The 57,671-nt window shown below is 70.0% G+C and carries 48 protein-coding genes and 1 tRNA gene (1 of these 49 cut by a window edge); 29 read left to right on the forward strand and 20 right to left on the reverse strand.

The annotated features are described in order from the left end of the window. Window positions 1–899, reverse strand: the 5' portion of a protein-coding gene (gene mdlC, locus O7614_RS06785) for a benzoylformate decarboxylase (RefSeq protein WP_278137613.1). It extends 697 nt beyond the left edge of the window; 899 of the gene's 1,596 nt are visible here — the first part of the coding sequence; the start codon lies at window positions 897–899; the stop codon falls past the left edge of the window. Window positions 900–1,220: 321 nt separating this feature from the next. Between mdlC and O7614_RS06790 the strand changes: the two genes are divergently transcribed. After that, window positions 1,221–1,811, forward strand: a complete 591-nt coding sequence (locus tag O7614_RS06790; RefSeq protein ID WP_088986211.1) for a YqgE/AlgH family protein — start codon at window positions 1,221–1,223, stop codon at window positions 1,809–1,811. An 88-nt stretch (window positions 1,812–1,899) separates the two neighbouring features. After that, window positions 1,900–1,972: transfer RNA gene (locus tag O7614_RS06795), tRNA-Ala, on the forward strand. Between the two features lie 86 nt (window positions 1,973–2,058). Here the strand turns inward: O7614_RS06795 and O7614_RS06800 are convergent. The 8 genes from O7614_RS06800 to O7614_RS06835 all read right to left on the reverse strand — a co-directional run bounded on the left by O7614_RS06800 (window position 2,059) and on the right by O7614_RS06835 (window position 10,994). Further along, the gene (locus tag O7614_RS06800) at window positions 2,059–2,319 is read right to left on the reverse strand and encodes a YciI family protein (protein WP_278137614.1); all 261 of its coding nucleotides are present in this window, start codon (window positions 2,317–2,319) and stop codon (window positions 2,059–2,061) included. 133 nt (window positions 2,320–2,452) lie between these two features. After that, window positions 2,453–3,682, reverse strand: coding sequence for a HAMP domain-containing sensor histidine kinase (locus tag O7614_RS06805; protein WP_278137615.1), 1,230 nt, complete (start codon window positions 3,680–3,682; stop codon window positions 2,453–2,455). Next, window positions 3,679–4,335 (reverse strand): response regulator transcription factor, encoded by a 657-nt coding sequence (locus O7614_RS06810; protein WP_278137616.1) that lies wholly within the window; start codon window positions 4,333–4,335, stop codon window positions 3,679–3,681. The genes O7614_RS06805 and O7614_RS06810 overlap by 4 nt, the downstream gene beginning before the upstream one ends. An 89-nt stretch (window positions 4,336–4,424) precedes the next feature. Next, window positions 4,425–5,687 carry a cation:proton antiporter gene (locus O7614_RS06815; protein WP_278137617.1) on the reverse strand — a complete coding sequence of 421 codons (1,263 nt, stop codon included), beginning with the start codon at window positions 5,685–5,687 and terminating at the stop codon, window positions 4,425–4,427. Then, window positions 5,684–6,937 (reverse strand): cytochrome P450, encoded by a 1,254-nt coding sequence (locus O7614_RS06820; RefSeq protein WP_278137618.1) that lies wholly within the window; start codon window positions 6,935–6,937, stop codon window positions 5,684–5,686. The genes O7614_RS06815 and O7614_RS06820 overlap by 4 nt, the downstream gene beginning before the upstream one ends. Then, window positions 6,934–7,923 carry an alpha-hydroxy acid oxidase gene (locus O7614_RS06825; protein ID WP_278137619.1) on the reverse strand — a complete coding sequence of 330 codons (990 nt, stop codon included), beginning with the start codon at window positions 7,921–7,923 and terminating at the stop codon, window positions 6,934–6,936. Before O7614_RS06825 ends, O7614_RS06820 begins: the two co-directional genes overlap by 4 nt. Before the next feature lies 1 nt (window position 7,924). Beyond that, a complete protein-coding gene (locus tag O7614_RS06830; protein WP_278137620.1) occupies window positions 7,925–9,490 on the reverse strand; it encodes an NAD(P)-binding domain-containing protein in 1,566 nt (521 codons plus the stop codon). Then, window positions 9,480–10,994, reverse strand: coding sequence for an aromatic amino acid ammonia-lyase (locus tag O7614_RS06835; RefSeq protein ID WP_278137621.1), 1,515 nt, complete (start codon window positions 10,992–10,994; stop codon window positions 9,480–9,482). The genes O7614_RS06830 and O7614_RS06835 overlap by 11 nt, the downstream gene beginning before the upstream one ends. 63 nt (window positions 10,995–11,057) lie before the next feature. Here O7614_RS06835 and O7614_RS06840 point away from each other — a divergent pair, with 63 nt between their 5' ends. Then, window positions 11,058–12,596: an NAD(P)-binding domain-containing protein gene (locus O7614_RS06840; RefSeq protein WP_278137622.1), complete on the forward strand. Its 1,539-nt coding sequence runs from the start codon at window positions 11,058–11,060 to the stop codon at window positions 12,594–12,596. Then, window positions 12,586–14,019 carry a fatty acid--CoA ligase family protein gene (locus tag O7614_RS06845; protein WP_278137623.1) on the forward strand — a complete coding sequence of 478 codons (1,434 nt, stop codon included), beginning with the start codon at window positions 12,586–12,588 and terminating at the stop codon, window positions 14,017–14,019. The genes O7614_RS06840 and O7614_RS06845 overlap by 11 nt, the downstream gene beginning before the upstream one ends. Before the next feature lie 53 nt (window positions 14,020–14,072). On the opposite strand, the gene O7614_RS06850 is transcribed toward O7614_RS06845, so the two are convergent. Both O7614_RS06850 and mgrA read right to left on the reverse strand, forming a co-directional pair. Then, entirely contained in the window at window positions 14,073–14,195 is a 123-nt protein-coding gene (locus O7614_RS06850; RefSeq protein ID WP_030331473.1) for a 50S ribosomal protein L36, read from the reverse strand. Window positions 14,196–14,340: 145 nt separating this feature from the next. Beyond that, window positions 14,341–15,336 (reverse strand): L-glyceraldehyde 3-phosphate reductase, encoded by a 996-nt coding sequence (mgrA, locus tag O7614_RS06855; protein ID WP_278137624.1) that lies wholly within the window; start codon window positions 15,334–15,336, stop codon window positions 14,341–14,343. A gap of 70 nt (window positions 15,337–15,406) precedes the next feature. Here mgrA and O7614_RS06860 point away from each other — a divergent pair, with 70 nt between their 5' ends. From O7614_RS06860 to O7614_RS06895, 8 genes are all read left to right on the forward strand, one after another. Then, window positions 15,407–16,387, forward strand: a complete 981-nt coding sequence (locus O7614_RS06860) for an aldo/keto reductase (RefSeq protein WP_278137625.1) — start codon at window positions 15,407–15,409, stop codon at window positions 16,385–16,387. 5 nt (window positions 16,388–16,392) lie between these two features. Continuing rightward, window positions 16,393–16,890 (forward strand): hemerythrin domain-containing protein, encoded by a 498-nt coding sequence (locus tag O7614_RS06865; RefSeq protein WP_278137626.1) that lies wholly within the window; start codon window positions 16,393–16,395, stop codon window positions 16,888–16,890. A gap of 55 nt (window positions 16,891–16,945) precedes the next feature. Continuing rightward, window positions 16,946–18,190 (forward strand): histidine kinase, encoded by a 1,245-nt coding sequence (locus O7614_RS06870; protein ID WP_278137627.1) that lies wholly within the window; start codon window positions 16,946–16,948, stop codon window positions 18,188–18,190. Continuing rightward, window positions 18,187–18,837, forward strand: coding sequence for a response regulator transcription factor (locus O7614_RS06875; RefSeq protein ID WP_278137628.1), 651 nt, complete (start codon window positions 18,187–18,189; stop codon window positions 18,835–18,837). Before O7614_RS06870 ends, O7614_RS06875 begins: the two co-directional genes overlap by 4 nt. A 76-nt stretch (window positions 18,838–18,913) precedes the next feature. Then, complete coding sequence (locus O7614_RS06880) at window positions 18,914–19,990, forward strand: hypothetical protein (RefSeq protein WP_278137629.1); 1,077 nt, start codon at window positions 18,914–18,916, stop codon at window positions 19,988–19,990. Window positions 19,991–20,047: 57 nt separating this feature from the next. Further along, a complete protein-coding gene (locus O7614_RS06885) occupies window positions 20,048–21,508 on the forward strand; it encodes a sigma 54-interacting transcriptional regulator (protein WP_278137630.1) in 1,461 nt (486 codons plus the stop codon). After that, entirely contained in the window at window positions 21,508–23,463 is a 1,956-nt protein-coding gene (locus O7614_RS06890; RefSeq protein ID WP_278142181.1) for a VWA domain-containing protein, read from the forward strand. Before O7614_RS06885 ends, O7614_RS06890 begins: the two co-directional genes overlap by 1 nt. Before the next feature lie 28 nt (window positions 23,464–23,491). Beyond that, window positions 23,492–23,959, forward strand: a complete 468-nt coding sequence (locus tag O7614_RS06895; RefSeq protein ID WP_278137631.1) for a hypothetical protein — start codon at window positions 23,492–23,494, stop codon at window positions 23,957–23,959. 186 nt (window positions 23,960–24,145) lie between these two features. Here the strand turns inward: O7614_RS06895 and O7614_RS06900 are convergent, their stop codons facing one another. Next, window positions 24,146–25,153: a helix-turn-helix domain-containing protein gene (locus O7614_RS06900; protein ID WP_278137632.1), complete on the reverse strand. Its 1,008-nt coding sequence runs from the start codon at window positions 25,151–25,153 to the stop codon at window positions 24,146–24,148. Window positions 25,154–25,205: 52 nt separating this feature from the next. On the opposite strand from O7614_RS06900, the gene O7614_RS06905 reads away from it, so the two are divergent. Then, window positions 25,206–26,510 carry an MFS transporter gene (locus O7614_RS06905; RefSeq protein ID WP_278137633.1) on the forward strand — a complete coding sequence of 435 codons (1,305 nt, stop codon included), beginning with the start codon at window positions 25,206–25,208 and terminating at the stop codon, window positions 26,508–26,510. Between the two features lie 19 nt (window positions 26,511–26,529). On the opposite strand, the gene O7614_RS06910 is transcribed toward O7614_RS06905, so the two are convergent. Together O7614_RS06910 and O7614_RS06915 are read right to left on the reverse strand one after the other, a co-directional pair. Beyond that, window positions 26,530–27,243 carry an RICIN domain-containing protein gene (locus tag O7614_RS06910; protein ID WP_278137634.1) on the reverse strand — a complete coding sequence of 238 codons (714 nt, stop codon included), beginning with the start codon at window positions 27,241–27,243 and terminating at the stop codon, window positions 26,530–26,532. An 82-nt stretch (window positions 27,244–27,325) separates the two neighbouring features. After that, window positions 27,326–27,796, reverse strand: a complete 471-nt coding sequence (locus O7614_RS06915) for a YbaK/EbsC family protein (RefSeq protein WP_278137635.1) — start codon at window positions 27,794–27,796, stop codon at window positions 27,326–27,328. A gap of 93 nt (window positions 27,797–27,889) precedes the next feature. Here O7614_RS06915 and O7614_RS06920 point away from each other — a divergent pair, with 93 nt between their 5' ends. The 9 genes from O7614_RS06920 to O7614_RS06960 all read left to right on the forward strand — a co-directional run bounded on the left by O7614_RS06920 (window position 27,890) and on the right by O7614_RS06960 (window position 39,215). Beyond that, window positions 27,890–29,287 carry an FAD-binding oxidoreductase gene (locus O7614_RS06920; RefSeq protein WP_278137636.1) on the forward strand — a complete coding sequence of 466 codons (1,398 nt, stop codon included), beginning with the start codon at window positions 27,890–27,892 and terminating at the stop codon, window positions 29,285–29,287. Then, window positions 29,284–30,627, forward strand: coding sequence for a class I SAM-dependent methyltransferase (locus tag O7614_RS06925; protein ID WP_278137637.1), 1,344 nt, complete (start codon window positions 29,284–29,286; stop codon window positions 30,625–30,627). The genes O7614_RS06920 and O7614_RS06925 overlap by 4 nt, the downstream gene beginning before the upstream one ends. 101 nt (window positions 30,628–30,728) lie before the next feature. Then, a complete protein-coding gene (locus O7614_RS06930; RefSeq protein ID WP_278137638.1) occupies window positions 30,729–31,286 on the forward strand; it encodes a helix-turn-helix domain-containing protein in 558 nt (185 codons plus the stop codon). Then, the gene (locus O7614_RS06935) at window positions 31,279–32,148 is read left to right on the forward strand and encodes an SRPBCC family protein (RefSeq protein ID WP_278137639.1); all 870 of its coding nucleotides are present in this window, start codon (window positions 31,279–31,281) and stop codon (window positions 32,146–32,148) included. The genes O7614_RS06930 and O7614_RS06935 overlap by 8 nt, the downstream gene beginning before the upstream one ends. Window positions 32,149–32,318: 170 nt before the next feature. Beyond that, entirely contained in the window at window positions 32,319–32,552 is a 234-nt protein-coding gene (locus O7614_RS06940) for a zinc-ribbon domain-containing protein (protein ID WP_278137640.1), read from the forward strand. Between the two features lie 283 nt (window positions 32,553–32,835). Then, window positions 32,836–35,031, forward strand: coding sequence for a tachylectin-related carbohydrate-binding protein (locus O7614_RS06945; protein WP_278137641.1), 2,196 nt, complete (start codon window positions 32,836–32,838; stop codon window positions 35,029–35,031). Between the two features lie 191 nt (window positions 35,032–35,222). Continuing rightward, entirely contained in the window at window positions 35,223–37,544 is a 2,322-nt protein-coding gene (locus O7614_RS06950) for an EAL domain-containing protein (protein ID WP_278137642.1), read from the forward strand. A 50-nt stretch (window positions 37,545–37,594) separates the two neighbouring features. Next, window positions 37,595–38,353 carry a MerR family transcriptional regulator gene (locus tag O7614_RS06955; protein WP_278137643.1) on the forward strand — a complete coding sequence of 253 codons (759 nt, stop codon included), beginning with the start codon at window positions 37,595–37,597 and terminating at the stop codon, window positions 38,351–38,353. 91 nt (window positions 38,354–38,444) lie between these two features. Further along, window positions 38,445–39,215: a hypothetical protein gene (locus tag O7614_RS06960; protein ID WP_278137644.1), complete on the forward strand. Its 771-nt coding sequence runs from the start codon at window positions 38,445–38,447 to the stop codon at window positions 39,213–39,215. Between the two features lie 7 nt (window positions 39,216–39,222). On the opposite strand, the gene O7614_RS06965 is transcribed toward O7614_RS06960, so the two are convergent. Continuing rightward, window positions 39,223–40,542, reverse strand: a complete 1,320-nt coding sequence (locus tag O7614_RS06965) for a serine hydrolase (protein WP_278137645.1) — start codon at window positions 40,540–40,542, stop codon at window positions 39,223–39,225. 183 nt (window positions 40,543–40,725) lie between these two features. Further along, window positions 40,726–42,279, reverse strand: a complete 1,554-nt coding sequence (locus tag O7614_RS06970; protein WP_278137646.1) for a gluconokinase — start codon at window positions 42,277–42,279, stop codon at window positions 40,726–40,728. A gap of 169 nt (window positions 42,280–42,448) precedes the next feature. On the opposite strand from O7614_RS06970, the gene O7614_RS06975 reads away from it, so the two are divergent. The 3 genes from O7614_RS06975 to O7614_RS06985 all read left to right on the forward strand — a co-directional run bounded on the left by O7614_RS06975 (window position 42,449) and on the right by O7614_RS06985 (window position 45,486). Continuing rightward, complete coding sequence (locus tag O7614_RS06975; protein WP_278137647.1) at window positions 42,449–43,594, forward strand: hypothetical protein; 1,146 nt, start codon at window positions 42,449–42,451, stop codon at window positions 43,592–43,594. Between the two features lie 46 nt (window positions 43,595–43,640). Next, window positions 43,641–44,174, forward strand: coding sequence for a hypothetical protein (locus tag O7614_RS06980; protein WP_278137648.1), 534 nt, complete (start codon window positions 43,641–43,643; stop codon window positions 44,172–44,174). A gap of 94 nt (window positions 44,175–44,268) precedes the next feature. Beyond that, complete coding sequence (locus O7614_RS06985) at window positions 44,269–45,486, forward strand: hypothetical protein (RefSeq protein ID WP_278137649.1); 1,218 nt, start codon at window positions 44,269–44,271, stop codon at window positions 45,484–45,486. A gap of 23 nt (window positions 45,487–45,509) precedes the next feature. Here the strand turns inward: O7614_RS06985 and O7614_RS06990 are convergent, their stop codons facing one another. Continuing rightward, complete coding sequence (locus O7614_RS06990) at window positions 45,510–45,947, reverse strand: VOC family protein (protein WP_278137650.1); 438 nt, start codon at window positions 45,945–45,947, stop codon at window positions 45,510–45,512. 221 nt (window positions 45,948–46,168) lie between these two features. Between O7614_RS06990 and O7614_RS06995 the strand changes: the two genes are divergently transcribed. After that, a complete protein-coding gene (locus O7614_RS06995; protein WP_278137651.1) occupies window positions 46,169–48,310 on the forward strand; it encodes an MMPL family transporter in 2,142 nt (713 codons plus the stop codon). 26 nt (window positions 48,311–48,336) lie between these two features. On the opposite strand, the gene O7614_RS07000 is transcribed toward O7614_RS06995, so the two are convergent. Then, window positions 48,337–51,423 carry a DUF3427 domain-containing protein gene (locus O7614_RS07000; RefSeq protein WP_278137652.1) on the reverse strand — a complete coding sequence of 1,029 codons (3,087 nt, stop codon included), beginning with the start codon at window positions 51,421–51,423 and terminating at the stop codon, window positions 48,337–48,339. Between the two features lie 520 nt (window positions 51,424–51,943). Here O7614_RS07000 and O7614_RS07005 point away from each other — a divergent pair. The 3 genes from O7614_RS07005 to O7614_RS07015 are packed head-to-tail and all read left to right on the forward strand — an operon-like array spanning window position 51,944 to window position 55,524. After that, entirely contained in the window at window positions 51,944–52,339 is a 396-nt protein-coding gene (locus O7614_RS07005; RefSeq protein ID WP_278137653.1) for a CU044_2847 family protein, read from the forward strand. Then, entirely contained in the window at window positions 52,311–54,857 is a 2,547-nt protein-coding gene (locus tag O7614_RS07010) for a serine protease (protein ID WP_278137654.1), read from the forward strand. Before O7614_RS07005 ends, O7614_RS07010 begins: the two co-directional genes overlap by 29 nt. Window positions 54,858–54,891: 34 nt before the next feature. Further along, the gene (locus O7614_RS07015) at window positions 54,892–55,524 is read left to right on the forward strand and encodes a hypothetical protein (RefSeq protein ID WP_278137655.1); all 633 of its coding nucleotides are present in this window, start codon (window positions 54,892–54,894) and stop codon (window positions 55,522–55,524) included. 158 nt (window positions 55,525–55,682) lie between these two features. Here the strand turns inward: O7614_RS07015 and O7614_RS07020 are convergent, their stop codons facing one another. After that, a complete protein-coding gene (locus O7614_RS07020; protein ID WP_278137656.1) occupies window positions 55,683–56,243 on the reverse strand; it encodes a GNAT family N-acetyltransferase in 561 nt (186 codons plus the stop codon). After that, window positions 56,240–57,280, reverse strand: coding sequence for a hypothetical protein (locus tag O7614_RS07025; RefSeq protein WP_278137657.1), 1,041 nt, complete (start codon window positions 57,278–57,280; stop codon window positions 56,240–56,242). The genes O7614_RS07020 and O7614_RS07025 overlap by 4 nt, the downstream gene beginning before the upstream one ends. Window positions 57,281–57,671 lie beyond the last annotated feature (391 nt).

The raw sequence follows: 57,671 nt of genomic DNA on the forward strand, positions 1-57,671 counted from the left end.
TCGGGGTCGTCGGTGACGTGGAGCAGCCGGGCGCCGTCGGGGAGGTGCCCGCCGGGCACGTACGGGTAGTAGCGGAACACCGGCGCGCCGACGACCAGCACCGTGTCGTGGCCACGCAGCGCGTCGGCCAGCGGCCCGATCGCGTACGGCAGCACCCCGCGGAAGTGCGGGTGGTCCTCGGGGAACACGGCCCGCTCGGGGGCGGGGGCCGACCAGACCGGTGCGGCCAGCCGCTCGGCCAGCGCGACCGCGGTCGACCAACTCCCGGAGCGGTCCACCCCCGGGCCGTACACCAGCACCGGGTTGCGGCTGCCGGCGAGGATCCGGGCGAACTCGTCCAACCGCTCCGGGTCCGGTGCGAAGCGGGTGGCCACCGAACGTGGCGCGGGCGGTGGGTCGGCCGGCTGGGCCCAGTCGTCCATCGGCAGCGAGAGGAAGACCGGGCCGGCGGGTGGTTGCACCGCTGTCGCGTACGCCCGCAGCACCGCCGCCGGGATGTCCTGCGCCCGCGCGGGCTCGTAGGCCCACTTGACGTACGGCTGGGGCAGCTCGGTGGGGCGACGGTTGGTCAGTCGGGGTTCGAGCAGCAGCATCTCCCGGGTCTGCTGGCCGGCGCTGACGATCAGCGGGGTCTTGTTGTGCCAGGCGGTGACCAGGTTGCCCATGCCGTTGCCGGTGCCCGGCGCGGTGTGCAGGTTGACGTGGGCAGGCGCACCGCTGGCCTGGGCGTACCCGTCGGCCATCGCCACCGCGGTCGCCTCGTGCAGCGCGTGGACGTAGTGGAAGTCGGCGGGGAAGTCCTGGAGGAACGGCTCCTCGGTAGAGCCGGGGTTGCCGAAGACCGTGGTCATGCCGAGGGTGCGGAGCACGTCGTACGTCGCGTCCCGGACCGTTGCCATCGCCACCCGCCTCCGCGTCGCGGGCACGGACGACCATGGTCACCCTCCCGATCAGCCGAATCTATCGGGATGTGACGGACCTTTCGGGCGTTTCTCCACCGACTGTGGCCAAGAGCATCGATCACCAGGAGCTTCGTCGTCGGGGCTGTCGAATCTCCGTCTTAACTGTCCGATCACCTGCCGGTCAGACCTTAGCCAGCGCCCGGGACGCAGGCTATGGTGCCAGGCATGGCGTTGACAGCGCGGTCGATCCCGGCGCCCCGGTCGGATCCGGCAGATGACCGATCCCCGGCGCGGGCTCACGGTTGATGGGTGTGTGGGATGCAGGGAGAGGGCCAGGCGATCGGCGGACGGGCGATGGAGTCGATGACCGGGCGGCTGCTGGTCGCGACTCCGGCGCTCAAGGACCCGAACTTCGACCGTACGGTGGTGCTGCTGGTCGCCCACGAGCCGGGCGGTGCGCTCGGCGTGGTGTTGAACCGCGCCACTGAGGTGCCGGTGGCCGACGTGCTCGGCGACTGGAGTGACCTGGCCCGCCACCCGGCGGTGCTGTTCGAGGGCGGCCCGGTGCAGCCCGACTCGGCCATCTGCCTGGCCCGCATGCGACACCCGATGCGTCGGCTCAAGGGCTTCCACCAGGTCTCCGGGGCGGTCGGCACGATCGACCTCTCGGTCGATCCGGAGCGGCTGAGGGAGGGCATCGGCGGCATCCGGGTCTTCGCCGGCTACTCGGGCTGGGGCGGCGGCCAGTTGGAGCAGGAGATCGCCGACGGTTCCTGGTTCGTGCTGGACGCGCTGCCCGGTGACGCCTTCGTCGACCGGCCCGACGACCTGTGGCCGATGGTGCTGCGCCGGCAGGGCGGGATGATGGCCGCCGTCGCGCACTTCCCCCCGGACGTGGCGCTCAACTGACCCGGCTCGGCAAGGGACCCCGCGAGATGACCATGCCGGCCGGTCTGTGTATAGTTTCCCAGTGCCCGGGCGACCGGGACGACAGCAAGGGGCCGTGGCGCAGCTGGTAGCGCACCACACTGGCAGTGTGGGGGTCAGGGGTTCGAGTCCCCTCGGCTCCACCTTGTTGCACAGCAGGTCAGCGGCTTAGTCGGAGAACATCGGCTAGGCCGCTGATTGTTTTTGCGGTCCTGGGCGCGACCAGCGCCTAGCCGACGATCGGTGACCACTCCCGTTGGCCGACGATCGTCACCCCGGGGGTGCGGTAATACGGGTCCTCAGCGAGGATGGCGGCGAACGCCTCGGCGTCCGCGACGTCGAAGATCAGGAGCGCGCCCGAGTCGTCGGAGAATGGCCCGGCCATGACCAGGCGGCCCTCCTGACGCAGAGCCTGGAGACGTTCCCGGTGCGCGGGCCGGGCGGCCAGCCGGTCGGGTTCGTCGCCGAAGGACAGCTCCAAGATGAACACGGTTCCTCCTCCTGAAGGCGGTCTCCCGGAGCACCCTAGTCGACGCGCGGTGCCATCGCCGCCGCACCGAGGGCGCCCGGCCCAGGGGCCACGGCAAGGGCCGGCGGGCGCGCGGTGGCCCGACTCGCAGAAGTCACGCCGCTGGGCTCGCACCCGCTGGGGACAGCCGTGGCGAAATCGTCGGTAGACGGACAGTGAAGGTCGCGCCGGCACCGGGCCAACTGTCGGTGGAGATCGTCCCGCCGTGGCTGGTGACCACCTCGCGCAGGAGGGCCAGGCCCAAACCGAAACGCCGGTCCTTGGCCCCGGCGCCGCGGTGGAAGCGGTCGAAGAGGTGCCTCGCGTCGGCGGGGTCGAACCCGGCTCCGCTGTCCGTGACCACCAGGTCCGCGTCGCGGCGGGAGGTGCGGAGGGTGACGTCGATGCGGCCGCCGGGCGGGGTGTGGGTGAGGGCGTTGGCGAGCAACTCGCCGACCACGCGGCGTAGGGCCGAGGCGACTCCGGGGACGAGGACCGGAGCGTCCGGGACGGTCAGGTGTACCTGGACACCCTGCTCCGCGGCGCGGTCGGCCTCGCAGTCGACGGCCTCGGCGGCGAGACGAGCCAGGTCGACGGGCTCGGAGGGGTGCCGGTCGGCTGGCATGGCGGCGAGGCGGGCGGAGAGCAGGAGTTCGTCGACGATCTCGCCGAGGCGGCGGGTGGTCTGGATCAGGCGGTCGTAGTCGGCGCGGTCGGCGCCGGCGCGGCGGGCCAGTAGCTGGGCGCGGGTGTGGACCTGGGCGATGGGGGTGCGCAACTCGTGGCTGGCGTCGGCGACGAAGCGGCGTTGCCGGTTGAGCGCCTCGGCGAGCGGTGCCACGGCTCGGCGGCCGACGATGATGCCCGTGAGTACCGCCGCGGCGATGCCGACCATCGCGGCGAGGAGGAAGGCGGCGAGCAGGTGACGCCGGTCGGAGAGTTGGAAGCGGGCGTCGAACACCGCTTGCACGACGCCGGTGCCGCGCGGCTGGGTGCGGACGTAGTAGGTAGTGCCGTTGCGGCTGATCTTGTCGCTGCGAACCTGACGGTCGAGGGCCACCGCGTCGATGGCGGACCGCAGTGGGAAGCCCGGAGGTGGCGGGTTCCGGCCCGAGTCGATGCTGCCGCCGTCGTACAGGATGATCCAGTTGCAGCCCGGCGGCCCGTCGATCGTGCCGTGGACCGCACCGTAGGTGAGCTCCCGTTCGATCTGTTCGTGCTGACTGTGCAGCAGTGTGGCGTAGGAGATGGCGGCGCCCAGGGCGAGCAGCGCGGTGATGGTGAGCCCGACGAGCATGCTGACCCGCACCCTGGCCCGGCGCAGCATGGTGTCCTCGAAGCTCACAGGGTCCCCAGCCGGTAGCCGAGGCCGTGCACGGTCCGGATCACCGAGCGGCCGAGCTTGCGCCGCAGGTAGTAGACGTACGTGTCGACCAGGGACGCCGCGGCCGCCTCGTCGAAGACCCGGCTGCGCAGCTCGGAACGGGAGTGGACGGTGTGCGGCCGGGCTGCGAGAACCCGTAGCAGCTCGAACTCGCGTGCGGACAAGGCGATCCGGGTGCCGTCGCGCAGGACGGCGTCGCGCACGGAGAGGTCGAGCTGGCCCGAACCGAGCCGTAGCACCTCGGTCGACTCGGAGGTCCGGCGGCAGAGGGCCCGGATGCGGGCGCTCAGCTCGTCCAGGTCGAAGGGTTTCGTCAGGTAGTCGTCGGCACCCGCGTCGAGGCCGGCGATCCGGTCCTGGACGGTGCCGAGCGCGGTCAGCAGCAGCGCCCGGGCGACCACCGCGCGGGAGCGCAGTCGGACGACCAGGTCCAGCCCGTCCAGGGCGGGGAGCAGCCGGTCGATCACCATCACGTCGTAGGGCCGGGTGAGCCCCAGGTGCAGGCCGCGCTGCCCGTCGGGGGCCTGGTCGACGACGTATCCCTCGTCGGTCAGGGTCTCAGCCACCATGCCGCGTAGCTCCGAGTCGTCCTCGACGAGCAGGAGTCGAGTCATGCATAGATGGTGACACCGTTACATCGAAATGTCTCTATATCTCGGAAAACTTGTCGCCTCAAACAAACAATCTACGGGGTCTTCGGGGTCTACGGGGTCCCGGCGGGTACGAGCGACGGTGCAGCAGAAGTGGGGACCCGCGCCTCACGCCGCTCGATCCAGCTGAGCAGCGGTGTCGTCATGAGTGTCGTGACGAGCGCGACAAGCACCAGCACGGTGAAGAGCGACGGATTCACGATGCCCGCCTCCAGCCCCACGTTCAGGGCGATCAGCTGCATCAGGCCCCGGGCGTTCATGAGCGCGCCGACGCGCAGCGCGACCCCGTTCGGCTCGCCGCGCAGCCGGGCCGCACCCCAGCAGGCGCCGAACTTGCCGGCGATCGCCACGGCCACGCACGCGGTGGCGAAGCCGAGTACGGCCAGGTTGCCCAGCAACGCGAACTCGGTGCGCAGCCCGGAGTAGGTAAAGAACAGCGGCAGGAAGACCGTCGCGGCGATCGGCGTCAGCGTGTCGACCACCCTGTCGGTCTGTTCGGAGCGCGGCATCACCACGCCGACCGCGAAGGCGCCGAAGACCGCGTAGAGCCCGATCTCGTCGGTGTACCAGGCCACCAGGAAGAGCAGTGCCACGGTGCCGAGTAGCCGCGCGCGATCGCCCGGGAGCCCCATGACGTAGCCGGTCACCCGCCGCCCACCCAGCCACAGCGCCACCCCGAACAGCAGCGCACCACCCGCGCAGACCAGGGCCGGGCCGACCGCGCCCGAGGCGAACGCCAGTACCGCGGCCAGCATGATCCACGCGACCATGTCGTCGATCGCGCCGCTGGCCAGGGCGAGCAATCCGAAGCGGGTCCCGGCGAGGCCGCGCTCCGTGATGATCCGGGCGAGCATCGGGAAGGCCGTGATCGCCAGCGCCACGCCGACGAACGCCGCGGACACACCGAGCGACACACCGTCCGTGCGGATCGGGACGAAGCCCGCCATAACAAGGACCAGCAGGGTCCCCAGCACCAGCGGAGCGGCGACACCCGCGAGCGACACCGCTCCCGCCGTGCTCGCGAGCCCGGTCACCCGATGCGAGGTGAAGGCGTACCCGGCCTGGAACATGAACAGCACCAGGCCGACCTGGCCGACCACGTACAGGATCGGCAGCAGCGGCGCGGGAAAGAGCGCGGCCTGCGCGCCCGGCCACAGCAGGCCGAGCAGCGACGGGCCGAGCAGCACCCCGGCGAGCATCTCGCTCACCACGGCGGGCTGACCCACCTTGCCGAGGAGCCAGGCGACCAGCTTGCAGAAGAGCAGAATGACCGCGACCGCGATGAAGAACCGCGGGGCGAGCTCGGTGGGGGTCATGAGCCGGCCTCCTCGAAGAATCGGGTGCACAACTTCTGTCGCCGGGCGTCGACGACCATCCAGGTGCCGCAGAAGAGCTGCTTGACCGAGCGCCCCACGTCGAAGAGTCGGTCGCGCTGCCGCATGAGGGCGAGCCGGTTGCGGCCGGGGCCGGGGAGACCCCGGGGCGTCAGGTACGCGGGACCGCGACTCGGCAGCGAGCGGGTGTGCGCTGCCGACGAGCTGACCGAGAAGCGCCGCAGCACCTCCCGCGTGGCTGCGCGCAGTTGGACGGGGGCCGAACCACGCGCCGGGCAGGCCCGGTTGGCGGTCACGCCGTACGGGATGAAATGCGCGTCCTGCCGGCGCAACGACAGCCAGCGGTCCGGGTTGAACTCGTCGTCCGCGGCGGGACCGGTGCGCTGATAGGACAGATAGTTGAAGAGCAGCACCGATCCGGTGGGGAGGACGTGATCCCCCACCGTGATGGGTCCGGAGGTGATCCGGTGCGCGATACCGAACAGCGGGTGCACCCGGAGCGTCTCGTCGATGAGTCGGTCGAGCGACCCGTCCGACGTGTCCGTGACGGCCCCGGAGCACAGCAGGATGTGTGCCATGGCCTCCGACATCTGCACCACCGCCGTGTTGAAGAACGCGCCCTGCAGATACCAGGCGGTCTCCAGGGCGCTGAAGGGCGGCGGCAGCACGACCGGGCACGTCCCCGCGTCGATCCGGTCCAGCAGGTAACGGGTCAGACGAACCCGCCGGGACATGTGCCGCAGACTCATCCCTTTCAGGGCGGTGACCACGTCGTCCGCGTTCGCCACGATGAGATCGCGGACGTCGCGCGGGCAGCGTGCGCCGAACACCAGCTCGTACGAGACCTCGGCCCAGATCGGCATCATCAGGTCACGTAGCCGCACGTGGCTGATCCGGTCCGCCGGGAGCGCGTCGAGGATCCGCCGGGTCGCGGCCGTCGCCAGTTCGTCGGAGCGCGCGTGCGGGACGGCGAGCACCTGCCGGGTCGTCCGTGCGACCGTCCGGTACGGCTCGCCGGGCTCGAGGTGCTCCTGATGCATCTGCGGACCGGGCGCGAGCCAGTACCAGAAGAGGTCCGACAGGCCGGCCCCACGGCTGCGTCCGTCGGCTGCCGGATCGCTGTAGACCCGCTCGAAGTCCTCCGGGCCCACCAGCGGCCCGGGGACGGGAACGCCCTCGGTCCCGTTGACCCGCTCGAAGATCCACTCCCGCAGGCCGACCACCGCCCTCACCGGGTCACCACCTGGTCGGGCGTCAGGTCGGCCGGCCGCCGTGCTCCGACCAGGGCGAGGGCCTGATCCAGCTCGGTGGTGAGTCGGTCGAGAACGTCCCGTACGCCCACCGCCCCGCCCGCCGCGAGCGCCCGCACCACCGGGCGCCCCACCAGCACCGCCCGCGCCCCGAGCGCCAGCGCGATCACCACGTCGGTGCCGCGGCGCACACCCCCGTCAAGCAGCACCGGGATCTGCCCATTCACGGCGGCCACGACCGCGGGCAGCGCGTCGAGCGTGGGGATCGCCCCGTCGAGCTGTCGTCCACCGTGGTTGGACACGATCACACCGGCAGCGCCGTGCTCCACCGCGAGGCGGGCATCCGTGGGATGCAGGACGCCCTTGAGCAGGATCGGTAGTCCCGTGACGCCGCGCAGCCAGGCGATCCGGTCCCACCCCGCCGTCGCATCCATCGTGATCGGGCGCACCCGGTCGGTCGCGTCGCGCATGTTCTCGCACGCGTAGCCGGACGGCAGGTCGGTGAAGCCGTTGCGCAGGTCACGCTCGCGCCGCCCGAACACCGGGGAGTCCACGGTCACCACGAGCGCCCGGCATCCCGCGGACTCGGCGCGCTTGACCACGTACTCCGTGAAGTCGAGGTCGGGCTGCGGGTAGAGCTGGAACCACAGCGTCCCGCCGGCCGCCGCGATCTCCTCGACCGGCTGGGTGGCGGCCATGCTGACCACCATCGCCGTGTCGGCCGCCGCGGCCCCCCGCGCGGTGGCCGCCTCGCCGTGGGGGTGCGCGAGGCGATGAAAGGCCGTCGGAGCGACCAGGACCGGGGCGGCCAGCGAGGTGCCGGCCACTGTGGTCCGCAGGTCCCGCTCACCGGTCGCCCGCAGCACCCGTGGCACGAGCCACCGTCGCTCGAAGGCCCGCTCGTTGGCGGCGAGCGTGCGCTCCCGCCCGGCCCCACCCTCGAAGAAGTCCTGGTGGACCGGGTCCATGTCAGCCCTCGGCGCCCGAGAGGCAACGCCCAAGGAACTCCTGCAGCGGCCGTACGTGGACGTCGGGCCGGTCCCACTGGTTCTCCAGGTTCTCGGCGAGGTGGTGCGTGCTGATCAGTTGACCCTCGCGGTGGTAACGGACGACCGGGTGCAGGTACGCCGCGTCGTGCGCCTGCCCCACGGCGTCCTGGGCCACGCGGGACACGGTGATGTCGAACGGGTCGACCTGGTCGTGGTCGGGACCGTACTCCAGAGTGATCACGAATGCCTGGTCGTAGTCGTGCTCGGCGGTGCGCAGGCCGGTCGCCGCGAAGTAGTCCACCGGCACCTCCTCGTGGTAGCGGGCCTCGGGCCCGGCCACGGTGAGTACGTCGCCGAGGAACCCGAACTGCTGCCACAGGGCCGAGGTGCGGTTGACCCGTTCGATGACGGCCGCGGTCATGGCTGCCGGGTCGACGGCGAGCCTCTCGGACGGCCAGTCGGTGGCGTCGTACCGACGGGAGAGGATCCTGTGCAATGCGCGCACGGCGTAGCGGAAGCCGTGCACGAAACCGCTCGTGGACTTCTTGAAGTCGCGTTCCTGCGAGATCGTGCCGGCGAAGAACAGCCCCGGGACGTTCACCGACTCCCACGCCTCGGTCTGTGCCGGGAATCGGTCCTTGATGGCGAGCTGGGGCCGGGCCGAGGCGTCGAAAATCGAGGCGTCGAAACGGAATCCCGTGCAGCCCAGCACCCGGTCGTAATGCAGTTCCTTCACGACCTCGTTCGCCCGCGAGAAGCTGAACTCGACCTTGTAGCCGGTACCGTCGCGCTCGATGCTCCTGACCGTGCCGTCGAGGATCGCGTTCGCCGACTTGAGCTGATATGTGTCGAGGAAGTTGTTGTTCACCGCGCGCAGGTGCCCGACGTAGTGGGTGCGCCACGCCATCCGGACCGAGCTGGGCCCGGCGACGTGGATCAGTGTCGTGGTCTCCATGAGATTCTCGGCGGTCTCGAAGGCGGAGTTGCCCTTGCCGATGATCAGCACCTTCTGGTCGAGATAGTCACGTGGCTCGACGCTCATCACGTCGTACCCCTCGGCCAGCTCGAATCCTGCGATGTCCGGCTGGTAGGTCTTCGAGACGCCGGTGGCGACGATCACCGCGCGGGTCTCCCAGCGCCGGTCGCCGGCCTCGACCGTGAACACGTCGTCGTGCTTCGACACGCGGGTCACCCGGGTGCCGTAACTGACCTTGACGCCGGTCTTCGCCGCGAAGTCCGCGAGGTACCGCACCATCACGTCGGCGTCCGGGAAGTACCGCTCGGTGTACTGCGTGAACAGCAGCGCCGGGTCGTCGGTGAGCAGGGAATTCCAGTCGAGCCGCAGATTCAGCTCGGGGTCGTCGGTGCCCGTGTGCGGCTTGTTGATCGAGATGAGTTGACGGTGCCGCGGATAGGTGGCGAAGAATGCCCCCGGTCCGTCGGCGGCCTCCAGCACCACATAGTCACGCTTGCCGTCGGCCTCGAGCAGGGCGGCGAGTTGAAGGCCGGCCGGACCGGCTCCGATGATCAGATAATCAAGCGTCACGGTGGTCACCGTACGAGCCGGAAATCAGAGAGATTTCAAGCTCTTCCAGAATCGCGGCTGCCCTGCGCACGTCGTTGTCGAGCGGCCGGTCCGGATCGATCGGAGGGATCTCCTCCAGGGCCCGAAGGACGCGGTCACAGCCCGCCGCCGTGGGCCGGCGCGCCCCCACGTGCGCCGCCTGGCGCAGCCCGAGCCCGAGCGAACCGGTGATCAGGCGCAGCAGCTGCGCCTGGTCCAGAGCGCGGAGAGCGGCCTGCGTGCCGAGCGGAATGACGTCCTGGTTGTGCAGGTTGGTGGGGAGGCTCTGCAGGCTCGCGGGCACGCAGTCGCGCCTGATCTCGGCGATGAGCGCGGTCGACGCGAGCTGTACGCCCTGCAGCCCGTGCTGCTGGCCTGGTCCGGCCGCGAGCATCGGCGGCAGTCCGCCGTTGCGCCCGGGGTCCACGAGCAGGTCGAGTTGGCGCTCGGCGAGGTTGCCGACCTGGGCGATCACCATGGACAGGACGTCGGCGGCGAACGCGGCGGGTTGGCCGAAGAAGTTGCCGCCGTGCACGACCTTGTCGTCGGCCGGGAAGAACAGCGGGTTGTCGCTCACCCCGCCGAGGTCCGCCGCCACGACGCCGTCGACATAGCGCAGGGCGTCCTCGGCCGCCCCGAGCAACTGCGGCGCGCAGCGGATGCTGTAGGGCTCCTGCAACGGTCTCGTGCCGGACTTCCGCAGGCCCGCGGAGGACTCCCGCATCGCGGCGCCGACCGAGCTGGCGCCCGGGTGGCCGTACGCGGCGAGGAGGGCGGGATCGAGGAACTGTGGATCGCAGCCGAGCAGGTCGGCGAGCAGGCAGCTCAACGTCTGCACCACGCGGTGCGACGTGCGGACCCGGCCCAGGGCGAGGGCCAGCGCCGCCGTGGTGAGCGACGTGCCGTTGACCAGCGCGAGTGCGTCCCGACCGTCGAGCGGCAACGGCTCCAGGCCGGCCTTCGTCAAGGCGTCCCCGGCGGGCATCCGGACACCGTCCAGGTAGGCGTGCCCGCGACCGCGCAGCGCCTGGGCGGCGGCGCCGAGCGGGATCAGGTCACCGCTGGCCCCCACCGAGCCGAACCGGGGCATGGCCGGTGTGAACGTCGTGCCGAGCATGGCCGCGAGCGCGTCGATCACGTGTGGCGAGACCCCCGACGCGCCCCGGGCCAGGGACCAGGCGCGGACCAGCAGCGTCGCGCGTACGACATCCGGGGCGAGGTCCGGGCCCTGGCCCGCCCCGAGGTGGGCGAGGGTGTTGTCGGCCTGGTCGCGCTGGTCGGCTCGGCCCGCGTAGCCGACGAGCGCACCGAAGCCGGTGGTGGCACCGTAGATCGCCCGGTCGTCGCCGAGTGCCTTGCCGAGGAATGTGCGGGCCGTCGCCACTCGGTCCCGCACCTCGTCCCCGACCACGACAGTGACCGGGCCTGCTGCGACGCGCAGGTCGGCGAGGCGCAGGGGTGCTGCCAAATCCACCTCAATCGTCATGGGAGCGGATGTTAGAGGCAATTTCTCAGAGCTCTCTGAAATTGCCTCAGTAAATTGCGGCCCATGACGCACGATTGCCTGATCATCGGAGCCGGGCCGGCAGGTCTACAGCTCGCGGCCCTCCTCGAACGCGACGGTCACGACTACGTGGTGCTGGAGGGCGGCCCTCGGCCGGGCACATTCTTCGAGACCTATCCCCGGCATCGCCAGCTGATTTCGATCAACAAGGTGTGGACCGGATCGGAGGACCCGGAGTTCAATTTGCGGTCGGACTGGAACTCGCTGCTGACCGACGATCCGGCGCTGCTCTTCAAGAACTACAGCACGCGCTACTTTCCGGCCGCGGACGATCTGGTGCGTTATCTTGCCGACTTCGCGCGGGGTCTGCGCGTCCGCTACGAAACCCGGGTGACCTCCGTGTCGAAGGTCGGTGACGTGTTCACGGTGCGGGCCGGCGACGACAGGTGGACGGCACGGAGAATCGTCGTCGCCACCGGCGTCTCCCAGCTCTACGTGCCGCCGATCGAGGGCGCGGACCTGGCCGAGCGTTACGACACGGTGAGCGTCGACCCCGCCGACTTCGTCAACCAACGCGTGTTGATCATCGGTAAGGGCAATTCAGCCTTCGAGACCGCGGACGCGCTCGTCGAGACCGCCGCGACGATTCACGTCGCCGGTCCGCACTCCATCAAGCTGGCCTGGCAGTCCCATTACGTCGGGCACCTGCGCGCCGTGAACAACAACTTCCTGGACACCTATCAGCTGAAGTCGCAGAACGCCGTCCTGGACGGCACTGTGGAGCAGATCAGCCGGCGGGAGGGTGGCGGGTTCAGGGTGCTCTTCCGGTACGCCCGGACGGTCGAGAATCTGCGCGAGATCGAGTACGACCGGGTCATCCTCTGCACCGGATTCCGCTTCGACGCGTCCATCTTCGCCGAGTCCGCCCGGCCGGAGCTGGCCATCAACGATCGGTTCCCGGCGCAGACGCCGGCCTTCGAGTCGGTGAACGTCAGCGGTCTCTACTTCGCCGGCACCCTCAGCCAGCAGCGTGACTTCAAGAAGTCCACCAACGGCTTCATCCACGGTTTCCGCTATGCCACCCGCGCACTGCACCACATCCTCCGCGAGCGGCACCACGGGCAGCCCTGGCCGTCCCGGCAGATCGCCCTGACGCCGGAGGCGATCGCCGAGTCGATAATCGCCCGGATCAACGTGACCTCGGCGCTGTGGCAGCAGTTCTCGGTGCTCGGCGACGTGATCACTGTCGAGGGCGAAGCCGCCTGCTACCGCGAGGAGGTGCCGGTCGCCTACCTGCGGGACGCGGAGCCGGACGTGTTCGCGTTCCTGGTCACCCTGGAGTACGGCCCCGACCACGACCAGGTCGACCCGTTCGACATCACGGTGCCGCGTCCGGCCGAGAACGACGCGAACGCCGCTCACGACGCCAGCTATCTCCACCCCGTCGTGCGGGTGCTGCGCGACGGGCAGGTCGTCGCCGAGCACCACCTGGCGGAGAACCTGGAGAACAACTGGGATCTGCCGACAGTGCATCGGCAGCCCCTCGAGGTCTTCGTCAAGGGTGTCCTCGCCGATGCCCGCTGAGCCGATGCCCGCTGACGTCTGGCCGCAGCCCGTCCTCGACCTCCTGGCCGACGGCGGGGACCGGCCGGTCTTCGAGGACGGGCCGGTCGTCACGACCGCTTCGGAGATGGCGGGTCTGATCCGGCGCATCACGGTCGGGCTGCGCTCGTCCGGCGTGGGGCCCGGAGTGGGCGTCACGCTCGATCTGCCGGTAACCGCCGCCGCCTTCGCCGCCACGATGGCCGCCTTCGCCGTCGGGGCGCGGGTGTCCGGGTGGCGTGCCGACCTGAGCCCGGCACAGCTGTCCGGCTCCCTCGTGGTCGACTCGGCGCGGCTGGCCTCGCTCGCCGATTATCCCGACGACGGGCTGCCATTCGTCGCGGCGGGACGGGCTGCGGATCCCGCGCGGATCATCTGGACCAGTGGGAGCACAGGGACACCGAAGGGCGTGGTCCAGACCTATGCGGCCATGTCGGCGGCCTGGGCCCCGTACCCGCACCGGTGGCCGCCGGCCATTGCCGAACTGGCCACCCGGTTGCAGCGTTACCTGGTCTTCGGCTCGCTGGCCAGCCAGGTGATGCTGGAGTACGGCGTCCTCGCCCTCGCGGCGGGCGGCACCCTCGTCGTGGCACCCCGGCCGGTCTTCCCGGACGCCCTGGTCGAACACCGGGCCACGGCGAGCGTGATCACCGTCGGCAAGCTGCACCAGCTGATCCGGGACCACCGCGCCAACCCGGTGGACCTGCGTCACCTGCGGGCGCTGATGGTCTCCGGGTCGCCGCTCGCGCCGGGCCGACTGGCGGAAGCGCTCGACGTGCTGGGTCCGGTGGTCTTCCACGGGTACGGGCAGACCGAGACGTCGATGATCGCCATGGTGACCCCCGCCGAGATGCTGGCCGACACGGCGACGCTCGCCACGGTCGGTCGTCCGGCCGTGCACGTCTCCCTCCGCGACGGCGAGATCTATGTCCGCACACCCGCGCAGGCGTCCTCGTACTGGCAGGACCCGGACGAGTCTGCCGAGGTGTTCGTGGACGGCTGGGTGCGTACGCGTGACCTGGGGGAACTCGACGCGAACGGGTACCTGCGGCTACTCGGACGCGCACGAGAAGTCATCATCGTCAACGCGCAGCTGGTCCACGCCGGACCGGTCGAGCGGGCGCTCGCCGCCGACGCCACGGTCGGCGAGGCGTACGTCGTCGGGTGCCCGGACGAGGTGACCGGCGAGGCCGTGCACGCCTTCGTGGTGGCGGTGGCCGGGAGGACGCCCGACCCGGACGTGTTGCGCAAGCTCGTGGCCGCACAGGTGAACGATCTTGCGGTGCCGCGAACCGTCACGGTCATCGACCGGGTTCCGCTCGCTCCGAGCGGCAAACCGGACAAGCGTGCACTCGCCCAGCGTGTACCACTTCAGGACCGAGGCGTACACGCAGACCGCCCCTGACCGGAGCATCCGGTCAGGGGCGGTTGTCGACTGTATGTCCGGTAAGGGCGGGGTCAGCCCTGGCGGCTCTTCCACTGCGGGTTGGCGCGGTTCACCACGACCGTCCGGCCGCGACGGCGGACCACCACCGAACCCGGCTTCTGCTTCAGCGCACGCAACGAGCTACGTACCTTCATCTCTGCCTCCTCGGTGCAAGCGGTTCCGGGTATCGAAACGCCATGCCCACCCCGGGGATTCCCGCCCTCTGCGCCGATGGCCGACCCTGCGTGGGGAGGGCGGCGTCGGATCTGGTGACCCGCGCCGCCCGGAACCCGGCGGTGCTCAGCTCAGGTGCCGCTCGATCTCGGCCAACTCGTCGGCGGTGAAGTCGAGGTTGTCGAGCGCGGCGATGTTCGTCTCCAACTGCTCGACGCTGCTCGCCCCGATGATCAGGCTGGTCATCCGCGGGTCGCGCAGCGCCCAGGCCAGCGCGAGTTGCGCGAGGGACTGGCCGCGCCGATCGGCGACCGCGCCGAGACCCCGGATGGTGGCCATCTTCTCCTCGCTGAGGTCGCTCTCGTTGAGGAAGACGCTGGTGCGCACCCGCGAGTCGGCCGGGATGCCACCCAGGTACCGGTCGGTCAACAGGCCCTGGGCCAGCGGGCTGTACGCGATGCAGCCCGCCCCGACCTGCTCCAGCGTGTCGAGCAGGCCGTCGGACTCGGTCCAACGGTTGAGCATCGAGTACGACGGCTGGTTGATCAGCAGCGGCGTACCCAGGTCACGAAGGATCGCGGCGGCCCGCGCGGTCTGCTCGGAGTTGTAGTTCGAGATGCCGACGTAGAGCGCCTTGCCGGAGCGGACGATGGCGTCGAGCGCGCCCATCGTCTCCTCCAGCGGGGTGTCCGGGTCGAACCGGTGCGAGTAGAAGATGTCGACGTAGTCCAGCCCCATCCGGCCCAGCGACTGGTCCAACGACGAGATCAGGTTCTTGCGCGAACCCCACTCGCCGTACGGGCCGGGCCACATGAGATATCCGGCCTTGCTGGAAATGACCAGCTCGTCCCGGTACGCCTTCAGGTCGGTGGCGAGCATCCGGCCGAAGTTCTCCTCCGCCGAACCGGGCGGCGGGCCGTAGTTGTTGGCCAGGTCGAAGTGGGTGACACCCAGGTCGAAGGCGCGCCGGACGATGTCGCGCTGCCGTTCGAACGGTCGGTCCGGACCGAAGTTGTGCCAGAGGCCGAGGGAGACGGCGGGCAGCCGCAGGCCACTGCGCCCGCTGCGCCGGTAGGTCATGGAGTCGTAGCGGTCATCCGCGGCGAGGTAGGTCACGATCATGAGCCTAGCTCTGGCAGGTGCTGGCGGGGATAGCGCGTGCGAACCAGGACATCGGGGTAGTTTCGACGCCATGCGTTTCATTGCGCTCGACACTCCCAAACCGCTGTCCAAGATCGGGCTGGGCACCTGGCAGTTCGGCTCCCGCGAATGGGGCTACGGCCGGGAGTTCGAGCAGCAGGCGGCGCAGATCGTCCGACGGGCCGTGGAGTTGGGCGTGACGGTCTTCGACAGCGCGGAGATCTACGGCTTCGGGCGCAGCGAACGGATCCTCGGCGCGGCCCTCGGCGACGACCGGCCCAAGGTGGTGATCGCCTCCAAGATCCTGCCGGTGCTGCCGGTGGCCGCGGTGGTGCAGCAACGGGCGGTCGCCTCCGCGGCCCGGCTCGGCGTCACCAGCATCGACCTCTACCAGGTGCACTCACCCAACCCACTGGTCGCCGACCACACCACCATGCGCGGCATGCGGACCTTGCAGGACGTCGGGCTGGTCGGCGAGGTCGGGGTGAGCAACTACGGGCTGCGCCGCTGGCGGGTCGCCGAGGCGGCGCTCGGCCGGCGCGTGCTCAGCAACCAGGTCCGCTACAGCATGCTGGACCGCGCGCCCGAGCAGGACCTGCTGCCGTACGCGCGGGAGGCCGGCCGGGTGGTCATCGCGTACAGCCCGTTGGCGCAGGGCTTCCTCTCCGGCCGATACGACGCGAAGAACCCGCCGGCCGGCGCGGTCCGGCGGGCGAGCCCGTACTTCCTGCCGGAGAACCTGGAGCGCGGCGCCGTGCTCATCGACACGCTGCGCCAGGTCGCCGACGCGCACGACGCCACCCCCAGTCAGATCGCGCTGGCCTACCTGCTGCGCCACCCGAACGTGCTCGCCATTCCCGGGGCGTCCGGGGTGGAACAGATGGAACGCAACGCCGCCGCCGCGGACATCGACCTCGCCGACGACGAGTACGCGGCACTGGCCGAGACCGCGAAACGCTTCCGACCGGTCACCGGCCTCGCCGCGATGCCGGCGATGGTACGGGCCCGGATCACCGGCCCGACGGGAAAGTGAGCACAGTGGACGACATCACCGCACTGATCCTGGACGACCACGCCGCCTTCCGGCGTGGCTTCGCCCGCCTCGACGACGCCCGCGACGAGCAGGAGATGCTCGCCGTCTGGGACGCCCTCGCCCTGCACCTGGACATCCACGCCGAGGCGGAGGAGGCGATCCTCTACCCGCACCTGGTCAAGCACGGCGACGACGGCGAGGACGAGACCGCCGACGCGATCGGTGACCACAACAAGATCCGGGATGCCATCGCCGAGGCGAAGCTGCACCCGGTCGGCTCGGACCAGTGGTGGGCGGCGGTCGGCACGGCCCGCCGGGAGAACAGCGAGCACCTCGCCGAGGAGGAGGACGAGGCGCTGCCCGACTTCCGCCGGCACGCCAGCTTCGAACTCCGCGCCGAGCTGGGGCAACGCTGGCTGACCTTCTACGGCGAGCACAAGAACGGCCGCAACCTGCCGTTCCGCGACAAGGACCCGCAGCAGTACGTCGACGACCACCGCTGAGATCTCCCCGGCACGGGGGAGTCGCCCGAGCCCACCTCGGCAGCAGAATGACGAGGTGACCCTCCGCGCGGCGCTGACCCCGCTGGTCGCCGGCACCACCTGGCGACGCGGCGTCTTCCTGCTGCTCGGCGGGGTGCTGGCACTGCCGTACGGGGTGCTCGCGGTGACCTTCGCCCAACTGTTCGCCGACTCGGCGATCCCCCGCCCACTGGTCTACGTCCTGCTGGTGATCGCGGCGCTGATCGCCGGGCTGCCGCTGCTGCTGGACGGCAGCCGGGCACTGGAGATCGCCGCCGTACGGGCCCTGCTCGGCATCGACCTTCCCGAACCCGCGCCCGGGCACCGGGGCGACCGGGAGACCCGGCTGCGCAGCGCACTCTGGATCGCCACCCACCTCATCGTCGGCGCACTGGTGATGATCGCGCTGTTCAGCGCCCTACCGATGGCGCTCGCCTTCATCGCCCAGCAGTTCGGCATCGGCACCGAGCTGATCAGCCGCGAACGGTTCGGACCGCTGGACGGACGGGACGGCGGCTGGTTGACAGTGAGCGGTGTGGTCCTGCTTGTCGGCCTCGGCTACGCCGTCGCCGGGCTCGGCGCGCTCGCCGGCTCGATGGCGCCGGTGCTGCTCGGCCCCGCCCCGGCGGAGCGGATAGCCGCCCTGGAGACGCAGGCCATCCGGCTCGCCGAACGCAACCGGCTGGCCCGGGAACTGCACGACTCCATCGGCCACGCGCTGACCGTCGCCACCCTCCAGGCCGGGGCCGCCCGCGAGGTCCTGCACACCGACCCGGAGTTCGTCCGACGGGCGCTCACCGCCATCGAGGACACCGCACGGACCGCCATGGACGAGCTGGACCACGTGCTCGGGCTGCTCCGGGAGAACGGCATCGACCGGCCGGCGGTGGCGCCGCAGCGTACCCTCGCCGACCTGGACCGGCTGGTCACCGACGCCCGCGCGGCCGGGCTGGCGGTGCACGCGCATCGCGTCGGCGACCCGGCGCGAGTGCCCCCGGCGGTCTCCCGGGAGGGTTACCGGATCGTCCAGGAAGGACTGACCAACGCCGCCCGGTACGGCGACGGGCCGGTTACGGTGCGGCTGGACCTGCACCCGGGGGAACTGGAGTTGGAGCTGGTCAACGCGATGAGCCGCCCCGGTAGGGCCCCGCTGGGACAGGGCGGTCGAGGTCTGGACGGCATGCGGGAGCGGGTGCTGCTGCTCGGCGGCCGGATCACCGTGGGACCGGACGGCGACCGGTGGCTGATCCGGGCCCGCCTGCCCTACCAGGAGGCACGATGACCACCGGCGTGCTCATCGTCGACGACGACGAACTGATCCGGATCGGGCTGCGGGCCATCATCGACGCCCAACCCGACCTGCGCGTGCTCGCCGAGGCCGCCGACGGGGCCGAGGTGCCGCCGCTGGTGGCCCGGCACCGGCCCGACGTGGTGCTGATGGACGTACGGATGCCCGGCATCGACGGCATCCAGGCCACCCGGCACCTGCTGGCCACCTCGGCCGACCCACCACGGGTGCTGGTGGTCACCACGTTCGCCAACGACGAGTACGTCTACGAGGCGCTTCGCGCCGGCGCCTCCGGGTTCCTGCTCAAACGGGCCCGGCCCCCCGAGGTGGTGGAGGCCGTCCGGGTCGTCGCGGCGGGGGAGTCGCTGCTCTTCCCGGCTGCGATCCGTCAGTTGGTCGGCGCGTACGGGCCGGTGGGCGGGGACCGGCTGCGCGCCGCCCGGCTCACCGACCGGGAGGCCGAGGTGCTGCGGTTGATGACCACCGGTCGATCCAACCCGGAGATCGCCGCGCACCTGGTGGTCGGCGTGGAGACGGTCAAGACGCACGTCGGCAACGTGCTGGCCAAGCTGGGCGCCCGCGACCGCACCCAGGCGGTGATCGCCGCCTACGAGTCCGGCTTCGTCACCCCGTCCGGCTGACGGTTCCCTCGCCCGGGGGAACCGGTTCACCGCTGCTCGGGAGGGGATCGGCCGGGCATCGGTCGACGCTGAGAGCATGACAACCATCACTGCCTCCCCTGCCCGCCCCGGCTCCCGCTGGCCGGACCGGCTCGCCCCACTGGCCGCCGGTTGGCTCGGCCTGTGGGGCGTGCTCGCCCTGGTCGGCACGCTCACCGCCACTGGTTACCCGTTCGGCACCAACGACCAGCACGGTGGCGACGTCAACCTGCTGCGTCTGGTGCCGGTGGACCTGGCCACCCCACTCTTCGCCGGCGTGCTGCTGACCGCCGCCGTGACCGCCCTGGTCATGAACCGCCCGGCGGCACGCACGCCCGGCCCGCTGCGGGCGCTGCTCGCCGGCTACGGCTGGGCGGTGGCGTTCCTGCTCGCCGTGGTCGTGCCGGACGCCCGGGTGTTGGTCGTCCTCGGCTACCTGCCGGTCCTGCTCGTCGGAGCGCCGTTCGGCTGGCCCCCGATCGACTACTCCGACGTCTTCAACTGGGCGCTCTTCGCCCGGTTCGCCGCACTGGCCGGCGGACTGCTGCTGGCCGGGGCCGTTCTCACCTGGCAGCGGCGCACCGCCGGGGCCTGCGTCGGCTGCGGCCGAGACGACACCGACCGGGGGTGGACCACCCCGGCCGCCGCCGCGCGCTGGGGCCGGTGGGCCGCCGGCATCGCCGCCGTCATCCCGTTGACGTACGCGCTGACCCGGTTCGCCTGGGCGGCCGGCATCCCGCTGGGCATCTCCCGGGAGTTCCTGACCGAGATGCAGGAGAGCGGTCTGGTGTGGGCCGGGTTCGGGCTCGGCGCGTTCGCCACCGTCGGCGCGATCCTCACCCTCGGCCTGGTGCAGCGCTGGGGTGAACGGTTCCCGCGGTGGATGGTCGGGTTGGCCGGTCGTCGGGTGCCGGTGACACTGGCGGTGCTGCCCGCCACCCTGGTCGCCATCGCGGTGACGGCGGCCACACTGGGACTGCTCAGCAACCCCGAGTTCTGGCGGCTGACCGGCGGTTTCAGCCTGACCGGTGCGCCGATGCTGCTCTGGCCGCTGTGGGGTGTGGCGCTCGGCGCCGCCACGTACGCGTACCACCTGCGTCGCCGGGGAACCTGCCGGCGCTGCGATCGGGGCTGAGGGTGGGGGACGGGGTGCTCCCCGATGCGCGGGGCGCCCCGGCGGATGTGAGCTAGCGTGGGTCGGGTGACTGCGCCTAACCCGGTAATCCCGGTTCCACCGGCCGACCTGCCCAGCACGCTCGGCGCGCTACGGGCGGCCGGTCACCAGTACCGCACCGTAAAGCAGGAACTCCGCGACAACCTCCTCGCCCGGATGCGCTCCGGTGAGGCCCGATTCCCCGGCATCGTCGGCTATGACGACAGCGTGTTGCCCGAGGTCGAGCGGGCACTGCTCGCCGGGCACGACATGGTGCTGCTCGGCGAGCGCGGTCAGGGCAAGACCCGCCTGATCCGCTCGCTCGGCGCGCTGCTCGACGAGTGGACCCCGGTCATCCCCGGCTCGGTGCTCAACGAGCACCCGATGCACCCGCTCACCCCGGCGTCCCGCGCCCAGGTCGCCGAGGCCGGTGACGACCAGCCGGTCGGCTGGCTGCACCGCTCGATGCGCTACGGCGAGAAGCTCGCCACCCCGGACACCAGCGTCGGCGACCTGATCGGTGACGTCGACCCGATCCGGATCGCGCAGGGCCGCACCCTCGGCGACCCGGAGACCATCCACTTCGGGTTGGTGCCCCGCACCAACCGCGGCATCTTCGCCGTCAACGAACTGCCCGACCTGGCCGAGCGGATCCAGGTGGCCCTGCTCAACGTGCTGGAGGAGCGGGACATCCAGGTCCGCGGCTACCAGCTGCGGCTTCCACTGGACCTGCTCCTCATCGCCAGCGCCAACCCGGAGGACTACACCAACCGGGGCCGGATCATCACTCCGCTCAAGGACCGGTTCGGCGCGGAGATCCGTACCCACTACCCGGTCGACCTGGAGCTCGAGCTGGCGCTGATCCGCCAGGAGGCCGACCTGGTCGCCGACGTTCCGGAGCACGTGCTGGAGGTGCTCGCCCGCTTCGCCCGCGCGGTCCGCGAGTCGCCGTCGGTGGACCCGCGCTCCGGCGTCTCCGCCCGGTTCGCGATCGCCGCCGCCGAGACCGTCGCCGGTGCCGCGCTGCGCCGCTCCGGCCTGCTCGCCGCCATCGGTGACCCGGAGGGTCGCCCCGAGGCGGCGGTGGCGCGGGTTGGCGACGCGGTGTCGGTGACCAGCACCCTGCGCGGCAAGGTGGAGTTCGAGAGCGGCGAAGAGGGGCGGGAGATCGAGATCCTCGCGCACCTGCTGCGTACCGCGACCGCCGAGACGTTCCGGGCGCACCTGTCCGGGCTGGACCTGTCCGGTTTCACGGCGCTGGTCGGGGACGGTGCGGCGATCGAGACCGGCGAGCTGGTCAGCGCCGCCGAACTGCTGCGGCAGGTCGGCACCGTACCCGGCCTCGCGAAGGTCCTCGACCGGCTCGGCCTGGGCGACGCGCCCACCCCGGAGGAGGCGGCGGCTGCCGTCGAGTTCGTGCTGGAAGGGCTGCATCTGACCCGACGGCTCGGCAAGGACGTCACCGACTCCGGGCGCACCGTCTACGGCGGCCGGGGCTGATCGTGGCCGGCAACCGGTTCCGGTACGGGCAGTGGAACGGCGGGCCGGACCCGCTGGCACCCCCGTACGACGTGCGTGAGGCGGTGGACGCGGTCGGCGCCGAGGTGCTGGCCGGCGGCAGCCTGCGGGAGGCGTTGCGCGACCTGCTGCGCCGTGGCCCCAAGGGGCGAGGTGGGCTGGACGACCTGGCCGCCCGGGCCCGGCGGCTGCGCCGGGAGGCGCTGCGGCGCGGCGACCTGGACGGGGCGGTGACCCGGGCGCAGGCCCTGCTCGACCAGGCCCTCGCCGCCGAGCGGGACGCGCTGCGGGGCCGCGACGACGACGCCGCGCGCTTCGCCGAGTCGGTGCTGGACAACCTGCCCCGCTCCACCGCGCGGGCGGTGGAGGAGCTGTCCGGCTACCAGTGGGCCAGCGACGACGCCCGCCGCTCGTACCAGCAGATCCTCGACCAACTCCGCGACGACGTGCTCGGTCAACGGTTCGCCGGGCTGCGCGACGCCGTGCGGGCGTCCGCCGACCCGGCCGCCCAGCAGCGGCTCGCCGAGATGATGGGCGACCTGAACGACCTGCTGGCCCGGCACGGTCGCGCGGAGGACACCACCGACGCGTTCGCCGAGTTCATGCGCCGACACGGTGACTTCTTCCCGGAGAAGCCGGAGACGGTCGACGAGTTGATCGACGTGTTGGCCCGCCGTTCGGCGGCGGGTGAGCGGTTGATGAACTCGCTGTCCGACCGGCAGCGCGCCGAGCTGGCCGGTCTCATGCAGCAGTCGCTCGGCGACCGCCTCGCGGGGGAGTTGTCCGCGCTCGACGCGAACCTGCGGGCGCTGCGCCCTGATCTGCGCTGGGGGCGCGGCGAGCGGGTCCGGGGCGAGCAACCGTTGGACTACGCCGACGCGGCCGGAGCGTTGGGTGAGATCGGCGAGCTGGACGACCTGCTGGACCAGCTCGACCAGGAGCACCCGGGAGCGACCCTGGACGACGTGGACGTCGAAGCGGTGGCCCGCACGCTGGGGCGGGACGCGGCCGACGACGTCCGACGGCTGCGCGATCTGGAGCGGGAGCTACGCCGGCAGGGCTGGGTGAGTCGGGACGCGGACGGGCTCACGCTGAGCCCGAAGGCGCTGCGCCGGCTCGGCGGGACGGCGCTGCGACGGGTCTTCGCCGACCTGACCGCCGGGCCGCGGGGTCAGCACGACCTGCGTTCCGCGGGGGCCGCCGGCGAGGTCAGCGGCGCGTCCAGACCCTGGGAGTACGGCGACGAGCAGCCGTTGGACGTGGTCCGGACGTTGACCCGGGCGGTCAGTCGGGGCGGACCGACGGTCCCGGTGCAGCTTGCGGTGGACGACTTCGAGGTGGTGGAGACCGAGAAGCGGGCCTCGGCGGCGGTGGTGCTCTGCGTCGACCTGTCGTACTCGATGATCTCGCAGGGTCGTTGGGGGCCGATGAAGCAGACGGCGTTGGCGCTGGCGCACCTGATGGAGACGCGTTTTCCGCAGGACGCCCTGCAGATCGTGGGTTTCGGCCGGGAGGCCATGACGCTCACCCAGCAGGAGTTGGCCGCCGTCGAGCCGGACCTGGAGCAGGGCACGAACCTCCAGCACGCGCTGCGGTTGGCCGGTCGCCACCTGCGTCGGCACCCGGACGCCGAGCCGGTGGTGCTGGTGGTCACCGACGGGGAGCCCACCGCGCACCTGGACCCGGACGACGGGGAGGCCCTGTTCCACTGGCCACCGCTTCCGGAGACGATCGACGCGACGGTCCGTGAGGTCGACCGGCTGAGCCGCTACGGTGCCACGCTCAACCTGTTCATGCTCGGCGACGACCCGGGTCTGCGGCGCTTCGTCGACGCGGTGGCCCGCCGCAGCCGGGGGCGCATGTTCACGCCCGACACCGACGACCTCGGCGAGTACGTGGTCTCCGACTACCTGCGCTCCCGCCAATCCCGCCGCTAACTCCCCGCGGGGCGGGTTGACTGGGAGGATGGCGCAGAGCGAGGGGTTGCGGCGGGCCTACGGGGCCCTGTTCGCCGAGGTGGACGCTGGCGGGTTCGGTCCGGCCCCGGAGGGGCAGCTCAGCGCCGAGCAGATCGTCGCGCACCTGGTCGCCAACGACGAGCTGATGATCCAGGCCACCGAGGCGCTGCTGGCCGGGTCACCGTTCGCCTACTACGAGCTGGAAGAGGACATCCACCGTCCGCAGCTCGACGCGCTGGCCGCCGAGCAGGGCGGGCTGCGTGGCCTGACCGCCCTGCTGCACGGCACCAGCGACCGTCTGTGCGGGCTCGTCGACCAGCTCGGCCTGGCGGCGGAGACCCCGGTCGAGACGCACCTCCGTGAGGGCTTCGACCTCGTCGTCGACGAGCCGCTGCCCTGGTCCCGGACCCTGGACCTGCACACCCGGGTCCACCTGCCCAAACACCAGGCCCAACTGCACCTGCTCCGCGCCTGAGCGGCGGTGGCGCTCGCCAGTGGGTCGGCGTGTCGCAGCAGCGACCGTCCCGCTCTGTTGAGCCTGATTCCGCTGCGGCATCTTGATGCCGGAACGGCATCAGGCTCGCAGCGGCGCCCCCACCTCCTGCTCCCTTGGTCTTGGCAGGGTCCGTGCGCTCCACGAGGGGGCGCGGCAGGGTTCGGATCAGGTTTCGACCATCTCGGGGCGGGGGTGGAAGGTGCGGCGGTAGGTGGAGGGCGCGACGCCGATGCGGAGGTGGAGTTGCTGGCGCAGGGCGGCGGTGGTGCCGAAACCGGACCGGCGGGCGATCTGCTCGACGGTGAGGTCGGTCGTCTCCAGCAGCAGCCTCGCGTGGTCGGTGCGCTGTTGCAGCAGCCACTGCGCTGGGCTCAGGCCGGTTTCCGACCGGAAACGCCGGGTGAAGGTGCGCACGCTCATCCGCGCCTGCTCGGCCAGGTCGCGCAGCGCGATCGGCTCGTGCAGCCGCTGCCGCGCCCACTCCCGGGCGCTCGCGGTGCTGGTGTCGGTCGCCTTCGGCACCGGCCGCTCGATGTACTGGGCCTGGCCGCCGTCACGCCACGGTGGCATCACGCAGCGGCGGGCCGCCCGGTTGGCCACCTCGCTGCCGTGGTCGAGGCGGATGACGTGCAGGCAGAGGTCGATACCGGCGGCGACCCCGGCCGAGCTGAGCACCGGGCCGTCGGCGATGAAGAGCACCCCCGGATCGAGGTCCACCCGGGGGTGCAGGCGGCGGAACTGCTCGGCGTACGCCCAGTGGGTCGTCGCCCGACGACCGTCGAGCAGCCCGGCGGCGGCCAGCACGAACGCTCCCGTGCAGATCGACATGATCCGGGCACCCCGCTCGTGCGCCGCGCGCAGCGCCTCGGTCACCTCCGGCTCGACAACGCCCAGGGTCAACGCGTTGCCGGCGTGGATGCCCGGGACGATCACCGTGTCGGCGGTGTCGAGCAGCTCCAGACCATGGTCGGGGATCACCTGGAAGCCGGCGGTGCTGCGGACCGGGCGCGCACCCGGGGTGCACACCCGAACGTCGTAGAAGTGCGTCTGGTCGGCCGCCCGGGCGGTGCTGAACACCTGGGACGGAGTGCCGAGGTCCAGCCCGACGACCTGGTCCAGGGCGAGCACGGCGATCCGGTGCGGGCGAGCGTTCATGGCCCGATTATTGCGCATGATGGCTTTCCGGCCACTCGTCGCCCAGGTGGACCGCGCACAGACTGGTCCGGTGACCAAGAACCGCCGTCTGCATCCCGCCTGGCTGGTCGCCGCCGTCGCCTTCGTGGCGTTGGTCGGCGCGGCCGGCTTCCGGGCCACCCCCTCGGTGCTGCTGCACCCCCTGCACGAGGAGTTCGGGTGGCCACTGGCCACCATCTCCGCAGCCGTCTCGGTCAACCTGCTGCTCTACGGGCTGACCGCGCCGTTCGCCGCCGCCCTGATGGACCGGTTCGGCATCCGCCGGGTGGTCTCGGTGGCGTTGCTGCTGGTCGCCGCCGGCAGCGGGTTGACGGTCTTCATGACCGCCAGCTGGCAGCTCCTGCTCTGCTGGGGTGTGCTGGTGGGGCTGGGCACCGGCTCGATGGCCCTGGCGTTCGTGGCCACCGTCACCGGGCGCTGGTTCGTCCGTCGCAGGGGCCTGGTCACCGGAGTGCTGACCGCCGGCGGGGCGGCCGGACAACTGGTGTTCCTGCCACTGATCGCCATCCTGGTACGCGACCACGGCTGGCGCACGGCGGCACTCGTCGTGGCCGGAGCCGCGCTGGCGGTCGTACCCCTGGTGGTGTGGTTCCTGCGCGAGCACCCGGCGGATCTCGGTCTGCCCGCCTACGGGGCGACCGAGGTCGTCGCGGCGCCGCCGGCAACCGGCGGCGCGGCGACCCGGGCGCTCGGCGCGCTGGCCACCGCGGCCCGGACCCGCCCGTTCTGGCTGCTCGCCGGCGGGTTCGCGATCTGTGGCGCGACCACCAACGGCCTGGTCGGTACGCACTTCGTGCCGGCCGCACACGATCACGGCATGCCGCAGACCACCGCGGCCGGGTTGCTCGCCCTGGTGGGGCTCTTCGACATCGTCGGCACGGTCGCCTCCGGGTGGCTCACCGACCGGGTGGACAGCCGCCTGCTGCTCGGCATGTACTACGCGCTGCGCGGGTTGTCCCTGCTGGTGCTGCCGAGCCTCTTCTCCGGCACCGCCGAGCCGAGCATGCTGGTGTTCATCGTCTTCTACGGCCTGGACTGGGTGGCCACCGTGCCGCCGACCGTGGCGCTGTGCCGGGAGTACTTCGGTGGCGCCGGAGCGGTGGTGTTCGGCTGGGTGTTCGCCGCGCACCAACTTGGCGCTGCGGTTGCCGCGACCGGCGCGGGGCTGGTCCGGGACCGGCTGGGCGACTACGCGATGGCCTGGTACGTGGCGGGCGCGCTGTCGATCGGCGCGGCCGGGCTGTCGTTGCTGCTGCGCCGCCGACCGGGCCGAGGAGTCCCGGAGGCCGTGCTGGCCGCCGCGACCGCGCCCAGGGCGTGGAGCTTCCGGGGCTGAACCTCGACGCGTCGGCCGGTCAGCTCACCGTCCACTGCTGGGCCGGCCGACCGTCGCACTGCCGCTGCCGGATGTCCTCGCCGGCCTCGACGGCGTCGTCGTCGGCCTGGGCGCACTTGTCGCTGTGCGCGGCGACGAGCAGCACCGGGCCGGTGCCGGTCGGGGCGAGTCGCCACCGCTGGTTGGCCTCGCCGTGGCAGGGGTACTGCATGATCTTCGCGCCGTCGTCCCGACTGCCACCCTCGACGTCGAGGCACTGCCCGTACGCGGCGTTGGCCAGCGTCACCACGTCCGCGCCGACCGGGTTGACCACCCACTGCTGCTCCGGGCCGCCGGTGCACACTGCCAACTCGGCCTCGGCCTTCTCGCCGTCACCGTCGAGCCCCAGGCAGAGGCCCGAGGCGGCGCGCAGCACCCGAGGGCCGGTGAGCGGGGCGGCCGGCGTGCTGGCCGACGGGGTCGGTGACGGCTCGGCCGGTGCGGTCGGGGTGGGCTCGCCCGCCGGGTCGCTGGGCTGGGCCGGGCTGGACGGCGAGCCGACCGACGCCGGCACGGCCGGCTCGTCGTCACCGTCGAACAGCCCGGTGGCGAAGACGACCCCCAGGAGTACGCCGACGACCCCGACCGCCACCGCGATCCGCAGCAACGGGTCGGCCAGCGGCCCGGGGCGCGGTGTCCGGTGACCGCCGTAGACGGTGCCGGCGGGGTCGGGGCGTTCCTCGGGCGCGGGCATAGGGGCCATCCTCACCCACCGCCGACGGCCACGGCCAGTCGGTGCCGTCAGTCGACGACCCGGACGCCGCCTGCGGCAGCGCTCAGCGGGTGGGCTGCGGGTCGGTGACGTCGGCCACGGTGGCGTGGAGGGCGGCGATGGCGGCGTCGGCGTCGAGCGCGACGGCGAGGCCACGCTCGCCGGCGCCCAGACTGATCTCCCGTCCGCGCAGCCGCTCGTCGGCGATCACCGGCCAGGCCGTGCTCGCGCCGAACGGGGTGATGGTGCCGCGTTCGTAACCGGTGGCGGCCCGCGCGCCGGCAGCGTCGGGCATGGAGAGCCGCTGTACCCCGAGTAGCGCGCGCAGCTTGGGCCAGGAGATGACCCGGTCGCCGGGGGTGAGCACGAACAGGTGATCGTCTTCACCGCGGCGCACCACGATGGTCTTGACCACGTCGGAGACGGCCACGCCCTGCGCCGCCGCGGCCTCCGCGAGGCTGCCGACCTCACCTCGGCTGACCAGCCGATACGGCAGTCGGGCGGCGTCCAGGGCGGTGATCGCGGGCGATGGCATGCCCGCCACGGTAACCGCCGGGCCTCGGTCCGGACGGGAAACTGCCATCGTCGACATCCCACGGTTTCCGAAACGCGAGCGTAAGGTGATCACATGCGCGCTGAGCGTGTGGATCACCCCATTGACCATGATCAAGCGGTGGACACGCTGCGACGGTCGTACGCCGCGGTGCCCACGGGCGAGCCTGTCCGGCTGGCCAAACGCACCTCCAACCTGTTCCGCCCCCGGTCCGCTCCCCGGACCCCGGGCCTCGACGTGAGTGCCCTGGACGGCGTGCTGTCGATCGACCCGACCGGCCGTACCGCCGACGTTCAGGGCATGTGCACGTACGAGGACCTGGTCGACGCGACGCTGCCGCACGGGTTGATGCCGCTGGTGGTGCCGCAGCTGCGCACCATCACCCTGGGCGGCGCGGTGACCGGCCTCGGGATCGAGTCGACCTCGTTCCGCAACGGCCTGCCGCACGAGTCGGTGCAGGAGTTGGACGTGCTCACCGGCTCCGGCGAGATCGTCACCGCCCGACCCGACGGGGAGCACGCCGACCTGTTCACCGCGTTCCCCAACTCGCTGGGCAGCCTCGGTTACGCCACCCGGCTGCGCATCGAGCTGCAACCGGTAGGCCGGTACGTGGCGTTGCGCAACGTCCGGTTCACCCGACTGGAGGCGCTCACCGACGCGATCGCGGAGGTGACGGCGACCCGCACCTGGGCCGGCGAGCCGGTGGACGCGATGGACGGGGTGATGTTCAGCCCCGGTGAGGCGTACCTGGTGTTCGCCAGGTTCACCGACGCGGCCGATCCCCCCAGCGACTACACCGGCCAGGCGATCTACTACCGCTCGCTGCGCCGGCGCACCCGCGACGTGCTCACCGCGTACGACTATCTGTGGCGCTGGGACACCGACTGGTTCTGGTGCTCGGCGGCGTTCGGCGCGCAGCATCCGGTCGTCCGCCGGCTCTGGCCGGCACGTTACCGGCGCAGCGACTTCTACCACCGGCTGGTCCGGCTGGAGCACCGACACCAGGTGGCGGCCCGGATCGACCGGCTGCGCGGGCAGCCGGCCCGGGAGCGGGTCGTGCAGGACGTGGAGATCCCGCTGAACGAGACGGCTGACTTCCTGCGCTGGTTCGCCGGCGCGGTGGGGATGAACCCGGTGTGGCTGTGTCCGTTGCGACTGCGTGAGCCGGCGGGGCCCGGCTCGGCGCGGTCCTGGCCGCTGTATCCACTCCGGCCGGGGCAGGACTACGTCAACATCGGGTTCTGGGGGAGCGTGCCGATCGCGCCGGGCGCCGCCGACGGCGACGTCAACCGCACGATCGAACGCAGGGTGTCGGAGTCGGGCGGCCACAAGTCGCTCTACTCGGACGCGTACTACGACCGGGACGCCTTCGACCGCCTGTACGGCGGCGACACGTGGCGGGCGGTGAAAGACCGCTACGACCCGGACCACCGGCTGACGGGACTGTACGAAAAGGCGGTAGCACGAGCATGAGCCTGACCGACAGAGATCAAGGGGCGGCGAGCGTTCCCGCCACCCCGCCGGCGGGGGGCCGGCACACGGGTCCGACCGTCGCGGATGTCGTCCGTGCGGTCACCACGGGACCACTACCGGTGCGGATCACCGGGTACGACGGCAGCGCCGTCGGCCCGTCCGACGCCGGGATCACCCTGGCGATCCGTTCCGAGCGTGGCCTGTCGTACCTGCTCACGGCCCCTGGCGACCTGGGCATGGCCCGGGCCTACGTCAGTGGCGACCTGGCGTTGCAGGGGGTGCACCCGGGCGACCCGTACGAGGCGTTGCGGGTGCTCAAGGACGAGTTGCGGCTGCGCCCACCGTCGCTGGCCGAGGGGCTGGCGCTGGTCCGTGGGCTGGGCTGGGAGCGGCTGATGCCGCCGCCGGCACCGCCGCAGGAGGCGCAGCCCCGCTGGAAGCGGGTGGTGAACGGGCTGCGGCACTCCCGGGTGCGCGACAGCACGGCGATCTCGCACCACTACGACGTCTCCAACGCCTTCTACGAGAAGGTGCTCGGCCCGTCGATGACGTACACCTGCGCGGTCTTCCGGTCTCCGGACGACACGTTGGAGCAGGCCCAGGCGGCGAAGTACGACCTGGTCGCCGGCAAGCTGGCGTTGAAGAAGGGGATGCGGCTGCTGGATGTGGGCTGCGGCTGGGGTGGCATGGTGCGCCACGCCGCCCGTGAGTACGGCGTGAAGGCGCTCGGGGTGACCCTGTCGAAGGCGCAGGCGCAGTGGGCGCAGGCGGCGATCGAGCGGGAGGGGTTGACCGGGCTGGCCGAGGTGCGGCACCTGGACTACCGGGACGCGCCGGCGGAGCAGTTCGACGCCATCTCGTCGATCGGGTTGACCGAGCACATCGGGGTGCGCAACTACCCGACCTACTTCGGGGCGCTGCGCAGCCGCCTGCGGCAGGGTGGCCGCCTGCTCAACCACTGCATCACCCGGGCGGACAACCGGGCGCCGCACCGCTCCGGGGCGTTCATCGACCGGTACGTCTTCCCGGACGGCGAGTTGGCCGGTCCGGGCCGGCTGATCAGCGAGGTGCACGACGCCGGGTTCGAGGTGCACCACGAGGAGAACCTGCGCCAGCACTACGCGCTGACGCTGGCTGCCTGGTGTCGCAACCTGGTCGAGCACTGGGACTTCTGCGTGTCCGAGGTGGGCGCGGGCACCGCTCGGGTGTGGGGGCTGTACATGGCCGGGTCGCGGATGGCGTTCGAGCGCAACGGCATCCAACTGCACCAGGTGCTGGCCACGCACAACGGCCCGGACGGGGTGAGTGGCTACCCGCTGCGACCCGACTGGTTGCCCTGACCATCCGCTGAGTGCCCGCGGGAAGCCGCGTCGAGAACGTCGGCGCGGCTTTTCGCGAACCGATTGACAAACAAGTTTTGTACGTACAAACTGATTTTGCCATGAGAGACGTCCTGTACCTGGAGCAGATCGAGCAGGCCGAAGTCCTGCTCAAGCCGCAACGCGTCGAGGTGCTGCGGCAACTGGCCGAACCGCGCACCTGCACCGAGGTCGCGGCCCGACTCGACCAGACGCCACAGCGCGTCTATTACCACGTCAAGCAGCTCGTCGCGGCCGGCCTGGTCGAGCTGGTCAACGAGCGCAAGGTCCGGGGGATCACGGAGGGCATCTACCAGGCCGCCGCCCGCTCCTACTGGCTGTCCCCCCGGCTGGTCGGCCGGATCGGGCTGCGCAAGGCCCGCGACGAGCTGAGCCTGGGCTACCTGCTCGACCTGATGGAAGAGGTCCAGGCCGACATCGCCGCCCTGGACCGGGCCGCGCCCGAACTGCCCTCGATCGGGGTCTCCGGCGAGATCCGGGTGCCCGCGGAGCAGCGCCAGCAGTTCCTGCACGACCTGCAAACCGCACTTCAGGACCTGTTCACCCGCTACGGCGGCAGCGAGGGGGATGCCTTCAAGCTGGCCGTCGCCTGCTATCCGAAAGGGAACGACAATGAGTGATCTGATGAAGCTCACGGCACGTCTCTCCGCGCCCGTCGGGCGCGTCCGCGAAGCCCTCACCGACCCCGCCGAGCTGCGTGTCTGGCTGGCCGAGCACGCCGAGGTCGAGCTGCCCCAGCGGTACGAGTTCTGGGGCCGCTACACGCCCGAGGGCGACGCCCCGCATCAGCGACTGCTGCACGCCGACGACGACACGCTGCGCTTCGCCTGGGTGCTCGACGGGGTGGAGACCACCACCGAGTTCCAGTTGACCGCCGAGAGCGCCGACAGCACCGTGCTGACGCTGACCCAGAGCCACTTCGACTTCGCCGAGGCGATGAGCGGCTCCACCATCCGGGGCGTGCTCCAGACGTACTGGGCGCTGGCCATCGCCAGCCTGGCCGCCCACGTGGAGGGCAAGCCGCTGCTGCCCCGCACCGACTTCACCTCCGCCGACCTGCGCGGCGAGCTGGTCATCGCCGCCCCCGCCGACAAGGTGTGGGAGTCGCTGACCGACTCCGAGCAGGCCAGCGCCTGGTTCGGCTACCCGATCGGCATCGAGCCCTGGGTCGGCGGCCGGTACGCCATGGGCGGCTTCGAGACCGGCTACGCGGCCAAGGTCGTCGACCTGGAGCCCGGCCGGCGGATGTCCGTCGACTGGGGCCCGACCGGTGTGACGAACTGGGAGCTGGCCGAATCCAACGGTCGGACCACGCTGACCTTCGTGCAGAGCGGCTTCGACGAGGCCAACCCGCCGTACGGGGCCTGGAGCGGGTCGGTTGCCGGGCTGTACGAGCTGCGGCGCTTCCACGAGGTGCCGAACTGGCAGCCGATCTGGCTCGCCGAGGAGATCCCCGGCCTGGAGCCCGCACCCGCCAACTGAGTCACGCTGACCGCTCGGAGATCCTCGCTTGATCGTGCTCGATCACGGATGTAGTGGCCTCGTCCGCTCCCTGAGGCCACTACATCCTGGTTCGAGCGCGATCTCGCGTGGGCGGGACGTGGTCTGGCGGACCTGGTGACTTTTCGGGTTCGAATGGGTACTGGCGAGCGATGTTCTTCATCTTTGGTCTGCGTACCAAGGTCGACCGGTCCGGTGTCGTGCAGCAGGTGTGTCGACACTGCGGCAACCACGCCGCGCAGGTGATCACGCGCCGGGCGACGAAATTCACCCTCTTCTTCATTCCGCTCATCCCGATCCGCACCCGGTACGCGCAGCAGTGCACGTTCTGCGGGGCGGAGTACGAGATCACCAAGGCCGACGCCCAGCGCCTCCCGGTCGGCTGATCCGTCGATGGAACGTTTCCTCTGCTGGCTGATCGGTCGACCATCGCCCCCGGCCGACGTGGCGGTGCACACAGTGGCCCGTTCGCCCTGCACCCCCGGCCAGCGCAAACGCCGCCGCACACGTCGCCCACTGGCCGGCACCGCGCTGCCCCGCTCACCCTGGAACCGATCCGCCGGCCGCTGACCGGGGCATCGCGCCGCTCCACAATCGACTACCGTCATTCCGTCGACGTGCCGGTCGCCCAACCGGGGGCGATCACGTCGCGGACACGGGGGGGTCCACTTGTCAGCACACCGTGGGCGTCGGTGGGGCGCAGCCCTGCTCGGTGCCACCGTCCTCGCCAGCCTGTTGGGCGGCGCAGCTCAAGCCGTCGCCGGTGCCGAACCGGTCCCGGACGGCAGCTACCGCTTCAACGTCAAAGTCAGCTTCGGTGCCGAGTTGGCCTGCTCCGGCGCGCTCGTCGACCAGGACTGGGTGCTGACGGCGAAGAGCTGCTTCGCCACCGGCACGACGCCCGTCGTCGCGGGTCCGCCGAGTCAACCGAGCAGCGTGCTGGTCGGCCGGACCGACCTCACCGGCACGACCGGTCAGCAGCGCTCCGTGGCGTCGCTCAAGCCGCACCCGGACCGTGATCTCGTGCTGGTCCGCCTCTCGTCGCCGGTCACCGACGTCGTTCCGGTCACCCTGGCCTCCACCGCGCCGACCGCCGAAGAGACGCTCACCGCGACAGGTTACGGCCGGACGGCGACCGAGTGGGTTCCGGACCGGCTGCACCAGGGGGCCTTCACCGTCGACGCCGTCGCGGCGACCACGGTGGGGCTCAGTGGCGCGTCCAGCGGCGCGACCCTGTGCCGAGGCGACGCCGGGGCGCCGGTGTTCCGCGACAGCGCCGGTGTCGCCACGCTGGTGGCCGTGGTGACCTCCTCGTGGCAGCGGGGCTGCCTCGGCGAGGTCGAGACGCGCGACGGCGCGACCGGCACCCGGGTCGACGACCTCGCCGCCTGGCTCGACGAGGAGACCGCGGACGTCCAGATCTTCGGCGTGCAGGCCGACGGGCGGCTGACCTACAGCGTCATCGACTCGGCCACCGGTGACCTTCGGGCCAACCGGACCTCCACCGTCGCCCTCGGCTTCGCGCCGAAGGCGATGGCCACGTTGAACGAGAACACGATCCTGATCACCGATACCGGCGGCACCATGTACCGGGTGGACGTCACCGGGTTCGACCCGTTGACCTACACCACCACGAACATCGCCGCCGGTTACTCGCCGTACAACCGGATGACCTACGACGGCTACGGCTCGCTCTACTACATCCACGGCACCACCAACCAGCTCTACCGCCGTACGGTCACCAGCGCCAAGCCGACGGGTGCCGACATCAACCGGGCCACCCTCATCTCCGCCGGTTTCAGCCAGAAGACCATCACCTCACCAGGGGCCGGCCGGATCCTCGGCACGATCTCCGACGGGCGGCTGCTGTCGTACCGCGTCTACGGCAACGGTGACAGCGCGTGGACGGTCGGTGAGCTGGCCAAGACCGGTTGGGCCGCGCCGACGCACCTGCTCTCGCCCGGCGGTGGTGTCTACTACGCCCGCACCTCGGCCGGTCGACTGGACCGCTACCGCGACGCCAACCCGTTCGACGGCATTGGCACCGACATCACGGCCTTCCCGAACGACCCGGTCAGCGTGAGCGGGTGGAACCAGGTCCTGCTCTCCGCCCGCCCCTGGGCCGGCGTGGTGTCGGTCTTCGGCGCGAAGCCGGACGGTCGGTTGTCCTACACGGCCCTCGACCCGGTGACCGGTGCGAAGCGGGTCACGACGGTGTCGGCGCAGACCCTCGGGTTCTCCCCGAAGGCGATGGCGACGCTCAACTCGGACACGTTGCTGGTGACCAACAACAGCAGTCTGTACCGGGTGGACATCACCAGCACCGATCCGTTGACCTTCACCCGTACGGCCGACCCCATCGGCGGCGGGTGGAGCCACGACCGGCTGGTCTTCGACGGCTTCGGCTCGCTGTTCGGCCAAGCCAACAGTGTCCTGCGGCGGTACACGGTGACGAAGGCCAAGCCGGCCAACGCGACGACCGACATCACCGCCAACACGGTGGTCATCGACAGCGGGTTCGGCGTGCCCACGCTGGCCGCCACCGGCAAGGGTCGGCTGCTCGCCACGACGAACGCGGGCATCCTCGCCGCGTACACCATCCCGGCTGCGGGCGGTTGGAGCCGCGACGATCCGGCCAGCAGCGGTTGGGGTGGCGTCACGTCGCTCTTCTCGCCCGGTGGCGGGCACTACTACCGCCGCGACGCGAACGGTGTGGTGACCGGCTGGTTGGACACCAGCCCGTACAACGGCAGCGGCACCGACCTCACGGCGTACGTCCCCGCCGGCACGTCGAGCACCGGTTGGGATGCGCTGCTCTCCGCGCAGCCGTACGACTCGTGGCCGGACAGCACCCGCCGCTGGTGACGCGCTGACCACCGAGACGAAGTGACGGTGCGGGCCACCCGGCGACGGGCGGTCCGCACCTTTCGTCATCGACAGGTCTGCCATTCGGCTATGGCGGGTCATCCGGGTGCTGGCTAGGCTTTGCCAGGTTTGCCGGGACCGGTCCTCAGCGTCGAGGGTGCGCACCACGAGAGAGAGCCGAAGCGTTCGCCGTGTCACCGCAGGACGTGAGCCAGGCCGTCGTGGTGTCGACCCCGTCGGCGCCGCCCACGCGTCCCGACCCCGCTGACCGACGCGCGTTCGCCTCGTCCCGGACGGGCCGGCTCGGCCTGCTCCTCGCCGGCACGGTGCTGGCCGTGGAGGCGGCCTGGCTGGTCGCCGCGCTGCCCGGTGCCGCGCTCGTCAGCGACCTGGGCGCGATGGTGGTGGCCGGTTGGGCGACCGTCGCCTGCGTCGGCGTGGCCCGTCGTCATCCGGCTCCGCTGCGTCGGTTCTGGACCCTGCTCGCCGTCACCATGGCGCTCGCCGCGCTGGGCCGGGCGATCTGGACCGCTCAGCGCCTCGTCGGCGGCGACCTGCCGCACACCCCGGTGGTCGGGGTGGTCTTCACCGCCGGCATCCTCACCGGTACGGCCGCGCTGCTCAGCTCGCCGTCGGCGCCCCGCACGGCGGTGGGGAGGGCCCGCACCCTGCTGGACGGGGTGATCGTCGCCCTGGCCCTGGTGCCGATCGCCTGGGTGCTGGTCTACCAGGGGGTCGCCGCCGCCGAGTTGGCCGACACGGCACGAACGCTGGGGCTGCTCTACCCGATGTTCGACCTGATGCAGCTCACCATCCTGGTCGCGGTGTCCGGCCCGGCCCGGCCGATGTGGCGGCCGATGAGCCTGCTCGCGGGGAGTCTCACCCTGCGGGTCGTCGCCGACGTCGTCTACGTGTCGCTGGTCGCGCGTGCCGACTACGCCGCCGGTCACCCGATCGACCTGTGTTGGCCGCTGAGTTACCTGCTGATCGGCCTGGCCACCCGCAAGCCGCCGCCGCCGGACTGCGACGGCGCCGACGACACCGCCGAGTCACCCCTGCCGCCCTGGTGGCGGGGAGCGCTGCCGTACCTACCGGTCGGCGGGGCGATCATCGCGGTGGTGCTGGCCCGTCGGCCCACCGGGCAGACCCCGCACCTGGTCTTCGTGAGCATGATGGTGTTGCTCGCGGCCCTCGCCGTACGACAGGGGTTGGCCGCCAACGAGAACCTGCGGCTGGTGGCCCGGCTGCGCCGACTCGCGTACGGCGACCAGCTCACCGGGCTGCCCAACCGGTTGCTGTTCAACAGGCGGCTGCGCCTGGCCCTGCGCGACCGGCGACCGGTGGCCGTGCTGCTGCTCGACCTGGACGGGTTCAAGCAGGTCAACGACCGGTTCGGGCACGCTACCGGTGACACCCTGCTGACCGGGCTGGCGGCTCGGATGCGGGCTGCCGTGAACGGCGACGGGACGATCGCCCGGCTCGGCGGTGACGAGTTCGCCGTGCTTGTCGACGGCGACCGTCCCGTCTCACCGGAGCGGCTCGCCGAACGGCTGCTGGACGCGTTGCGGCCGTCCGACGACGAGGAGGACGTCGGGGTGCACCCGTCCGCGAGCATCGGTATCGCGGAGTTCGGTCCGCAGCACGCCTCCCACACCGACCTGCTGCGCGACGCCGACATCGCCATGTACGCGGCGAAGGCGGCCGGGAAGTCCGCGTACCGGACGTGCACGCCGGCGCTGCGCGAGTCGGCGGTGTCCCGCGCCGAGTTGATCGCCGACCTGCGCCGCGCGGTCGACGAGGACCAGCTGCACCTGGAGTTCCAGCCCATCGTCGACCTGGGCACCGGAGCGGTCCGCAGCGCCGAGGCGTTGGTGCGGTGGCGGCACCCCCGGCTGGGGATGCTGCCACCGGCGAAGTTCCTGCCGTTGGCCGAGGAGACCGGGCTGATCCTGCCGATCGACCGGTGGGTGATCCACGAGGCGTGCCGGGCCGCCGCTACCTGGCGCGGCCGTGCGCCGGAGGCCACTGTCGCTGTCAACATCGCCGCGGCGCACCTGCGCCGGCCGGACCTGATCGCCACTGTCACCTCGGCGGTCAGCGCCGCCGGGCTGGCACCGCGGGCGTTGACGCTGGAGCTGACCGAGTCGGCCCTGATCGAGGACACCGAGACGGTGCTGGAGCGGCTGCACCAGCTCCGGGAGCTGGGCATCAAGATCGCCATCGACGACTTCGGCACCGGGTACTCCTCGCTGAGTTACCTGCACCGCATCCCGGCCACCGAGCTGAAGATCGACCGGTCGTTCGTGACCCGGCTGGGTACCGACGACCGCGCGTACGCCACGGTGGAGATGGTCACCCGACTGGCCGGCGCGTTCGACCTGGCGGTGGTGGCCGAGGGGGTGGAGACCGAACGCCAGCACGAGGCCGTCGCCGCGATCGGCTGCCCGCGCGGTCAGGGCTATCTGTACGGGCGACCGGACGGCGCGGCCATGGTGGGCCAGAATCGGGCTTGACCCTCACGTAGCGGCAGGCGGGAGCCTGGTTCCCGGAAGGGAGGGGAACCATGGCGTACACGGTGGGTCAGGTGGCGAAGCTGGCCGGCGTGACGGTCCGGACGTTGCACCACTACGACGAGGTCGGGCTGCTCTCGCCGAGCGGGCGGACCGCGGCGGGTTACCGCCGCTACGACGACGCGGACCTGCAGCGGCTGCAACTCGTCCTGTACTACCGGGAGCTGGGTTTCCCGCTTGAGGAGATCACCGCGATCATCGACGACCCGGCGGCCGACCCGGCCGCGCACCTGCGCCGCCAGCACGAGCTGCTGACGGTACGGATCAAGCGGTTGCAGGAGATGGTCACGGCGATCGAGTTCGCGATGGAGGCGAGCAAGTTGAACATCCAACTCACGCCGGAAGAGCGGTTCGAGGTCTTCGGTGACTTCAGCCCGGAGGAGCACGAGGCCGAGGCGGAGCAGCGCTGGGGCGACACCGACGCGTACCGGGAGTCGAACCGGCGGGCCTCCCGTTACGGCAAGGAGGACTGGCTGCGGATCAAGGCGGAGAACGAGGACTGGGGTCGGCGGATCGTCGCGCTGATGGCCTCGGGCGCGCCGGCCGACGGCGCGGAGGCGATGGAGCTGGCCGAGGAGCACCGGCAGATCATCAGCCGTTGGTTCTACGAGTGCTCGTACGAGATGCAGACCGGGTTGGCCGACATGTACCTGGCCGACGAACGGTTCACCGCCCACTACGAGACCATCGCTCCGGGGCTGGCCGCGTACCTGCACGAGGCGATCCACGCCAACGCGATCAGCCGCGCGTGACGAGGGGCGGTCCGGCTAGTCTGGCCGGACCGCACCGCGGTGAGCGTCGATCGGCGACCGGCCGGCGGCGTGCCGCTCGGGGGAGATGACCGTGCAGAAGCCGAAGCTGATCGCCGCTGTCGCCGTGCTCGTGGTGGCGGTCGGCGTCGGTGCGTGGGCGCTGGTGGCCAGCGGCGACGAGCCGGACGCGGGTATCCCGGCGGCGTCGGCGGGTCCGACCGACCCGGTCGCTGTGCTGAAGGCCGCCGCCGCCAAGGCCGACGAACAGCCGTACAAGCTGATCGTGGGCACGGGCGGCGCGGACGGTGACGCCACGGTGCTGCTCTGGGACCCGACGGCCAAGCGCGGTCTGGAGACCACGTCGTTGAAGGTGCCCACCGGCGTGGTGAAGATCGAGCGGTTGACCACCGGGTCGGACGTGTACGTGCGGGTCACCGCCCCGGACCGCCGCGTCCCGGTCTGGGACGGCAAGACCTGGTGGCACGTCGGCACGCCGGGCGCGCCGGCGGCCAAGCAAGGTCTGGACAACACCCGACTGGCCAGCACGCTGGGCACGCCGGTGGGGGTCCGGCAGACCGGCGCGCGGGAGTACGCCGGCACTCTGGACCTGCGCGAGAGCGGCGCGGTGCTGGGCAGCGGCGTCGGCAGCGTGCTCGGTGACCGGGCCGGAGCGGTGCCGTTCACCGCGTCCGTCGACGAGCAGGGGCGGTTGGTCCGCTATCGCATCGAGTTGGCCAGTGAGCAGTCGCAGACCGCGCAGCTCGACCTGACGTACTCGGACTTCGGGCTGTCGGTGTCGGCCGATCCGCCGGCGGCCGACCTGGTGGGCGAGGACCCGCCGGCGAACATCCCCGGCGCCTGACGCCGGCTCACTCCTCGACCGCCCCGTCGGTGGGGGTGACCAGGAAGTCGTAGACGGTTCGGGCCATCCGGCGGACAGTCTCGTCGCCGGTGGCCATCGGCCCGGCGGTGAGGAACGCGACGGCGGTCTCGGTGCCGGGGATCAGGTAGTAGCCGACGTCGTGTGAGGCATCCGGCAGGTCACCGGTCTTGTGGGCCACCGGCACGCCGGGTGGCAACGCCGCCGGGATCTTCGTGTTCAGGGTCTGTTCCCGCATGAACCCGATCATCAGGTCGCGGGAGGCGGGGGTGAGGATCTCGCCGTCCCAGACCGCGCCGAGCAGGGACACCACGTCGTCCGGGCTGGTGTAGTTCTCCTCGCCGCGCTGGGCGGCCGCGCTGTCGAGCATCCGGCGGGCGAGGATGGTGGACCGCTGGTTCATCGAGTCGATCAGCGCGTTGACCGGGGCGAACCCACCCAGGTAGGTGATCAGCACGTTCGCGGCGACGTTGTCGCTGTACTTGATCAGATATCGGGCGAGCCGGTGCAGGGTGACCACCTGCGGGAACGTCTCGAACTGCAACTGGCCGGTGTCGCCGACGATGTCCTCCGGGGTGACCAGCACGCCCTCGTCGAGGGAGACCTGTCCACAGTCGACCCGGCGCAGCAGCTCGACGAGAATCCACAGTTTGATGACGCTTGCCGCCTTGGGGCGCAGCGATCCGTTGACCGCGATCTGCTGGTCGCCGTAGCGGCCGGACAGGTCGCGGACGGTGACCCCGGCCGGGTTGAGGCTCGCGTCGGCGACCACCCGGGCGAGCTGGCCGCTGAGCGGGAACAGCCGGGCTCCCGCGACCGGATCGGTGGGCGGCTGAGGGCTGGTGACCACCACGCCGCTCAGCGTCGTCGGCGGGCGGTGCCGTTGGATCACCTCAAGCGTGCCCTCGCTGCGCCCGACCAACGGCACCCGGTAGCGGTAGGCCGTCCCTCCGACGACGACCGCCCCGCTGGCCACCCCTGCGGCGACCCGCATGGTCGGGTCGGCGACCCGACCGGTGTCGCCGTCGCAGGCGCGGTAGCGCACGGTGCGCCCGAGCGAGTCCACCGCGAACACCCCGCCGGGAAACGACAACCAGGACACCTCGCTGGTCGGCGCCCGCTCCGGCGTGGGGTCGAGCCCGGGCTCGTGGCCCTCGCCGTCGGCGTACCCCGGCTGGGTCTGCGGCGCCGGGTCCGCGACGGGCCCGTGGTCCGGGCCGTCCGCAATGGCCGGCCCGGTCGTCGCGAGCACCGCGAGCGCGACCGCCGCCGACAGCACCTTCAGGGGTACGCGGGCAGAGTCTCGCAACAGGGAAGATGAGCGCCTCTTGTCGCTTTTTCTCACGTTTGCACGATATGAAGCGCCGGAGGCTGATGCGGCCGGCGGGACCGGCGTCACCCGTCCGGGCGGCAATGTCCTCGTGAGCGTGATGCCACAGCGGAATCAAGATGCCACAGCGGAATCAGTGTCAGTGCTGACACCGCCCCGACGTCACCTCGGCTTTCCGTCCGACGGTTCGGGTTCGGCGGGCAGGCCGGGCGCCATCCGGCGGAGCGAGGTGAAGGCGGGCACCAGGGCGTCGTACAGCTCGGCGAAGAGCGGCAGCAGCGCTGCGTAGGTGGCGGCGGCGGCCGGGTCGGGACGGATCGTCTCCTCGATCCGCACCAGGTCGGCGGCGACGTCGATGCTGGGGATCAGCCCGAGCGCCTCCATGCCGAGCAGCGCCGCGCCGAAGCTCGACCCCTCGTGCGCCGCCGGGAAGCTCACCGGCATGCCGAGCACGTCGGCGAGCATCTGCCGCCACAGGCCGCTGCGGGCGAAGCCGCCGCCGGCCCGGATCTCGCGGACCTCGTTGCCGGCCGCCCGCACCGAGCTGAGCACCAGCGCGAGTTGCTGGCAGACCCCCTCCAGGGCCGCTCGGACCAGATGCTCGCGGCGGTGCCCGTGGGTCAGCCCCACATACGCGCCGCGGGGTAGGGCGCTCCAGTGTGGGGCCCGTTCGCTGTGCAGGTAGGGCAGCATGATGAGCCCGCCCGAGCCGGCCGGCGCGCGGGCGGCGAGGGCGACCAGGTCCTCCTCCGAGTGTTCGCCCAGATCCGGGGCGAGTGCCGCGCCGGCCCACTTGAGCACGATGCCGCCGTTGTTGATGGCACCTCCGACCGCCCAGCGTTGCTCGGTCAGCGCGTAGCAGAACACCCCACCGAGCGGGTCCACGCCGGGCCGCTCGACCATCACGCGCATCGCGCCGCTGGTGCCGATCGAGCAGGCCACCATGCCGGGATGCACCGCGCCCAGGCCCAGGTTCGCCAGTGGCCCGTCGCCGGCGCCGACCACCACCGGGGTGCGCTGCGGCAGGCCGGTCTCGGCGGCGGCCTGCGGCGTGAGGCTGGGCAGTACGGCGGTGGTGGCGACCAGTCGGGGGAGTTGGTCAGCGGTGATGCCGGCGATGCCCAGCGCCTCGCTGTCCCACTCCAGGGTGTGGATGTCCAGCAGGCCGGTGGCCGACGCGATCGAGTGGTCGGTGACCAGCGCGTCGCAGAGCCGCAGCAGCACCCAGTCCTTGATGCCCACCCAGTGCGCGACGCTCTCGAAGAGCTTCGGCTCCTGCTCGGCGAACCAGAGCAGTTTGGGCAGCGGTGACATCGGGTGCATGGGCGTGCCGGTGCGCCGGTGCAGGGCCAGCCCGGACGGCACCGCCCGCAACCGCTCGGCCTGCCGCGTGGACCGGGAGTCGGCCCAGGTCACCGACGGGGTGAGCGGGTTGCCGCCTGAATCCAGCCCGATCAGGCTGTGCATGGCGGAGCTGAACGACAACCCGGCCACCGGCTGGACCAGCTCGGCCACGACGATGCTGATCGACCTCAGCACCGCGTCGAGGATGAGCCGGGGGTTCTGCTCGGCGTAGCCGGGTTGCGGGTTGTCCAGGGGGTAGCCGAGCGAGTGGCTGCCGAGCTGCTTCCCGTCGGTGTCGTACGCGACGGCCTTGGTGCTGGTGGTGCCGATGTCGACCCCGATCACGACCCCCGGCACGGTGACTGGCGGCACGACCGTCACCCCCTCGGAAAACGTGAACGCCGGCACCAGTATCGCCCTATCGTGCGGGATGCTCCGCCGATCGGGTATTTTGCCCGTTTCGGCGTGTCCGGGCGCCACGCCGCTCCGGTTAGACCCCGTGACAACCCAGATTGGTGGTCTGCGCGGCGAAGGAGTCGGCGTGGCAAAAACTGATTCGACGGGTTCCACATGGCGGTACCGGTGGGCGCGCCGGCAGAACGTGCGGCGGGTCAGCACGTACCGCGGTGCCGAGGCGGCGTGGCGGCGGCGAGCCGACGAGTTACGACGGCTCCGCGAACTGGCCGGCGACTTCCACGGCTCCGCTGCGGCCGGTGCCGGCCTGCCGCTGGAGTTGGCCGCCGACGAGGTGGTGCTCTGGGTCCTGCCCGCCGCACAACTGATCGAGGTGCGCCACACCACGGTCCTTCCCGCGCCGGACCTCACGATCGCCCGACCGGCCGGGCCGCTGCGCCCGCGCCGCCCCGACGGCGTACGCGTCACCGACGCCGGCATGGCCGTGATCACCAGCCGTCGACTGGTGCTGCTCGGCGGACGCGGCCGGCGGGACTGGGCGTACGGCCGGATGACCGGTCTGGCCCACGACCCGGCGGCGCCGGTCACCCTGATCCAGGTACTCGACCGGCGGCACACCTCCGGGTTGCTGCTGCCTGTCGACGCCGCGGCGGACTTCCGGTTCAAGCTGACCCTGGCCTTCGCCGACGCGATCGAACAACGTGCGGCGGTGCTCGCCCAGCTCGACGAGCTGATCGCCGAGCACGCCCAGCTCAAGCCGTTCCGGCCGGCGGTGGCCACGCCCGGGCAGGCCCGGCTGTCGTCGTTCGTGCCCGGCGGTCGGCGAACCCTCGCGGTGGCGGCGGCCATCGCGTTGCTGGTGCCGGCGGCGCTGATCGAGTCGAACCCGTCCGACCCGGCGGAGGTCGCCGTCGCCGCCACCCCGGCGCCCACTGCCAGCGTGACTCCCGCATCGAGCCGACCGGCGACTCCGGGGCTCGCGCTGAAGCCCCCGTCGCCGAAGCCGACGAAGTCACCACGCCCGTCGCCCAGCGCGACCACCCAGCAGCCGCGCTGCGGGGCGCCGGAGAACCCGCTGGGGTACGACTTCTGCGGCGGTACGCGGATCCGCAAACCGGCGGCGGAGGTGTGCGACTGGTTCGACTGCGTACCGCAGTTCTGGGCCGGTCGGGGTTACCTGGTGCAGTGCCGCGATGGTTCGGTCAGCCTGACCGGCGGCCGGTCCAACGCCTGCGCCGAGCACCGAGGCGTGCGGCGAACCGTCACTAAATGACCTATTTTGGGGGTCGGAGTCCGCTTCTATCGGCCAGAATGATCGAGTGGAGATCCGGTCTGACGATGGCGCCCGGGTGCGAATACGCCCCGTCGGCTACCAGCCCGGCATCGACCCACCCGACGACCCCGAAGGCGCCACGCCCGGCTGGCACGACTGGCTGCTCATCGAGGTGGACGCCCGGACCTCCGACGGTCAGACCTGGTCACACCACTACCCGAGCCTGATGGTCGAGGAGGCGCGCGCGCTCGGCGGCTGGCTGCACGGGCAGGCCACCGCCGCCCTCGGGCTGAGCGCACCGCCGGCGCTGGTCCGCTTCACCGAACCCAACCTGGCCCTCCGCACCCGCGTGCTCCGCCGACGCCGGCTGGAGCTGATCGTCGAGTTCTCCGCCGAGTCACTGCCCCCGTGGATGCGTCGCCCCTCCAGCGCTGTCTATCCGCTGATCCTCACCGTCTCCGCGGACGCCCTCGCCACCGCCGCCGAACACTGGACCGAGCACTGCGAGGCGTACCCGCCGAGGGCCCAGTCGCGGTTCCCGGTCCGCGACCCGATGACCGACCGCCGCCGCGCCGGCTGATCACCTGCAATTCTCTCCTTTCGGGCGCAACGGGATGCATCGATCCCGGTCGCGTTGCCTGTCACGTACGTGAGCGGTTGTAACGCATGTGACCGTGACCTCTGTGGCCTGCGCCCCCTGGCGGATCGCCTGGGCCGAGCGCGAGAACGAGCGCCGGCAGCGCGCGTACCGCGACGCCACCGACGCCTGGCGACGCCGCGACGACCACCTGGCCCGGCTCCGCGTCGAAGCCGCCAGCTTCCTCGGGTGTACGCAGCCCCGCGTCGGCCTTCCGGTGGACCTCGCCGACGACGAACTCGTCTTCCGCGTCCTCCCCGTCGCCACGCTGGTCGAGGCCGAGGCGCGGCACGTCCCCGGCCTACCCACCCCGGGCGGCTCCTGTTCCTTAGCCGAGACGTCAGGCGAGGCGCTGCCGGCGGGTCTGCGGGCCGTCGACACCGGTATGGCCGTCGTGACCAGTCATCGGGTCGCCTTCGGTGGGCGTGAGCACCGGCGCGAGTGGCGGTACGAGGACCTGGTCGGCCCCGCTCACCACCCCGACGTCCCGTTCACCCTGCTGCCCGACCACTGTCGACTCTCCGGACTGCTCGTCCCCGCCAACGCCGTGGTGAACTTCCGCTTCTATCTCGCGCTCGCTGTCGCTCCGGATCGCGCTGCCGTCCTGGCGCAGGTCGACGCCCTGCTGGCCGCGCACCGGGCGGCCCGGCCCGCGCCTGTCATGCTGGCGGAACCCGACGACGCGCCCCTGACCGCGGTACGCCCCGACCGGCGGGCGCTCGGCGCTGCCGCCATCGCTGCGGTGCTGATCGCGACGGTCGGCCCCGGCGCCCGCGGCCCGAGCCCGCACCTCTTGGGATCCGAGCCTGTGCCGCAGGCGCAAACCATCGCCCTGGACGTGCCGAGGGCCGGAGCGCCCCTCGTGTCGATCGGTGCCGTCGGGCCGGTGGCCCCCCGGTCGCGGGTCGGTTCGGCCGACAGCGCCGTCTGGAGCCCGCCGCACACCCCGACTGCCCGGCAGTCGTCAGCGGCAGCCGTCTCCAGAGTGGTGTCACCTGCCGTTACGGTGTCGGTAGCGCCAGCAGTCACCCCGTCGGTAGCCCCTGCTCCGTCGCCTACCTCGGTGCCGACCCCTGAGCCGGTCCCCACCACGGAACCGGCCACCCCAGCCGTCCCGACGCCGCCCGTCGCGTCAGCCTCCCCGACTCCGACGCCCACTGCGACGCCTTCGCCGATTGCGCTGCTGGCCGTCTGCCTGGATCCTCTGCAACTGCCGCTGCTGGACCCGCTGCTCTGCCCACCTCCGACGCCCTGATCCGTGTTCGTGGGTGCGTCAGCTCAGCCCGTGGCGCTGAAGTCGGGGACGGTCAGGGTGCCGTCGTCCGCGAGGGTGAAGCCGGGATTCCACGCGATCTCCCAGACGTGCCCGTCCGGGTCTGCGAAGTAGCCCGCGTAGCCGCCGTAGAAGGTCTCCCGGGCCGGCTTGGTCACCGTGGCACCAGCCTTGGTCGCCGTGGTGATCACCTCGTCCACCTCCTCGCGGGATCGGACGTTCTGGGCGAGGGCCATCCCGCCGGAGCCATCGGTGCTCGGATCGGCTATGCCAGCGTCGCCGGCGAGTTTGTCGCGGCCCCAGAGGACGACGGCCAGGCCGCCGGCCTGGAAGAAGACCGTCTCCTCGACCTCCTGGCCACGCCAGCCAAGGTGCTCGTAGAACGCCTTGGCGCGCGCCAGGTCGCTGACGCCGAGGGTGATCAGGCTGATCCGCTGCTCCATGCCCCCAACCTAGTGCGTGATCAGTCACCGGGTGTGCTACCCGGACGGCCGCCCGGTCATCGGCGGCGAGGCTGAAAAGCGCGCGCCCGACACTCGCGTGCGTCCGAAAAGGATTAGGGCGCGACGGTACGCTGCACATCGGTAGCACAGGGTGGTGATCGGAGCGTCCGTGGGCGCCTCGGCCACCAGACGTCGGTTGTGCCGGACACACGGGGGGAACCATGTTCGAGCGGCTGGGCAGATTCGTCGTGGGCAGAGCGTGGTGGGTGATCGCCGGGTGGGTGGTCGCGGCAGCCGCCATCATCCTCACCACACCGTCCCTGAGCGACATCACCTCCGCCGACCAGGAGAGCTTCCTGCCGCGGTCGTACGAGTCGGTGCAGGCCACCGAGCTGGGGCAGAAGGCGTTCCCGCAGCAGGCCACCGCGACGGCGACCATCGTGGTCAAGCGCGCCGACGGGCAGAAACTCACGTCGGCGGACGAGGCGAAGGTGGGCCAGCTCGCCCAGTCGCTCAAGGCCAAGAACATCCCGCGCACGTCCGGCTACCTGACCGGCCCGCCCGCGGTCGCGCCGGACAAGTCGGTGCAGATCATCAACGTCGGGCTCGACGCCCCCACCCCCGACGACCCGGCACTGCTCGACGCCGTGCGCGACCTGCGCGCGGACATCGGCCCGGAGCTGGCGAACAGTGGGCTGACCGCGGGCGTGGCCGGTGACGTGGCGAGCTTCGTCGACAACGAGGACACCTTCAACAACGCCTTCGCCGTGGTCGGCGTCGCGACGATCATCCTGATCATCGGACTGATCCTCGTCATCTTCCGCAGCCCCATCGCGGCGCTGCTGCCCGTGGTGGTCGTCGGCGTCGTCCTGAGCATCACGACGGGTCTCGTCGCCGCCGCGGGCAAGGCATTCGACCTCAGTGTCAGCCAGGATCTGCAGACGATCCTGCTGATCGTGCTGTTCGGCATCGGCACCGACTACATCCTGTTCCTGCTCTTCCGCTACCGGGAGCGGCTGCGCGCCGGCGACGACAAGCGCACCGCGATGATCGTCACCGTCCAGCGGGTCGGCGAGGTCATCACCTCGGCCGCCGGAGCGGTCATCGTCGCGTTCCTCGTGCTGCTCCTCGCCTCGCTGGGCTTCTTCGGCTCCCTCGGTCCGGCGCTCGCGATCGCGGTCGGCGTCATGCTGGTCACCTCGCTCACCCTCATCCCGGCGGTCGTCTCCCTGCTCGGCCGGTACGTCTTCTGGCCCTCGAAGGCGTGGCAGCGTGCGCCCAAGGCCACCATCTGGCACCGGCTCGGCAACACCGTCGGGCGCCGGCCGGCGCTTGTCGCGGCGGCCTCCGGCGTCCTCCTGGTCGCGCTCGCCGCAGGCGTGCTCGGCTACAAGGCCGACTACGACTTCAGCGCCGGCTTCCCGCAGGACACCGAGTCGGCGAAGGCCGCACAGGACCTACAGCGCGGGTTCGCCGCCGGCGCGCTCGCTCCTACCGAGGTCTACCTGACCACCGGCAACGGGTCGCCGCTGAACGAGCAGCAGGTCAACGACTTCGCGGCGGCCGTGGCGAAAGCCCCGGGTGTGGGCCAGGCGCAGCCCCCGGAGCGCAGCACCGACCCGAGTGTGGCCCGGGTCAACCTGCTGCTCAACGAGAACCCGGTCTCCAACGAGGCGATCACCCTCGTCCGCGACGACCTGCGCGGTGCCGTGCACGCGGCGGCCCCGCCGGGCACCCGGGCGCTGGTCGGCGGGACCACCGCGATCTTCGCGGACATCAACTCGGCCAACAACCGGGACCTGTCGGTGATCCTGCCGGTCGCGGCCGGCCTGATCGCGCTCATCCTCGCGCTGCTGCTGCGTAGTCTGGTCGCGCCGATCTACCTCGTGATAGCGGTGCTGCTCAACTTCGCCGCCACGCTGGGCGCCACTGTCTACCTTTTCCAAGGGCTGCAGGGTGAGCCCGGTGTCACCTTCCAGCTGCCGATCATCCTCTACCTCTTCGTGGTGGCTATCGGGACTGACTACAACATCCTCATGATCGCCCGACTACGCGAGGAGGCGCGGGAGGGCAACGAGCCGCACCAGGCCGCCGCCATCGGGGTCGAACACGCCGGCCCGACGGTCGCGGCAGCAGGCTTGATCCTGGCCGGGACGTTCGCGGTGCTGCTGCTTGCTCCGATCTCGTTCCTGCAGCAGATGGGCTTCGCGGTGGCGATCGGCATCGTGCTGTCGGCGTTCGTCATGTCGATGTTCTTCGTGCCGGCGCTGACCGCCCTGATCGGGCACAAGGCGTGGTGGCCGGGCCACGGCGACGAGCGACCGACCGGCGGGCCGCACGTCCCGCCGCAGCCGGAGGGGTAGCCGGGCGAGCGGACGTTCGGCCGATATCAGGCGGCGATGGCCCGAGCCGCGACGTACATGTCGGCGGGCAGCGCGTGGCGCAGCTTCCAGAGGATGCGCATGGGTCGGTCGCCGGTGTGCTCCTGGTACGTCATCGGCCCGGCGTACAGGTACGGCGGCGCGCCCAGGTCACGGTCGGGGATACGGGTCTCCCGGACGAAGAGGTGCACTGCCGACCCGCCCGACGTGTAGCGCTGTCCGGTCGCTGACGCCGACGAGGTGGTGCTCTGCGACTCCCACTGGAAGAGGGTGTCGGTGACGGCCCGGTCGGCGTACATGGTGGTGGGGGAGTAGTGCGCCGCGGACTTGACCAGGGTGACGAAGAACAGGTCGGCCTGGGCGTCGGGCAGCCACTTCACCCCCTCGCGCAGCGACCCCGGGTTGGTCATCCCGAAGGCGGCACATGCCTCGTTGCGGCTGTACCGGGCGTGCACCCGCAACGGCACCGCCCCCGGCGTGAGGGTGGGCGTGACCCGGTGGATGCGGTCCCGCAACACCTCGGCGACCTGCCGCAACTCGGCACAACGCGCCGGTTCCTTCCACAGCCGTGCCAGCTGTTCGTCCCGCATGGCGAGGGGTGCGTTCGGTCCCCAGAGGCTGAAGTGCAGCATGTCGAGCAGTCGGCCGCTGCCCGCGTACACCTGCTGACCTGGCGCGGGCGGTCCGGCCGCGACCCGGGTCAGCAGCTCCAGCCGGTCCACGTCGTCGGTGTGCAGCATGCGACCGATGGCCCGGCCCAACTCCCGGTCGTCCGGGCCGGGCGCGGACGTCTCGATGCCGGCGAGCCGGCGCAGACCGGTCCAGCCGCCGATGCTGGCCGAGCGGTACACGTCCTCGATCTCCAGGCCGGTCTCACAAAGGAACGTGGCCAGGCTGACGTCGCCGAGTTGCCGCAGCTCGGACACCAGACCGGCCTTCGAGGTGGGCAGCGCGCTCTTCAGGTTGGCGAGCACGACCTCCTTCGCCACCCGGTCCAGTTCGACGTGGCAGCCGCTCGGGAGGCTCGGGAAGTCGTCCCGGACCGCCTCGGTGATCGCCCGCCGGCTCACCCCGGTCAGCGCACGCCACCGCAGGTCGAAGCGGAAGTTGGCGTTCTGCCCACCGATGAAGTCGAGCACCGTGAGACAGGGCTTGTCGTCGTCCAGGCGCAGGCCACGGCCGAGCTGTTGCAGGAAGATCGTGGCGCTCTCGGTGGGCCGCAGCATCAGGATCGTGTCGACCATCGGCAGGTCGACGCCCTCGTTGAACAGGTCAACTGTGAAGAGCACCCGCAGCTTGCCGGCCTTGAAGTCCCGCAACAGCCCTTTTTGTGTCGAGCGCTCCACTCCCGACGTCACCGCCGCCGATGGCACGCCGTGGTCGTTGAACCACCTGGCCATGAACTCGGCGTGCCCGATGCTCACGCAGAACCCGAGCGCCCGCATCCGTCCGACGTCCACCTTGTCGCTGACCGCGCGAAGCACCGACCTCGCGCGGGCGTGGTTGCCGGTGTAGACGACGTCCAGCTCCGCCGGGTCGTAGCCCTGGCCGCGCTTCCAGGCGAGGTGCGACAGGTCCACGTCGTCGTGCAGCCCGAAGTACTGGAACGGCGACAGCAACTGCCGCTCCAACGCGTCCCACAGGTGCAGCTCAACCGCCGCGCGGCCGTCGAACCACCGACGCACGTCGCCGCCGTCGGCCCGGTCGGGGGTCGCCGTCAATCCGAGGAGTACGCGGGGACGCAGCCGCTCCAACAGCCGTGTGTACGTCGGCGCCTCCGCGTGGTGGAACTCGTCCACGATCACCATGTCGTACGCCTCGGGGTCGACCTCCCGGCGGTGCAGCGACTGGATGGAGGCGAAGACGTGCTTCCAACCGTTCGGCTTCTCGCCAGCGACAAGCGTCTCCCCGAAGCTGCCGTCGCCCATGACTTGCCGAAACGTCGACAGGCTCTGCCGCAGGATCTGCTCCTGATGGGCGATGAAGAGCAGCGAATCTGTTCGTCCCGCCTTGTGCAGCCGGCGGTAGTCCAGCGCGGCGACGACGGTCTTGCCGGTGCCCGTCGCCATCACCACCAGGTTGCGCCAACGCCCGTGGACCAGCCGTTCGGCGTCCAGGTCGGCCAGGATTTCCGCCTGGTACGGGTACGGGCGCACGTCCAGGTTCGAGATCTCGGTAGGTGTCTGGTCTCGGCGCTCCCCGGTGAGTGCCTGCCGAAGCCGTTCGGCGTCCCTGGCCGCGTCGTACGCCTCGAACGCCGGATCGTTCCAGTAGTCCTCGAACGTCGCCGTGAACGTGTCGATGACGTGCGGCTGCTCGATGTTCGAGATGCGGACGTTCCACTCCACGCCGTCGACCAGCGCGGTCTTCGACAGGTTCGACGAGCCGACGTACGCGGTGGTGGTGCCGTTGTTGCGGCGGAACAGCCACGCCTTGGCGTGCAGGCGGGTGGTCCGCGTCTCGTAGGACACCTTGACCTCAGCGCCGAGCTCCTTCAGCCGGTCGAGCGCTCGCTGATCGGTCGCGCCGAGGTAGGTCGTGGTGATGACCCGGACTTTGCCACCCCGGGCGATCAGGTCGCGGATGGGCTTCTCGACGATGCGCAGTCCGTACCACTTGATGAACGCGCAGAGTAGGTCGACGCTCTCGGCTGAGGCCATCTCGTGGTTGACCTCGTGGCCGATGCGGGGCTGGTGACGGCCGTTGACGAGTAACGCGCCGGTGGAGAGCGGGGTGGTCGGTCGGTCTGGGAAGGCTGGTAGCGCGGGTGGGGTTGGTGGGGCGGCGATGGCGTGGAGCAGGTGCTTCGCGTCGGTCACCTGGTCTTGGTCCGTTGCGGCCTTCGGGCTCAGCTCGCCGATGGCGTCGGCGATCCGGTTCGCCAGCTCGACCTGGTGGTGGAGCTTGTCGTCGCCGCCGGGGACGGATTGGAGGGCGCGGGCGGCCAGGGCGGCGATGTGCCGCGCGAGGGTGGTGTGCGCGTCGGCGGGGTCGAGCTTGTGGTGCTGGATCAGAGCGGGATCGACGTGCTGAAGACGATCGGCGAGCTCACGAGTGATCAGATGCTCGTAAAGCCCTCGCTCAAGATCCGTCATCAGGAGACGGTAGCTCCGTTGCGTTGCCCCTTCTGTCGGGTCCGCGACAACATTCACCCATCGAGCCTGCGGCATGCATTGCTAGAGAGTTTCCAGTATGGACCGCAGTAGTGGTGATCACCGTGGTGAGCAGGGAGTTGCGGGCTATGCCGGAGAACGTCGATGGAAACGTGAAGTGATGGCGGCGGCGCCCTCAGCCTCTGCTGCAGATATATGCCAGAAGCGCCGTCACTCTGGGGGTCCCGCGGGAAGGTCCATGGCGGTAAAGTCGTCCCTGCCGCCGGCGGGGAAGGGGCGAGTCCATGTATGCAGCTGCGAATTTGCGTAATAGGTATAGATGCGGTCCGTTCTCGCCACCTCGGAAGCCGGTTCTTACGCCTGTCTAATCCTTGTGACATTTTCTAAGCCACGTCAGTGGCACGACTCGGGCGTGTAGTTAGGCCGTAAACCGGGCCGGGTGGACGTTGTCCGTATAGGCGTTAGCGTTGCAGGCGTTCGCGCAACGCGGATGGGGAGTAATGTGTCTGTTCGGCGCATTCCTGGAGAGATAAACGGCGTCCCGGTGTTGGTGGAGGTCGTTCCGATCGGCGACGAGTACACGAGCACTAGACCAGCTCAGCAGAAAGCAGAGGAGCTTTTTGTCAAGGCTCAATCCGTAATTGAAGGAATGGTTGCATCTACTGCCGAAATGATGAGGTCTGCGGCTTATCGCGCGGCGCGACCTTCACAGGTGGAAGTTCAGTTTGGCTTGAAATTCTCTACACAAGCGGGGGTGATCTTCGCGAGCGCAGCCTCAGAGGCGAGCTTGAACGTGAAGTTGGTTTTTGGATCTGTCGGGGTGGCGGACGACGAAACCCGTTCTGATGTCGAGATGAAGGGAGGCAGCGATGAGCGTATCGACCGGTCAAGTTGCTGAAGAATTTCTGGGTCGCATTGAGAATGCCCAGGGCGACTATGTTGGCACATGTTTCCAAGTAACCGCTGGGGTGCTTGTGACTGCAGCTCACGTGATCCAGGAGGCTCTGCAAGAGGTAGACCGTTCAAACTTGATGGGTAGGATCGTCGCCGTTGCTCCACTCACCTCTGCCGGACGCGGGAACATTGCGGCCCGCGTGATCGCGGTGCATCCTAGTCAAGATCTTGCAGTCCTTCAAAGTGATAACCCCCTGCCCGCAGAGGTGTCGCACTTGGCGTATTCTGATGTGCAATCACCGGGGACCGAATTCTATATTACCGGCTGCGCTCTTCTTGATAACGAGTCGCGGTATAAAAGTTTGACCACTCTTGGCCACTGGGGGCGATCTGCCCACACGCTCAACGATTCTTCAATAGGGGCGGGGACCGCTGCCGGGGCGGAGCGGGGAATGAGTGGATCCCCGGTCTTGCGAACCAGCGACAATGCCGTTATTGGCGTGATGAGCATGCGTTACAACAGCGACGGCTGGTCCAGGGATCGGGTTTGGTTCGCCCGGGTCGAAGATTTGGTGTCAATCCTTCCACCCACGGTTCGAGTGCCTATATTTCGCACTGCCGCAAATGGGGATGATGGTGCAACTCGCTTAGGGGTGACATACGAAGATAAGTCCAGATTAGCGAACGAAGCTAACTTCTTCATGCCTAACGAATGGACCGGGGCATGGGTCGATTCGGTAGCTGCCTTGGAGTCGAGCAAGGTACTAATTCTCGTCGCTCCCGCAGGCTTCGGTTCAACAACATTCGCTGAACAGTTGATCGTTAGGGAGGGCGACTTCCGCCTGCGATTGGCTAAACTTGAGCCGGGTGACTGGGACAGGCCGCATGCTGCTTCCCTGCCCATGCAGGCATGGCACGGATACATTCTCGACTTGCAAGACCCTGAGCATGATAGGCCCACCGCCGAATTCCTGCGCGGTTTGGACGATATCGCGACCGCTCTCGCTGAAATCCAATCGCATCTTATCGTGACGATCAAAGAAAGTTTGTGGTCTAATCGGCATGCCACATCACTAAACAATGTACGAGCTGTTCGTATCGATCAGCCGCCGGATCCACATGCGCTGGTCGAGAGATTTTTCGAAGAGTTCGACCCTATCGTTGTCGAAGCGGTACGTCAAGATCGCGTTCGCACGCACCTTAATGGCATGAATGCGATCGAGTCTAGCCAGGCTGTGGGACAGATCGTGGATCTGCTCGAGCCCTTTGGTGACCGCAGTTCATTATCTACTTCAAAAATCGCCGAAATGATTGCCGAGGTGCTCGATAATCACGTCGACGACTTGGATGTATTATTCGGTGAGGAAGGCACCGATCATCGGCCTACCTCCTCGTTTAGTAGAGAAAAAGACCGACCCCTTGCGCTCAACGATCGATGCTTGCTACTTACACTTTCTGTCCGTTCTGCGGTGCATCTGAGCAATCTTGAACGCGATTGGCGAAGCTTTCTGTCCGAGCTTAGAGGGAAGCCTGAGGAGGATGTTCGTCACCTGGACGCCGTCTTGGCTAGGTCTGGAATTAGGGGACGGCTAAAGCGTATTCGCGCATCGGTCGACAGAGACGAAATGGCCCGACTGGCTAGGCCAGCTTTCGGTGTGGCGGCTATCCGTTACGTCTGGGATAACTATAGCGAGGTGCGGCGCCCGCTCGTCCGTTGGATGAGTACAAATATCTCTCAGGATTCGGGGCCGCTCTCGCCGGCTGCGTGGGTGTCTACCTTGGTGCGTCGAAGTCAAGACATCGAATTCATTCGTCACGATCTCCGTAACATCGGCGACAAAGGGATTTTGAAGGATGTTCTTTTCGACGCCTGTCGCGACATGCACATGCGGCGTCGGGCGGAGCGGATATTGTATGATTGGGCACAAAGTGCCGAGATGCAAGACGTCGTCATAGACGTTGCGACGCGCCTATACCTCCTCGATCAACGCCCGATCGCTGTTAGGCGATTGCAGCGAGTGGCTGATTCCGCCAAAATATCAGATGGAACCGCGGCACTGGTTGTGGCGGCCTTCGACCAGTTCCTTGCAGACGAAAACGCACGAGAGCCTTTCCTCGCTACGGTCTCGGAATGGTTGACTGCGGCCGGCGCGCGGGCCTCCTCAAGGTTTGCGCTCGATGCGATGGTAAGAGACGCTGAAGGCGTCGAAGTGTTTCTCGCTCTCGAGAAGAGAGGAATTTTGCAACTAAAACCTTTTCTGGCGCAGCTTCTTGATGATGAGCCTTCGCATGCAACAATTGTCACTATGTTTAGGTCGGCTAATGACGACGCCAGCTATGATGCCCTCATCGAGTCCTTGGCCGGCGCCGCACGGGAAAACGGGCTGATCGCGAGTCTCTTCAGGTTGTCCGGGGCGCTGGATTCCACGGCCGGAATGCGGAATCCGGTCAAGGACTTGTCGGTGCGGCTGGAGGGGTACATTGCGGGAAGGGTTGTGGAAAGTAGCCATGTTCAGGCTTGACCGCCGGCGAAGGGCTATCCTCTTCCCGGCTCGGATGCCGCTGGAGACGCGCACCGAACACGTGCTCTTGGAAGCGGACTTTACCGCGACGGTTCGAACGGGGCGTACTCACGCGGACTTGGACGCCTTAGTGCGTAGCAGGCTGCATGCGCTAGCTTTCAGCGTCACCTCCAGATTGCAGCCGGTATTCGTCGGGCAGGCCCAGGACGAGATCAACGGCCTGTTGGGGCAACCCAAAGATTGCCCCGATGGCTTTTACCGCGATTTAGTTGGGAATGTTCAGTTGTATATGTCCGACGAGGTTACCGCCGACCTTGCGAAGCAGCGAGAGGATGCTGCCAGGCTTCGGCGGCTTCGTTTTTTGAAGGAAAACATCTTCTCTGACCCGAGCTTCGTGGCTATTGAGCTGTTCGAGCGCAATCCCGTAGGTGGTCCCGAGCTGGATTCCTTGCTCAAGAGAGCTTCTGAGATGGCTCTAAAGCTCAGGTCGTTCGATGACTGGTGGGCCCCTTTGTTGCTGGCTTGGGGGGATCTCGCTCAAAAGATGCAATCTCCCGCGGAGGCCGATGTTGCGATGCGCGTACTCCTTAGGGCAATTAGCGACCTCGACTCGAGGCTAATTCGAAATTACCCAGTTCCGAGACCAGAGGCTGGCGGCCCTAACTAACCCACTGAATAGATTGTGGCTATGCCGAAATTTCCTACATCAAGTCGCCTTGATGCCGCCCTGCCTGTGAAGGTAGATAAGTGCGCATTCATCCTTAGGGTCGACGATGCGTCCAATAGAGCGAGGGGAAGGGCAGCCTGCCTTATGGATGTTGCCAGCTACTTCTGCGTTAGTGGTGCGCCTGTGCAGGTGAGGACATGGACGTCGAAGACTGGTGCACTCTGCCAGTTCGGCCGCAAGGTGGTGACCTTGCTCCAGCCCCAACACCCATACATCGTTTGGGCGGCCAGATTGTCAGAGCGGACCAGGAGGGTTGCTCGGGTCTCAGTCCGGCATCCGATCAAGTCATTGTGTAGCGCTGCGGCGATGCCCTGACGTCGCCAACCGGGACGTACCAGCAGCTCGCTGATCGCGAAGGTACGTTGGCCGTCCTCGTCGGTGAACCCGGGCGGCACCGGCTCGTGGATGCCATCCCACCACCGAGTCTCGGATGGCAGCGGGAACCCATAGATATAGCCGACCAGGGTCCCGTCGAGCGTTGCGGTGACCAGCTCCCAACCGACCCGTTGCATGTGTAGGGAGAGCTGACGCCGGTACCGGTCCTCGCTGTGGAACTCGCTGCCGCCCGCGTAGACCTCCAGGTAGAGGTCCACCAACTGATCGAGGATTCCCTTGGCCTCGTCCGCGTTGTGATGGCGGAGTTGCAGGCCCTCGATCACGCTTTCACCGCTAGGTCGTAAGCACTGACGAACTCGCGGGCTGCCGTGGTCGCTCGCCGTGATGTCGCCAGAGTCGAATGCACCTGTGCAAGATGCCGGGTGATGCGCCCTGAGTTCATCCGGCTTACTGCGGGCAGTGCGTCCAGCGCGATTCGCGCTGCCTCGTTGACGTCGCCTTGCTGGTACATCGCCTGAGAGAGGTGGACGGCGTAGTAGACCTGGTTACGTCGATGGCCCGGCGATGGGTTGGCGATGATCTCGCGGAACGATTGAGCGGCACGGCCGGGTTTGTCTAACTCAAGGTAGGAGAGCCCTTCGATGCCGTTCAGCTCTTGCGAGTTCACGAAGTGAACAAATCCCGGATCATCCTCATGTGTTCCGCGTTCTAGCTCACGGCGAGCCTTGGTCATTTCGCGACTGAACCCACTCTCGTCCCTCAGTACGGCGTGGGCATGCGCCCTTCGCAGGTGCAGCAACGTGGTGAGTCGAGGCGTCGCCCATCCGGCAGACACACGCAGCGCGGCTTCGGCACAATGCAGTGCCTCGCCGGGCTGACTCTCCCGAAGCAGCATCGATAGCTGGGTCAGCGCCCGCACTTCTACGCGAGGGTCATCGGCGATGCGGGCCCGGGTGATGGCCTCGTTCAGGTACGGCCTGGCTTCTGGCCGGCGGTCGGCATCGATAGCGAGCCACGCGGCTTGGATGCCGAGATCAGCCAGGGCGCTTTGAAGAGCGTCGCCAACGGCTCTGCTGTAGTTCGAGCTCGCCGCCCAGGTCGATAGCCTGGTGTGCACGTGGATAGCGACGTCACACAGTTGGTCGGCGCCGACTGCCGCATCGGCCCGTCGGAGATCTTCCACCAGCGAGGTGGCCAGTCGTACCTGCTCCATGCCGATATTCGCCGGGTCGGCAGAGCCCGTGAGCAGGTAGGGGTGACCGGCTGCGGCGAGTCCCGCGAGCGCGGCCATTGCGTTGAAGCGTCGCCGGTCCGTAGCGCCACCCCCTTCGGTTGGTGCCTCCTCCACGGTAACCGCCATGGCCGGGACTTCACCCTGCTCAGCTTGAGGGGCGTCGTGTGTGCGACCGGGCGCGCGATTCCGGATTTGAAAGGGCTGGTCAGGAAGACCGAACCACAGGCAAGACGCCGGTATCCGAAGGATCTGCGCCCAGTGCGCGAGTCGGTCCAGGTGCACGAGCGGCGGCCCGTTCTCCACTCGACTGAGCTGTGCCTGCGTGATGCTCAGCCAACTCGCGACCACGGTCTGCGGCAAAGCGACGCGGCCGTGGTACGGGTGAGACCGGTAAGCCCTGATGAGCCGCCCGAGATGTCGCTCGGCCAAGGCCTGCCGGACCGGCTCGTGGTCCCAGAAACTGGCCGGCACCACCGGCGGTGCGCTCAGACGATCACGCTCGGCAGCCTGGCAGGGA

Source organism: Micromonospora sp. WMMD961 (assembly GCF_029626145.1).
Classification (GTDB): Bacteria; Actinomycetota; Actinomycetes; order Mycobacteriales; family Micromonosporaceae; genus Micromonospora.

Bases quoted from the DNA above. Each gene is read 5' to 3' on its own strand.
- O7614_RS06790 (WP_088986211.1), top strand. From the start codon at position 1,221: ATGCAGGGAGAGGGCCAGGCGATCGGCGGACGGGCGATGGAGTCGATG.
- O7614_RS06810 (WP_278137616.1), bottom strand. From the start codon at position 4,335: ATGACTCGACTCCTGCTCGTCGAGGACGACTCGGAGCTACGCGGCATG.
- O7614_RS06815 (WP_278137617.1), bottom strand. From the start codon at position 5,687: ATGACCCCCACCGAGCTCGCCCCGCGGTTCTTCATCGCGGTCGCGGTC.
- O7614_RS06825 (WP_278137619.1), bottom strand. From the start codon at position 7,923: ATGGACCCGGTCCACCAGGACTTCTTCGAGGGTGGGGCCGGGCGGGAG.
- O7614_RS06835 (WP_278137621.1), bottom strand. From the start codon at position 10,994: ATGACGATTGAGGTGGATTTGGCAGCACCCCTGCGCCTCGCCGACCTG.
- O7614_RS06840 (WP_278137622.1), top strand. From the start codon at position 11,058: ATGACGCACGATTGCCTGATCATCGGAGCCGGGCCGGCAGGTCTACAG.
- O7614_RS06845 (WP_278137623.1), top strand. From the start codon at position 12,586: ATGCCCGCTGAGCCGATGCCCGCTGACGTCTGGCCGCAGCCCGTCCTC.
- O7614_RS06850 (WP_030331473.1), bottom strand. From the start codon at position 14,195: ATGAAGGTACGTAGCTCGTTGCGTGCGCTGAAGCAGAAGCCGGGTTCG.
- mgrA (WP_278137624.1), bottom strand. From the start codon at position 15,336: ATGATCGTGACCTACCTCGCCGCGGATGACCGCTACGACTCCATGACC.
- O7614_RS06860 (WP_278137625.1), top strand. From the start codon at position 15,407: ATGCGTTTCATTGCGCTCGACACTCCCAAACCGCTGTCCAAGATCGGG.
- O7614_RS06875 (WP_278137628.1), top strand. From the start codon at position 18,187: ATGACCACCGGCGTGCTCATCGTCGACGACGACGAACTGATCCGGATC.
- O7614_RS06880 (WP_278137629.1), top strand. From the start codon at position 18,914: ATGACAACCATCACTGCCTCCCCTGCCCGCCCCGGCTCCCGCTGGCCG.
- O7614_RS06895 (WP_278137631.1), top strand. From the start codon at position 23,492: ATGGCGCAGAGCGAGGGGTTGCGGCGGGCCTACGGGGCCCTGTTCGCC.
- O7614_RS06900 (WP_278137632.1), bottom strand. From the start codon at position 25,153: ATGCGCAATAATCGGGCCATGAACGCTCGCCCGCACCGGATCGCCGTG.
- O7614_RS06910 (WP_278137634.1), bottom strand. From the start codon at position 27,243: ATGCCCGCGCCCGAGGAACGCCCCGACCCCGCCGGCACCGTCTACGGC.
- O7614_RS06915 (WP_278137635.1), bottom strand. From the start codon at position 27,796: ATGCCATCGCCCGCGATCACCGCCCTGGACGCCGCCCGACTGCCGTAT.
- O7614_RS06920 (WP_278137636.1), top strand. From the start codon at position 27,890: ATGCGCGCTGAGCGTGTGGATCACCCCATTGACCATGATCAAGCGGTG.
- O7614_RS06925 (WP_278137637.1), top strand. From the start codon at position 29,284: ATGAGCCTGACCGACAGAGATCAAGGGGCGGCGAGCGTTCCCGCCACC.
- O7614_RS06930 (WP_278137638.1), top strand. From the start codon at position 30,729: ATGAGAGACGTCCTGTACCTGGAGCAGATCGAGCAGGCCGAAGTCCTG.
- O7614_RS06935 (WP_278137639.1), top strand. From the start codon at position 31,279: ATGAGTGATCTGATGAAGCTCACGGCACGTCTCTCCGCGCCCGTCGGG.
- O7614_RS06940 (WP_278137640.1), top strand. From the start codon at position 32,319: ATGTTCTTCATCTTTGGTCTGCGTACCAAGGTCGACCGGTCCGGTGTC.
- O7614_RS06955 (WP_278137643.1), top strand. From the start codon at position 37,595: ATGGCGTACACGGTGGGTCAGGTGGCGAAGCTGGCCGGCGTGACGGTC.
- O7614_RS06990 (WP_278137650.1), bottom strand. From the start codon at position 45,947: ATGGAGCAGCGGATCAGCCTGATCACCCTCGGCGTCAGCGACCTGGCG.
- O7614_RS06995 (WP_278137651.1), top strand. From the start codon at position 46,169: ATGTTCGAGCGGCTGGGCAGATTCGTCGTGGGCAGAGCGTGGTGGGTG.
- O7614_RS07000 (WP_278137652.1), bottom strand. From the start codon at position 51,423: ATGACGGATCTTGAGCGAGGGCTTTACGAGCATCTGATCACTCGTGAG.
- O7614_RS07010 (WP_278137654.1), top strand. From the start codon at position 52,311: ATGAGCGTATCGACCGGTCAAGTTGCTGAAGAATTTCTGGGTCGCATT.
- O7614_RS07015 (WP_278137655.1), top strand. From the start codon at position 54,892: ATGCCGCTGGAGACGCGCACCGAACACGTGCTCTTGGAAGCGGACTTT.
- O7614_RS07025 (WP_278137657.1), bottom strand. From the start codon at position 57,280: ATGGCGGTTACCGTGGAGGAGGCACCAACCGAAGGGGGTGGCGCTACG.